Origin of the sequence: Kluyvera cryocrescens NBRC 102467, from assembly GCF_001571285.1 — a bacterium.
In the GTDB taxonomy this organism is placed as follows: Bacteria; Pseudomonadota; Gammaproteobacteria; order Enterobacterales; family Enterobacteriaceae; genus Kluyvera; species Kluyvera cryocrescens.
Genome location: NZ_BCTM01000029.1, coordinates 1 through 52,071, shown reverse-complemented (window position 1 = coordinate 52,071; position 52,071 = coordinate 1). Strand labels below are relative to the sequence as shown.

The 52,071-nt window shown below is 52.6% G+C and carries 42 protein-coding genes; 29 read left to right on the top strand and 13 right to left on the bottom strand.

Going from position 1 to position 52,071, the window contains the following annotated elements; translation table 11 throughout:
* The 6 genes from KCR01S_RS18665 to KCR01S_RS18645 form a co-directional block, all read left to right on the top strand.
* Positions 1-350, top strand: a 350-nt coding sequence (locus KCR01S_RS18665; RefSeq protein WP_156478786.1) for an IS3 family transposase, incomplete at its 5' end; no start/stop codon positions are given.
* A 194-nt stretch (positions 351-544) separates the two neighbouring features.
* A complete protein-coding gene (locus KCR01S_RS18660; protein WP_061284573.1) occupies positions 545-748 on the top strand; it encodes a hypothetical protein in 204 nt (67 codons plus the stop codon).
* Positions 749-758: 10 nt separating this feature from the next.
* A complete protein-coding gene (locus KCR01S_RS25790) occupies positions 759-887 on the top strand; it encodes a hypothetical protein (protein WP_280513245.1) in 129 nt (42 codons plus the stop codon).
* A gap of 262 nt (positions 888-1,149) precedes the next feature.
* The gene (locus KCR01S_RS24405; protein WP_072139890.1) at positions 1,150-1,902 is read left to right on the top strand and encodes a KilA-N domain-containing protein; all 753 of its coding nucleotides are present in this window, start codon (positions 1,150-1,152) and stop codon (positions 1,900-1,902) included.
* A gap of 249 nt (positions 1,903-2,151) precedes the next feature.
* On the top strand, positions 2,152-2,775 hold the full coding sequence (locus KCR01S_RS18650; protein WP_061284571.1) for a hypothetical protein: 624 nt from the start codon (positions 2,152-2,154) through the stop codon (positions 2,773-2,775).
* Entirely contained in the window at positions 2,772-3,662 is an 891-nt protein-coding gene (locus KCR01S_RS18645) for a Kiwa anti-phage protein KwaB-like domain-containing protein (RefSeq protein WP_061284570.1), read from the top strand. Before KCR01S_RS18650 ends, KCR01S_RS18645 begins: the two co-directional genes overlap by 4 nt.
* Before the next feature lie 838 nt (positions 3,663-4,500).
* Here the strand turns inward: KCR01S_RS18645 and KCR01S_RS18640 are convergent.
* From KCR01S_RS18640 to KCR01S_RS18620, 5 genes are read right to left on the bottom strand one after another with little or no spacing between them, the layout of a single operon-like run.
* Positions 4,501-5,025, bottom strand: coding sequence for a fimbrial protein (locus KCR01S_RS18640; RefSeq protein ID WP_233269607.1), 525 nt, complete (start codon positions 5,023-5,025; stop codon positions 4,501-4,503).
* A 12-nt stretch (positions 5,026-5,037) separates the two neighbouring features.
* Complete coding sequence (locus KCR01S_RS18635) at positions 5,038-6,021, bottom strand: fimbrial protein (protein ID WP_061284569.1); 984 nt, start codon at positions 6,019-6,021, stop codon at positions 5,038-5,040.
* Positions 6,022-6,035: 14 nt separating this feature from the next.
* A complete protein-coding gene (locus KCR01S_RS18630; protein WP_061284568.1) occupies positions 6,036-8,576 on the bottom strand; it encodes a fimbria/pilus outer membrane usher protein in 2,541 nt (846 codons plus the stop codon).
* 48 nt (positions 8,577-8,624) lie between these two features.
* Entirely contained in the window at positions 8,625-9,308 is a 684-nt protein-coding gene (locus tag KCR01S_RS18625; protein WP_061284567.1) for a fimbrial biogenesis chaperone, read from the bottom strand.
* 58 nt (positions 9,309-9,366) lie between these two features.
* The gene (locus tag KCR01S_RS18620; RefSeq protein WP_061284566.1) at positions 9,367-9,897 is read right to left on the bottom strand and encodes a fimbrial protein; all 531 of its coding nucleotides are present in this window, start codon (positions 9,895-9,897) and stop codon (positions 9,367-9,369) included.
* Between the two features lie 444 nt (positions 9,898-10,341).
* Between KCR01S_RS18620 and KCR01S_RS18615 the strand changes: the two genes are divergently transcribed.
* The 4 genes from KCR01S_RS18615 to KCR01S_RS18600 all read left to right on the top strand — a co-directional run bounded on the left by KCR01S_RS18615 (position 10,342) and on the right by KCR01S_RS18600 (position 15,277).
* On the top strand, positions 10,342-10,956 hold the full coding sequence (locus tag KCR01S_RS18615) for a helix-turn-helix domain-containing protein (RefSeq protein WP_061284565.1): 615 nt from the start codon (positions 10,342-10,344) through the stop codon (positions 10,954-10,956).
* Between the two features lie 53 nt (positions 10,957-11,009).
* Complete coding sequence (locus tag KCR01S_RS18610) at positions 11,010-11,696, top strand: winged helix-turn-helix transcriptional regulator (RefSeq protein ID WP_167348839.1); 687 nt, start codon at positions 11,010-11,012, stop codon at positions 11,694-11,696.
* 369 nt (positions 11,697-12,065) lie between these two features.
* Positions 12,066-13,550, top strand: coding sequence for a phosphoethanolamine transferase (locus KCR01S_RS18605; RefSeq protein ID WP_167348838.1), 1,485 nt, complete (start codon positions 12,066-12,068; stop codon positions 13,548-13,550).
* A 149-nt stretch (positions 13,551-13,699) separates the two neighbouring features.
* Complete coding sequence (locus KCR01S_RS18600) at positions 13,700-15,277, top strand: FAD-NAD(P)-binding protein (protein WP_061284562.1); 1,578 nt, start codon at positions 13,700-13,702, stop codon at positions 15,275-15,277.
* 43 nt (positions 15,278-15,320) lie between these two features.
* On the opposite strand, the gene KCR01S_RS18595 is transcribed toward KCR01S_RS18600, so the two are convergent.
* Positions 15,321-17,210 (bottom strand): alpha-galactosidase, encoded by a 1,890-nt coding sequence (locus tag KCR01S_RS18595; protein ID WP_061284561.1) that lies wholly within the window; start codon positions 17,208-17,210, stop codon positions 15,321-15,323.
* Positions 17,211-17,291: 81 nt separating this feature from the next.
* Here KCR01S_RS18595 and KCR01S_RS18590 point away from each other — a divergent pair, with 81 nt between their 5' ends.
* Entirely contained in the window at positions 17,292-17,534 is a 243-nt protein-coding gene (locus KCR01S_RS18590) for a hypothetical protein (RefSeq protein ID WP_061284560.1), read from the top strand.
* Positions 17,535-17,646: 112 nt separating this feature from the next.
* Here the strand turns inward: KCR01S_RS18590 and dgcJ are convergent, their stop codons facing one another.
* The 4 genes from dgcJ to KCR01S_RS18570 form a co-directional block, all read right to left on the bottom strand.
* A complete protein-coding gene (gene dgcJ, locus KCR01S_RS18585) occupies positions 17,647-19,158 on the bottom strand; it encodes a diguanylate cyclase DgcJ (protein ID WP_244886218.1) in 1,512 nt (503 codons plus the stop codon).
* A gap of 191 nt (positions 19,159-19,349) precedes the next feature.
* Complete coding sequence (locus tag KCR01S_RS18580; protein WP_061284558.1) at positions 19,350-20,339, bottom strand: aldo/keto reductase; 990 nt, start codon at positions 20,337-20,339, stop codon at positions 19,350-19,352.
* A gap of 26 nt (positions 20,340-20,365) precedes the next feature.
* Positions 20,366-21,217: an aldo/keto reductase gene (locus KCR01S_RS18575; protein ID WP_061284557.1), complete on the bottom strand. Its 852-nt coding sequence runs from the start codon at positions 21,215-21,217 to the stop codon at positions 20,366-20,368.
* 223 nt (positions 21,218-21,440) lie between these two features.
* On the bottom strand, positions 21,441-22,325 hold the full coding sequence (locus KCR01S_RS18570; RefSeq protein WP_061284556.1) for a LysR family transcriptional regulator: 885 nt from the start codon (positions 22,323-22,325) through the stop codon (positions 21,441-21,443).
* Between the two features lie 183 nt (positions 22,326-22,508).
* Between KCR01S_RS18570 and KCR01S_RS18565 the strand changes: the two genes are divergently transcribed.
* Positions 22,509-23,645 (top strand): alpha/beta hydrolase, encoded by a 1,137-nt coding sequence (locus KCR01S_RS18565; protein WP_061284555.1) that lies wholly within the window; start codon positions 22,509-22,511, stop codon positions 23,643-23,645.
* A 180-nt stretch (positions 23,646-23,825) separates the two neighbouring features.
* Positions 23,826-25,022 (top strand): MFS transporter, encoded by a 1,197-nt coding sequence (locus KCR01S_RS18560; RefSeq protein ID WP_061284554.1) that lies wholly within the window; start codon positions 23,826-23,828, stop codon positions 25,020-25,022.
* Between the two features lie 12 nt (positions 25,023-25,034).
* Here the strand turns inward: KCR01S_RS18560 and KCR01S_RS18555 are convergent, their stop codons facing one another.
* Entirely contained in the window at positions 25,035-26,141 is a 1,107-nt protein-coding gene (locus KCR01S_RS18555; RefSeq protein WP_061284553.1) for an agmatine deiminase family protein, read from the bottom strand.
* A 385-nt stretch (positions 26,142-26,526) separates the two neighbouring features.
* Here KCR01S_RS18555 and KCR01S_RS18550 point away from each other — a divergent pair, with 385 nt between their 5' ends.
* Both KCR01S_RS18550 and KCR01S_RS18545 read left to right on the top strand, forming a co-directional pair.
* The gene (locus KCR01S_RS18550) at positions 26,527-27,090 is read left to right on the top strand and encodes a DJ-1/PfpI family protein (protein ID WP_061284552.1); all 564 of its coding nucleotides are present in this window, start codon (positions 26,527-26,529) and stop codon (positions 27,088-27,090) included.
* A 224-nt stretch (positions 27,091-27,314) separates the two neighbouring features.
* Positions 27,315-27,875, top strand: a complete 561-nt coding sequence (locus KCR01S_RS18545; RefSeq protein WP_061284551.1) for an NUDIX domain-containing protein — start codon at positions 27,315-27,317, stop codon at positions 27,873-27,875.
* A 62-nt stretch (positions 27,876-27,937) separates the two neighbouring features.
* On the opposite strand, the gene KCR01S_RS18540 is transcribed toward KCR01S_RS18545, so the two are convergent.
* Positions 27,938-28,579, bottom strand: coding sequence for an HD domain-containing protein (locus tag KCR01S_RS18540; RefSeq protein WP_061284550.1), 642 nt, complete (start codon positions 28,577-28,579; stop codon positions 27,938-27,940).
* A gap of 109 nt (positions 28,580-28,688) precedes the next feature.
* Here KCR01S_RS18540 and KCR01S_RS18535 point away from each other — a divergent pair, with 109 nt between their 5' ends.
* The 4 genes from KCR01S_RS18535 to fdnI all read left to right on the top strand — a co-directional run bounded on the left by KCR01S_RS18535 (position 28,689) and on the right by fdnI (position 34,513).
* The gene (locus KCR01S_RS18535) at positions 28,689-29,666 is read left to right on the top strand and encodes a GlxA family transcriptional regulator (RefSeq protein WP_313842941.1); all 978 of its coding nucleotides are present in this window, start codon (positions 28,689-28,691) and stop codon (positions 29,664-29,666) included.
* A gap of 247 nt (positions 29,667-29,913) precedes the next feature.
* Positions 29,914-32,964: a formate dehydrogenase-N subunit alpha gene (gene fdnG, locus KCR01S_RS18530; RefSeq protein WP_072277184.1), complete on the top strand. Its 3,051-nt coding sequence runs from the start codon at positions 29,914-29,916 to the stop codon at positions 32,962-32,964.
* A gap of 12 nt (positions 32,965-32,976) precedes the next feature.
* On the top strand, positions 32,977-33,867 hold the full coding sequence (gene fdxH, locus KCR01S_RS18525; RefSeq protein ID WP_061284549.1) for a formate dehydrogenase subunit beta: 891 nt from the start codon (positions 32,977-32,979) through the stop codon (positions 33,865-33,867).
* Positions 33,860-34,513, top strand: coding sequence for a formate dehydrogenase-N subunit gamma (gene fdnI, locus KCR01S_RS18520; RefSeq protein ID WP_061284548.1), 654 nt, complete (start codon positions 33,860-33,862; stop codon positions 34,511-34,513). Before fdxH ends, fdnI begins: the two co-directional genes overlap by 8 nt.
* A gap of 753 nt (positions 34,514-35,266) precedes the next feature.
* Here the strand turns inward: fdnI and iutA are convergent.
* A complete protein-coding gene (gene iutA, locus KCR01S_RS18515; protein ID WP_061284547.1) occupies positions 35,267-37,468 on the bottom strand; it encodes a ferric aerobactin receptor IutA in 2,202 nt (733 codons plus the stop codon).
* A gap of 345 nt (positions 37,469-37,813) precedes the next feature.
* On the opposite strand from iutA, the gene KCR01S_RS18510 reads away from it, so the two are divergent.
* From KCR01S_RS18510 to urtE, 10 genes are all read left to right on the top strand, one after another.
* The gene (locus KCR01S_RS18510; RefSeq protein WP_061284546.1) at positions 37,814-38,704 is read left to right on the top strand and encodes a siderophore-interacting protein; all 891 of its coding nucleotides are present in this window, start codon (positions 37,814-37,816) and stop codon (positions 38,702-38,704) included.
* Positions 38,705-38,984: 280 nt separating this feature from the next.
* Positions 38,985-40,784, top strand: coding sequence for an allophanate hydrolase (atzF, locus tag KCR01S_RS18505; RefSeq protein ID WP_061284545.1), 1,800 nt, complete (start codon positions 38,985-38,987; stop codon positions 40,782-40,784).
* Positions 40,777-44,394: an urea carboxylase gene (gene uca / locus KCR01S_RS18500; RefSeq protein ID WP_061284544.1), complete on the top strand. Its 3,618-nt coding sequence runs from the start codon at positions 40,777-40,779 to the stop codon at positions 44,392-44,394. The genes atzF and uca overlap by 8 nt, the downstream gene beginning before the upstream one ends.
* Positions 44,395-44,404: 10 nt before the next feature.
* Positions 44,405-45,103 carry a GntR family transcriptional regulator gene (locus tag KCR01S_RS18495; RefSeq protein ID WP_061284543.1) on the top strand — a complete coding sequence of 233 codons (699 nt, stop codon included), beginning with the start codon at positions 44,405-44,407 and terminating at the stop codon, positions 45,101-45,103.
* A 56-nt stretch (positions 45,104-45,159) separates the two neighbouring features.
* On the top strand, positions 45,160-46,431 hold the full coding sequence (gene urtA / locus KCR01S_RS18490; protein WP_061284542.1) for an urea ABC transporter substrate-binding protein: 1,272 nt from the start codon (positions 45,160-45,162) through the stop codon (positions 46,429-46,431).
* Positions 46,432-47,165: 734 nt separating this feature from the next.
* Positions 47,166-47,366, top strand: a complete 201-nt coding sequence (locus KCR01S_RS18485; RefSeq protein ID WP_061284541.1) for a hypothetical protein — start codon at positions 47,166-47,168, stop codon at positions 47,364-47,366.
* A 45-nt stretch (positions 47,367-47,411) separates the two neighbouring features.
* Positions 47,412-49,004, top strand: a complete 1,593-nt coding sequence (gene urtB / locus KCR01S_RS18480; RefSeq protein ID WP_082767973.1) for an urea ABC transporter permease subunit UrtB — start codon at positions 47,412-47,414, stop codon at positions 49,002-49,004.
* Complete coding sequence (gene urtC, locus KCR01S_RS18475) at positions 49,004-50,080, top strand: urea ABC transporter permease subunit UrtC (RefSeq protein ID WP_061284540.1); 1,077 nt, start codon at positions 49,004-49,006, stop codon at positions 50,078-50,080. Before urtB ends, urtC begins: the two co-directional genes overlap by 1 nt.
* Positions 50,073-50,864, top strand: coding sequence for an urea ABC transporter ATP-binding protein UrtD (gene urtD, locus KCR01S_RS18470; RefSeq protein ID WP_061284539.1), 792 nt, complete (start codon positions 50,073-50,075; stop codon positions 50,862-50,864). The genes urtC and urtD overlap by 8 nt, the downstream gene beginning before the upstream one ends.
* 1 nt (position 50,865) lies before the next feature.
* Positions 50,866-51,564 (top strand): urea ABC transporter ATP-binding subunit UrtE, encoded by a 699-nt coding sequence (urtE, locus tag KCR01S_RS18465; protein ID WP_061284538.1) that lies wholly within the window; start codon positions 50,866-50,868, stop codon positions 51,562-51,564.
* Positions 51,565-52,071 lie beyond the last annotated feature (507 nt).

Genomic DNA, 52,071 nt, shown 5'->3' with positions numbered 1-52,071 from the left:
TGATGGCCATATGGCGACGTAATCCTCTAAAGCAGGTGATGGTTCATTCAGATCAGGGCAGTCAGTACACAAGCCATGAGTGGCAGTCATTCCTGAAATCACACGGCCTGGAGGGCAGCATGAGCCGTCGCGGTAACTGTCACGATAATGCGGTTGCAGAAAGCTTTTTCCAGTTGCTGAAACGCGAACGGATAAAGAAAAAGATCTACGGAACGCGGGAAGAAGCCCGCAGCGATATTTTTGATTACATCGAAATGTTTTATAACAGTAAGCGTCGGCATGGTTCGAGCAATCAGATGTCACCGACAGAATATGAAAACCAGTATTATCAACGGCTCGGAAGTGTCTAGATTATCCGTGGCGATTCAATCAGGATTGAACGTCAGAACACGATTGAAACCACCTCGGAGCTGTGCGCGCTACTTATTGCCACTGAAATGGTTAGTGACAAGGTAGATGAGAATGACCTCAAAATATTACTCGGCCTTTGTCAGCGTCTTGCTAATTCTGTATGGGAAAAACTGAACGATGCGGGGTTTGGCGAATGAGCGATGTTTACGATCTGGTTCGACATGCTGACGGTAAGAACGTTTTCAGTTTCCCTGCCGGCGGCCGCTATCTGGTGGACACGTCGAACGGGTTACAGTCGATGCGCCCCCTTATGGACGACGAGATCCTTTTCACAGTGGAGAGTGCCGCGCGCTTTCTGAGGAAAATTGGTTATCAGGTAATCCCGCCAGCGGCGTGAGGTAAAAAATATGACGATTAAAAATTCCGGCTTAGCTGCTGGTGGCCGCACTCACCCTGAAATCAGGCCGGGCGATAAATGGAAGGACAGCCGGGGCAGCATCGTAATTATCGAAAGTTACCGATTCGACATACAGTAACTATTTTACAAGTGATAAATGAAGGCGTTTACGTAATTGGTATATTGCTTTTGATTGATGCTTAAAGTCTTGATGAAATTTGTCATAGTTTCGAGTTAATAATTAGGACCTATCAATTATAGTAGTATTTGATGCGGTGACAAATATAATTGATTGATTTTTAAGTGTTTTATATATGCGTGCGGATTCCCTCTCTTGAAATGTCCAGTTACATCCATTATAGATCTGCAAGAGTTTATAACTGTAAATAAGAAGAGTCTTAATGAGCGAGCAATTTGAATTAATCCCACGAGTTGAGGAAGGCTCTATCATTCCTCAACGTTTAAGTGATGGCTACATTAATGCAACTGCCCTTTGCCAATCAGTAGGTAAAACATTCTCCCACTACAAAGCATCACGGCAGGCAATCGAGTTTATTGAGGAACTCAGTAAGCAAAGTGGTTTAACGGAAGCTCAATTGATCCATTCAATTGTGGGCGGGAATGCGAAGTTACAGGGGACATGGGTTCACCCTCAACTAGCTATTAATCTTGCACAATGGCTTTCCGCAAAGTTTGCTGTCAAAGTATCACAATGGGTGCATGAATGGTCTCAGGGCCAAGTAAAGTTTGCAACACCTGTCCACATTAAACGCTACATGCAAAATAGGCACAAGATCCCTCATACTCATTTCTCAATGTTAAATGAGATGACGTTGAGCTTGATTGCTCCTCTTGAAACAGCAGGATATATTTTACCAGAAAGGATGGTTCCTGATATTTCGGAAGGACGAATGTTTTGTTCGTGGTTACGGAAAAATCGCGGGGTCGAACCAAGTGATTTTCCTAGTTATGAACATGAATATACAGATGGAAGAAAAGTTCAAGCAAGGCTGTATCCAGTTGAACTTTATGCGGATTTTCGTAGGCACTTCCATGAAGTATGGCTGCCACAAAAAGCACCAGAATATTTCCAACAACGAGATGCTTCAGCACTTGAATTTCTTGAAGTACTTTTACTTCCTGCACCTAAATAATTTTAGAGGCAGTCTTCAAATCGACTATTCTAGATTTTAATCTATGATGCCGATGTTAAATAATAGTTGATTTTTTCATATAATCGCCTCTTAGACTTTGAAATCCTAAATCAGGGAGGCGATTAAAATCTCACTTGAGACAACTCTGCTTTAAAAGTGAAATGTAGTAAAGTGGTGCGTGTATTATAAAGAGTTGGGCTTAGGTTTTTATGATTTTTTTGAGAGGGCATCTTTTCGAGGTTTTATGCCATGTCATCGTCAAGTGAAGAGCTAAAGATTGGGGCGAGGTTGACGCTATTCTTAGTGTCTTATATGCCTTTGTTTTTAATAATGACAGTAAATCAGGTATACAAAAAAAAAGATTTCTTGCATTGGGGAGGTATGAATAAAAAGGCACTATTATTATTTGTTGATAATTTTGGTGCTGTTACAGTTATTTTGATGTTTGTTCTTTTTGGTTTTATTGGTCTTTATTTTTTATTGAGTAATATTAATTCGCGTATTGATAATGACGGGTTTTTTGTAAAGATAGTTGATATAGAAAATAAAAATAGTGAATCGATAAGCTACCTTTTTACATATTTACTACCATTCCTTTTCCAAGACCTTTCTGATCTCACTAGCGTCTTTTCTTTGGCGGTTTTATTACTGGTTACCTTTATCATTTACTCAAACTCATCAATGATTTTAATAAACCCCACCTTAGCTATAAAATACTCCCTTTATAGTATTGAATATACAAAGGAGAACGGGCCGAAAAAGAAAGGGATGATAATTTGCAGAGATAAATATTTAGATGAAGGTGATTGTATAAAAATTCAAAAAATTGGATATAAACTTTTCTATGCTAAAGCTCAGGAGATAAAACAATGAATAACACTGATATTAAAGATATTTTAAATTCACTTTTGAAGGTTTATCAATCAAATACTTTTTCTATGAATTGTTTCTTAATTACAAGAAAGGTTAAAAAGGACTCTGAAATATCCTCGCAAGAAAGATTCGAATTTAATCTGTATAAGGTCAGTCTTGATAAGGATATGGTCAATTTCTTCAAAACAGGAACATCAGATACAATTAGTAAAATAGTGAAAAATAATGATCTTGAATTTTCTAATTACTCAGTAATTTCTGATGACGGTATAGATGCTGTATACGGATATGAGGGGATGGAAAATCTTGATTTCAATCATGTATTAGATGGAGTCAATACAGACACAAAGTTTGAAGTTTTAAAAGATCTTAAAGAAATAAAAGATGACATCTTGGCTTTTTGTTTGAAAGTAAGCACTCAGGATGATAGCTTCCTTTTATTTAGGAAGTTAACTAAATCAAAGGTAGCTACTGATGCACCATTAAATAAAATGCAAAAAGTGCAGGCTTTTTTTGATGTGAATCTTTCTAAAATGAAAGTATTTCCTATGCAAACGGTAAGCTTTGATAGCAAGATAGATTTCTTTTTCATAAATAAAAAAGTGTATATTATTTCAAAGTTAGGATTTGAACAAATAATTGGAATCGAGAGGGAGTTTATGGAGAATGCTAAAAGTGTACTTCAAGTATTATCTAATGCATGTGTAATTGATAATATGCAACTTCTCGAGCAAGTTATTTTATCTAATAAGTCTCTTCTTCGAACGGTTGCCAATATAGCCCAAAAGAAAAACCATGAATCTTTAGATACTGCTACAATAAGCAAATATCAAGCCACACTTAAATTATTTGAAGATAATATATTAGAGGAAAAAATGGCAGGCTAGTAATAAATAATGTAGATGAAGCAAAGTTGTTAATAAGGTTGTTAAATGATTTTTATAAACAGGGCGTTGCCTCTGGTAAGTATTATGGAACAAATAGCGGCCATATAATTGACAAGAAAGTTAATTAATATATGTGTTACTGGCTAAACCGATAAAAACGTATCACTTTTTTTCATGCAATCAAAAATAAAGTACTAAAATATTAAAGACTTGCTAAATATGTTTGAAACTTCAGTCCGCTTTTACATGGCGGACTACTACATCTAAGGTAATCAAGTTCAACCAAAATTATTTTTGAAATAGTTGATGGAGCTAAGGTGTTTTGATGAAAATCGGACGGGAATGATTTGGGGGTATCTTAAAAAACAAAATTAATAAAAATGTTTTAAATCATTAGTTTGCGTGGGATTAATTGTTCCTATTATCGGCACCATCTATTTATCACCATCCATCTCCGTCGATTGGCCTCATGCTCAGCTTTTTGCTGTTAACTCTCTCTATACACCTTAATCTCCCGCTGAAGCGCTAGCATATCGGTATCTCTGTTTTGATTTGGCTATCCATGAATCGCCAGAAGTTGCGGGACGGATGATAAATATCATCAAGTATTAGCCGGATTGTGAGAGGTCTGTGGCGCTGGCGGGGATTCGTCAGTCGGCGATAAATGCCAGCGTAATGTTGTAGGGCGTTTAATCGGTGGAGTTGATAACCGTAATGGTGCTGAAAACAGCTGGTCTTAATACGGCATATTTCGGGCGGTCCGCTCGATAAAACGATGGCAGCATATTAAATTCAGCAGCGTTTCAGAATGGGAGCGTCCATTTCTGAGACATTATCACTACTGATATTCAAACGTCACGGTCATTGAAGCGCTGACTTCGCCAGGACCTGGTTTGCCTTTCTGGGTATAAATTCGGGCACGTAATTTATAGCTATAGGCATTATTGATAATCGTTCCCTTAAGCGTCTTTCCATCGCCCAGGGCTTCTCCGGTTTGGCTTTGTACCTGAACGGCAACATTCGTTGCATCACCGGTATTTTTATACATGTCAGCCGGATTATCATCATCTGACGTACCGTGCGCACTCATAAATACCGTTTTGGTCGCTTCTGGGCAGGCCTCAAGATTAATATTAAAAGTCACCCAATCTGTTGAAGAACCTGGGTTCTTTAATGACAGATTAGATATATCGTGTCCAAGGTCGATGGTTTGCTGCACGCTATCATTGCTGATCGTGCAGGGAGATCCGGTCACCGCGCCGGTTACGTGTACGGGAACATTATCGCCTCCCCAACACTGAATAAAGGGCAGTAATAGACAATATCCAATAATAGACCGCATGGTTTTTATTTTATTGTTCATATCAGACATCCTTTATTGATATGTGATCTTAAGCGTAAATGTGGCATTTGCTGAGCCGGCGGTGACCGCGCTTTTTGTTTGATAATATTGGGCCACAAAAGGGAGTGCTTGCGTGCCGTTGGTGAGTTTCTTTATTGAAAGAGGGGTATTTATTTGTAATGCTGTTTGTCCATTATAAAGCATTTGAACACCCACCCCGCTTGCAACGCCAGCACTGCCCTGTCCGTCAACGGCAATAACGGTATTATTCGATGATACATCAGGATTTTGTGTTGCCTGTAATTCTATCATCGCATTCGCCACGCCATCGCAATTAATACTCAGGTTTTGCGTGTTTTTAGACGATGGCGGTATATAGCCAACCGATGTGCCAAAGCTATTTTTCGGGATGTTTCCAATCGGGAATGATAAACCGGATGTATCCGCGTTACATGTCGCGACACTAATATATACTGTAGGAATTAAGGAAACGTGTGCAACATTAATCCCTTCGGGGCCATCATATCCGGGGATTTGAGCATTGGCTACTATCCCTCCCGTCAGTGGTCCTGTCCCTATTTCGCCATCAATCCTTATTAAGTCAGCAACTATCCCGACCCCGCCAATATCTATAAACTGATTTGCCGCCATGCTTTTATGTGAGTTTGCCATGACGTTATTGGGAACGTCGGTTATTCTGATACCAATACCACTAATATTTGTCTTAAAGACATTGTTAATTTCTGATTTGACAGTGAACGACTGCATTATCCAATCACTATACCATGCGGTCGTACACCCCCATAGGTCTACACCATTTCTCCATCCGCCGGTCGCCGCACTCGCAATGACCTTGCCGTGTGGAGTATCAACGGGTACTGCAATCGTATCGGTGTTGAAGCTTAGTGTGTGGGTTTCCACTCCGAAGTTTACTTTACAGCTTATCGCCATGACGCTGGAGGTGTTTAAAATAAACAGGGCGAGAAACATCGCCTTAATTAGATAATGACGTATCATTGTAACTCTCAATATTAGTGACTGTTACAGCGGGCGGTATTTAAAACAATGCCCGCGGTTTTAGCTGATTGTGCCGTATTGTAATCAATACGGCAGTGTTGTTGAGAATCCGCTCCCCATGTCGCATTCAGCGTCCCCGAACTTTCCATGCCGGTGAGATAAACCTGACCGCGGTCGCTGACAATAAAGCTTTTCTCTTTTTTATCCGAGACGGTCACAATTGTGCCAAACGGTACGGGTTTGTCGTCGTTTTTAATAATCGTCATCAATATTTTTATTCCGACGTTGGTATCATACTTAGCGGGAGCGATAGCGCCTCGCGTCGGAACAACAGTCTGAGTTGTTAACGGTAGATCAATATCTTCCGGCATTGTTTCTGTTCTCAGCGTGACTGCATTTTCGCGATAGGGCGATACATTATTTATCGCGGTATAACCACGATAGTCTGTTTTTACACCGGTCTGATTCTGAATACTGACCCCACTCGCTCCGGGGGCTTCAATTAATATATTGGTTTCGCCAAGCGGTTGGGTCAGAGTTATGCCATGAGCGTGCGCAATCACGCCACCTTGTAAGCCGTAAGTCAAACGCTCATTATATTGGTCGTAAGAATATCCGCTGGTAACTTCGCCATAGGTTCCTTTGTAATCAGCATTCATGTTTCCGGTATAGCCAACATTATTGGTCCCGTATCCCTGTTGAATTCCCCAGCTAAGCGCATTATTTTCCAGCGCGCTTCCGTTAAGCCCAATAGAATGTGAGGTACCATTATTTTTACTGGCATTCATGCTGTAGCTAACCCAGCTATTCGGCAGGAATTTATCGAATGGAATACTGATATTCACTGCCACCTGCTGGTCTTTGTCATAGCTGATGGTATTACCATAATCTCCGGCAGTCCCATTTTTGCTGTATGTGTACGTCACCCCGTAGGAGATCCCATTCCAGGCGTTGTTGTAACCCAGGGTATAGGTTTCCATACTCTCACCGGAATTCCAGTAGTCTTCGCGCACGGCGCTCACCATCAGCGAACCTAACGACTGGCCAAGCGTCTGACTCATTGAGAGTTCCATGCGGTTACGGCGACGGTTTTGCAGCGCGGAGCTATCGCCGTATGAGTCGAGAATTTCCTGCATTCCGTAGTAACCGTTGGTTGAGTAACGGTAACCAGCAATGGCAAAGTTTGTCCCCGTTTCAACAAAATTTTTGCTATAGCGGATTCGCCATGATTGACCTGAAGAGTCATTCTGTTGATTAGGCTTGGACCAGGCCTGGGTGACATCCGCCGAAATGGCTCCTGCTTCTCCCAGGTTGACACCGATCCCGCTCGCTACGGACTGATACTTGCTCGATTGCTGGGCGCCGCCATACAGCGTCATCCCGTGGGGTAAACCATAAATTGCCGTGATTTGGCCGAACGGGGTTTTATCAACGCTGCTGTTATAAGAGCGATATTGTCCCCCGGTTGCGGAATATTTAAATCGGCCTTCGCGCTGTAGAACCGGGAGTGATGCATATGGCACGGTAAAATGTTGTTCGCTGCCGTCAGCTTCTTTGATGGTGACGTCAAGAGCTCCCGCGCCGCCGGTCGGATACATATCATTGATTTCAAATGCACCAGGAGCAACGTAGCTTTGGTAGATGATGTAGCCATTCTGGCGGATCATGACCTGCGCGTTGGTGCGCGCAATGCCACGAACGACGGGGGCATAGCCTTTCTGTGAATCAGGGATCATGTCATCGTCCGATGCCAATTGCGCCCCGCGAAAAGGCAGGCTATCGAAAATATCGGACGGCGAAGAGCTATCGCCCATGGTTAATTGCGACCTGAAGGGAATAATCGCCCGCTGGACGTAGGTATAAACCGTATCCCAGTTATCCTGGCCGTTGCTATCACGGCTCCAGGTGGTGTAGTTACGAAAACGCCACGGGCCGATGTTCAAGCCAGGCCGCAGGTTGGCATACTGGCTCTGGCTGTTGCTACCGTTGCCATTACGACCCCAGCTGTTGTCCCCACTCACGCTGTAGTTAAGCATGGCCGCGGTGATACCTTCGTCCCATTTTTCAGGGGGAACATATCCGCGGGCTAACGGCGCAAGGGCCGCCTGCGGGATGCTGATAACCAGTCGCTGCTCGTTAAACTGAAGTTTTGCCGATGCCTGAGAAATCGCGCTTAAATCAGCGCAGTCACCCTTGCTATTAAGCCCCGGGAAAAGATCCGTTTTGACCCCCCAGTTCTTAAGCCACTCTGTTTTTAGGCAAGGTTGGAGGGTTTCTTCGCCATCAGCAGACTTAACGGTGACGAAGGGGACATCTAGTGCATCGACGTATTGATCGTCGAGGACGACATCTACCCGATAGGTTCCTGGCATTTGCGAACCCGTTTCAAACGACGAAAGGTCGGCACCTTTCATGCTGGGATCATCTAATTCGATCAGCGTAGGGTCGAAATAATCACGAGCCATCGAGGGATGAGATAATGTTGCCAGTATACAAAAAATAAAAGAAGCCAGTCGTGTTGGTTTAAATTGAGCCATTGGATTCATATAATTCATTATTTATTGCTCCATGCCCGCGCAAGTCCATCACGGATGACCGAGTTTTTAAATGTTTTTGCGATGTGTATCACCAACACCGCCATAGTCATTAATGATTTTAAATGTCACAGAACCGCCGCTGTTATGGCTGGGTAATGGAAAAGAGGCGGTTGAATTTGGTAATACATAAGTCGCATTTTCAATTCTGGAACCATTGACCAGAATTTCACCAAAGCTCATGACATAATTACCTGGGTTGGTTACCTGAATTTGGTCACCGGATTTACGCCACGTGAGGTTCTCCGCTTCTTTGTCGAGAGAGACATCCGTCAATGCAGTTGGGCGGTAGATTAACTTAATGCGTGTTTTAATCGCTATTTGCAAGGAGTTATCTGAACGCTTAGCGGAAGGAATTGCTTTAATGTTTAACCAATAAAGCGATTCTTGATTCTGTGGCAGGGCTCCAGTGAGAACAATACGTTCAACGTTCTTTTGCCCACCTTCCAGACGATAAAGTGGAGGGGTAATGATGAAAGGTATTTTTCCTGCGTCACTACCCTTATTTTGCGTATCAATCCATGATTGGATTAAATAAGGTGTAGTATCTGGGTTGTTTACAGCAACAGATGCTTCTTTTTTATTACCGTCATAAATCACACGGGTTCCGCCCACTACTACCCCCGCATTAGCAACATTGATGATTGCAAATAGGGTCATTCCGGCAAATAGTGTTTTACTGAGAAAATTCATTGATACCTCGATAAAGATGGGGTCGATTAACGACCCCAAGAGATTCCTCGAAAAGGAATCAGTTATAATCCACGGTAAAGTTGGCGCTAGAATTTGCTGGGCCACCTGTTACAGTTGCAGTAGTGGCTTTATATTGTGCATAAAAAACCAGGTCATTTGATGCTGGGGTAGGTTGAAGCGTGTATTTGTAGCTATTGGTGCCACCCAGAGGCAAATCTGCTTTGTCAGCTGTCATCATATTGATGCCTACACCTTTTGCGCTGCCGGTTTCGGCAGTAATAGCCAGTAACGCGCTATTCGTGGCATCAGAATCACCTTCAAACATCACGGTTGCAGAAGTGACTGCCGCCGGGCAACCATCAAGCTTAATGGTGAATGAAACGGGAGATGTCGTATCATTTGCCGCTTTAAAGTCAGTTTTTGCGTGTTGGCCTAAATCAACAGTGCCATTTGGCGCGGTGATCGTTGGAGTACAAGCGTCCTCCAGAATACTTCCAGAGAACTTCACAATACCTGAAGCGGCAAATACGTTAGACACGGACAATACTGCGGTTGCAGCCAGAGCAACGGCAATTAAACTCTTTTTCATTTAATGTTCCTTAATGGATATCATTGCGCATTTACTTTCTATATAAATATATTTCCAGGTACATTTAATATCAGCTTCGCGCTTCCTTGGTGATACACAGAACAACACCTGCATTCATTATTAAATGGTGGCCTATAAAATATGGAAAATTAGATGTTTAACTTAATATTAAAAACAGTCGTTGTCTGCTCGTAGTAATTTTACGAAAGCGTACCTGATGTAACAATATTTAAATAGGTCAATAATAGACTTTGATATTAACATGTAGGTAACATTTTGAGCCGCGCGAGCGCGATTTTCTTGCGGGATGAAAAAGAATTGTTAACATTTTAGTCTAATGCGAGATTGGTTTTTTGTGTTTTTATCAATTGTATAGAGTGATAATGCTGTGGTGCTCCTCCCCCCTTAAAAGCAGTCTTCTGGATATTTTAATAGAAATCAATTATGAATATTAAACCAATAAAACACATCCAAAATATAATTGATTATGCTTCACCTTATAGCTCATCACTGCTCGTTCCTCGGGGGGAAGTTCTCGATTACATGAGCGATAATATTCAACACTGTTATTTTTTACTCGAAGGCTCTATCACTCTTAATCGACGTTGGGATGGAATGGTCCTAAATAGCCAACAATATCCTTTTATTTCAGGCGTAAGCCATCAACTATCCTGCGGTGATAACCTTTACGTACGGACAGCTGAATCTTCCAGATTATGCAAAATGCCTCTTGAACGGTTCAACCTGCTAATAGAGAAATACGCGCTATGGGAAAGTTTTTGCTATCTCCTGATATACACCACCTCCAGCATTTATGAGCAATGCAGCGCTGTTTCGCAGATGTCTTCCTCCGAGATAGTGATGTATCACCTCAGGCAGCTCATGCTTGAGCCCTCTCGCATCAGAAAAAGTATGACGGCCGCGGGCTACATTATGGACAAAACACTTTTGTCGCGTAGTGGAATCATGCGCATCCTCAAACAGTTACGAGAAGCCAAATACATCATCCTTGAGCGCGGCATTCTTGTCGGCATCAATCATCTACCCACAAAAGACTGAATTTATTTCCATATATTTCAAACAATTCTATTAAGGCACGTAAAGATATGCCGATGGATAACTATACTAAGAAAAATCGCACATCCCGTAATAGGTCAACCATGCCTGCACCATTGCCCATCTCGACAATCACGCAGCCTTCCCCTTATTCCAGGGAATTGGTGGATAAGCTGCTCCCCTTTGCCGAAGTGAAGAGAATTCTGGCCAGAAAGCGTCTTTTTCTCTCAACGGGCCAGAAAAATTACTGCTACCTGATTCTCAGCGGGCAGGTCATTTTACATCGTGATGATGATGACCTTGCGATGACGACTATCAATGCGCCTTCTCTTATAGGAGTTGGTAACATGGCTACGCGTTCGATGAATGGGTATATCAAACTGCTGACAACATCTGATATAGGCATTCTAAGCCTTGAGCGGACCTTCGATATCATCCGTGAAAACGATTTGTGGGAGCTGCTGACCATGCATATGATGGTCGTCACTAGTAAGCTCTATGCATCCAATAAAATGCTGACCGCTCCAACCTCTTACGACATTATCAAATCCCAACTCATTGAACTTATGAGTGAAAATGAAAAATACCGTAACAACATTACTGCCGAAAACTATATCCGTGACAAAACCAACCTGTCACGTAGCGGTATTATGCGTATTTTGTCGGAGTTAAAAGAGGGGGGATACATTGAGATTAATCGTGGCATCCTGATTAAGGTTCATCAACTACCTGAAAAATTCTAATCTTGAGTTATAAATAGCGCCCCGGCTATTTATGTCTACGCGGGCTGGCTTCGACGATGTCGTCATGTGCCCAGACGCTCTTCCTGTGTTCAAACTGTAGGACAGACACGTCTGCCGGGAGAAGTCAGCCTGGTTCTCAGAATCCATCCAACTCAAATCCGCCCTATCCAAAGAAAAAACTCCCCCTTTTGTGATGAAATTAGCGAAATCGTATAGCAGGCATCTCTTTAGTTGTATTAGTAATTTGTGCGATAATTTTTAGAAATACTTCTCCTTAAAATAATCATATTCATGAATTTTAGCTCTTTGCGTGCCTCTGCGGCACTACTCCCTCTGTGGGCCTCTCTGGGGATTGTTGCGGCTGTTAACATGCTGTTTTCACCCTTACATGTGATGTTCCAGCGTTTGTTTATCTTTGCATTACTAATGCTTTCATTTTCACTCATTAAGCGGCGTCGTGTGCGTTTAGCCGTTGCTGCTTTGCCAGTAATGATCGTTGCATGGGATGTCATGCTGTCTTTGTATTCTCACGCAACGTTTGGCAGTGCATTTAGCTATGGTTTTGCCATGAGTGTGCTGGAAAGTTCCACCCACGAGATAATGGCTATACTTGGTCTGTATATCCATTATGCACTGGGATTTACTGTTTTAACGGCTCTGCTGCTGAGTGCTGTCTGGTTTACGCCAAGGCTCCCCGGAAAATGGCGTCCGCGTTTACCGTTGTATTGCCTGGCACTCACTCTGATAGTCAACATCACTCAGGCGGTAGCGCATAGTGTGCGCAAGAACAGCCATGGCAGTATCTCTGTGCGGGTGATTAACTACACCCCAATCAGCAATCTGAAATACTTCGTACAAGCCTGGAATGATAAGCAGCTGATTTCACAAATTTCGCGCACGATTCCTGATTACCCGATCCAAACATGGGATACCGGGATTGACACTTATGTCGTGGTGGTGGGGGAGTCAGCCCGATCGGAGAACATGCATTTTTACGGCTACCCGAAAGACACTACACCCGTGCTTGATAGCCAGCGAGCGCAGGTACTCTCGTGGACTCAGGCTGTCAGCCCTGCTCCGGTGACGATTACCGCAGTTCCTCTCGTGTTAAGTGCGGATTTTGTCATTGGACACGACCAGAAGCATTATTCGGACAATATTATTAATCTGGCGAATCGCGCGGGTTATTACACCTCTTGGTTCAGCAAGCAGGGCATTATCGGAGACTACAATAATGCTATTACGGGCATTGCCACCAATGCGCGGGAGAAAAAATGGCTGACCAGTGATTACGACGATACATTGATACCAGAATTAAAACAGGCCCTGAATCGGGGCGGTAAGCAAGTCATCGTGTTGCATCTTTATGGTAGCCACGAGCCGGAGTGTGTGCGTTTCCCTGCGCAGGAAGCCATATTTGATGCGCAAGACAGCGGCATTGATGCCTGCTATGACAACTCGATTCGTTATACCGACAAACTTCTTGGACAGATGTTTTCCTTGCTTGAAGGGCGTCGTGCCTCGCTGGTTTACTTTTCCGATCATGCCCTGGAGCGCGATCCGCAAAAACGCGTTGTCTATTATCACGGTGGGGTGAAGCCTAGCCAGCACGCCTATCAGGTTCCCATGTTTGTGTGGTACAGCAAACAGGTAGCAAAACCTGAAAATGGTGAGGTGAAAGGGCTGTACTCAACAGCGAATAATTTCCAGTTGATGCGCTACTGGTTAGGGATAAGGCTGCCAAATGAAACCCTGCCTGGTACATTAAAATCACGGGCATCGCAGCTCGCGGGTCAGGTGCCGGTGCTGGATACCACCAACACGGTTTATGACTGGAAGCAGCTTCGTCGCTGAGGAACAAAAAGGTGCGGGAGGATAACTCTCCTGCACTTCAGCTACGGTAGCCGACGCTCTACCGTGGTTGATACACAATTGCCCGTTTGCAGTGGCGCATTCCCCTTTATCAACCAGACTTAACGGCATGTCTCTCATTGAGGGTAACCATGAAAAACATCGCCATTATCGGTGCCGGGCCTACGGGAATTTACACTTTTCACGCCCTGCTGGAGCGGGGGGAACCGCTTGCTATTACGATCTATGAGCAGGCGGAAGAGGCAGGCGTTGGCATGCCCTATAATGACGACAATAACGCATTGCTGATGCTGGCAAACATTGCCAGCATTGAAATCCCGCCCATTTTTATCACTTACCTGGAGTGGCTGCGCGGCCAGAGCGATGGCTGGTTGGCACGCTTTGGTTTGGAGCGCGCATCCCTGCATGAAAGGCAATTTTTACCACGCGTGATGCTTGGCGATTATTATCGCGATCGTTTTTTGGCGCTGGTATCAGAGGCTCGGCGTTCAGGCTTTGTGGTCAACGTTCGCGAATCCAGCAAGGTCATGGATGTGCAGGCGATGCCGGATGGCGTCAAGGTGTGGGCAGAGGGTAATGATGCGGCGGAAATTTTTGATTCCGTTGTTCTTGCCACTGGCCATGTCTGGCCGGAGGACGATCAGTCACCCCGTGATTATTTTCCCAGCCCATGGACAGGGCTGATGGATGCGCAAATTGCACCGTGTCGGGTTGGGATTATGGGGACATCGTTAAGCGGGCTGGATGCGGCGATGGCCGTGGTAATCCAGCACGGGACGTTTATAACGACCGAGGGAGAGACGGTTTGTTTTCGCCTGAATCCGGAAAGTCAGCCGCTTCAGCTTAGTCTAATGTCCCGATCGGGGATTCTGCCGGAAGCTGATTTTTATTGCCCTTTGCCTTATGAACCGCTCGTAGTGGTGACGGAAAGTGCCATCGAGGCGGCTATTGCAGAGGGAAGCGAGGGGCTGCTGGACCGCGTTTTTGAGCTGGTTGTAGAAGAGCTTGAGCTGGCCGATCCTCGCTGGAGCCAGCGGAATGCGCTGCGCTTATGCAATGCCGATACCCTTGCCGATATTTGGTTTGCCAACAGAAAACAGCACGGTCCGTTTAATTGGGCGCTAGCAAATCTGCAGGAAGTTGAACGTAATAAACGTGAAAAGCACACCGTACCCTGGCGTTATACCATCCTGCGGCTGCATGAAGTTGTTGAACCGATCGTTCGCCATTTAAATGAGAAAGACGTGAAACGCTTCAAAAATGGATTAGCCCGTATTTTTATCGATAACTATGCGGCGATCCCTTCTGAATCTATCCGCCGTCTGCTGGCGTTACGTGACGCGGGAGTGATCCGCATCCTGTCACTGGGCCACGACTACGAGATGCAGGTGGAAGATAAGCTGACAACGATTATCACTTATGAAGATCGCTATACGTTTGATGTATTTATCGATGCAAGGGGGCAGAAAGCCTTAAAAACGAAAGATCTGCCGTTTCCTTCGCTGCGGGCGCAACTGCTGGCGTGTGGCGATGAGATCCCCGAGGTGAGCGTAGATTACACCTTACAGACGGCGGAGATGGGACGGGGGAGAATCGCCTTTGGCGCGCTGCCGTGGTTGATGCACGATCGCCCATTTGTACAGGGGCTAGTGGTCTGTGCGGAAATGGGGGCGGCGATAGCCAGGGGGATGAGTAAGGCCGGCAGGTAAATCACAGCCAGGCTGCCCGCATCGGCGAGCAGCCTGGAGAGGATTATTTCACCGGATTGGCTTCAAGCACCAGCGTTTCCAGCGGTTGTAACGTGATAACCGTGGCTTCCTGATACTTCTCTGGCAGGGTGCTATTATTGCCGTAGATCGATTTGAGGGTAAATTGCGCGGCCTCTCCCTGTGGGATTTCCAACGCTTTACTCAAATCCAGATAGAAACGCTGCGGCTTGTCGGACGGGTTACGCAGGCCGAGAATCGACTTCTCTTTGCTCCACGACGCCCAGCCGTAGGCTTCCAGCGCGGTTGGGTCGCCGCCAACCCAGTGCGTATCGACCAGCACGCGGCCGTTTTCTCTTGACCACTTCGCGGCCTGCGCCAGCGTATCCCACTTGGATTTGTTCAACATTGATGGCGTGATATACAGCTCCTGGAGCTGTGTTCCGGTCGCGAAATAGCTCCATACCTGGTCAGCAAAATCACTGTCGGTCTGCACTTTCTCAAGCCCGTAATAGGCGTGTTCTGCGCTGACAATGCCGTGATACATCAGTGAGTTCAGTGGGAATAATGGGCCTTTACGAACAATCGAGCGATAGGTTTCCGCATCACGGTAGGTCATCCACTGCTGCACCGGTGAGCCGACGCCGTAAAGGTTGATGTCATCTCCCTGTCGCCAGATGGAATCGGCATAAAGTAGCCACGATGGGCTGGCATCGGTACCCGTGGTTAAGTTGATGAACAGATCCTTATTGGCCTTACGCATGTTTTCCAGCAGCGTGACCGAAGCATCAAAGTCAGAGGCAAATTGGCTGCCCTTAATATGCGAGTTGGCGTTGCCCATACCGTCGAGTTTAAATGAGGTGATATGTTCATCTTTAATGAGCTTAAGGATCTGCTCATTAAAGTTTTTGTAATAGTTCGGTCCAGAGAGCGCCAGCTTCCCATCGACGGTTTCAAAGCCATACTCCTTGGCGTGGGAGACGCGTATATCGCGTGGTTTGTTGTAGCCACCCCACGGCGACAGCCATAATCCTATTGAGCTGTGCAGGCTATTGGCTTTTTCGCGGACTTTACTAAAGCCATTGCTGAACGCCGGACCAAACAGCCAGCGGCCGGTACGGTCATCCCAGCCATCATCCAACAGGAACGCATCCATTTTCACGCCCCGTGCAGTAATAAACTCCTTATTCCACTCATCCATTCGTCCCAAAATGTCCTGTTCGGTGTAGGTGGTGAAAAAGCCGATATCCATCCAACTGTTGTAGTGCAGATACGGTTTATATGCCCGGGGACGTACGGCCTCAACAAACTGGTTAACGCTGCGGCGCAGCTGGTTCGTTTCAGGGAAGGTACCGAACATCACGCTGTAGCTGACCGGCGCTTCCGGCTGGATAGGGGTTTTCAGCTCAACGTTGAGGTTAGTGGTAGCTTCATAGGCATAGGTATTGATAATCGGCTTATTGGGCAAAATAAAGAATGAATCAGCGATGATTGGCGAGCTGTTAATTGCGCCATCGACATACGGTGCCTGAGCTTGCCCCTTCGTCGGGAAGAAGGTGATTTTGGCGATGTTACGTGGTTTGCCTACTGCGGCGATCGTGTAATCGATTCGGGCATATTTTCCTTTCAGCGTATTGAGCGTGACGGTGACCTTGAAGTCCGGGTGGTCGTATTGAATGCTGATTGCGTCATCACGCTTATCCACATGCGAAATTTTAAAGTCTGCGGCTTTGATGACGGTTTCATCAGGCAGAGTCAGGAAAAACAGCGACTGCGGCGACAGCTGGCGTTGAGTATGGGTATCTTTGATGACCGCTGCGGACTGCGCATCATCAAACGAGATGGCAATATTATCGTTATTCAACTCGTAGTTAGCGGCAAATGCGCCGTTGGACACCAGCAGGGCGAGGATCGATATCTTGAACACATTTTTCATCAGTTACAGGTCCTTTTCGTTTAATTATGACTGTGCATCTGGCAGAGGAATGATCGTAATGATACGGAAGCTGGTTAATATATGTTTGTTTCGTTTGGTTTCTTTTATCTTGGGTTAATTGATAAAAGAAATAAAAAGAAAGATCTCCGTTTTCTGGCTTATCTCACAAAAGAAATGAAACGAAAGATTCCGAGGTCTGGAAGTGAAAGGTCAACAGGGGCAGTGGCGGGAGGCGTGCCGGCCATGGCGGTTGGTGGGCCTGAGGTTGAACAGCAGGGTGATTTCCGGTCAGCCAGGCAAAAATGCCATCACGGTGAACCATAATGAAAAGCCCCTCACGGGGCTGATTGATAAGGCAAAAGCCGTGGGGCGAGGATGCGGCCGCTGGGCTGAAATCCGCCAGACTTAGACCGTATCCGTTGCACGCTCTGCGTATTTACCTGCGGTCCGCATACTTGCTGCGCTTATGCTGATAAAGCAATTCGTCCGCTTTGAGCATCGCCACTTCCAGCGTATCTCCCGACTGGAGCTGGTATGCGCCCCAAGAAAATGCCACCAGTTTTTCTTTGTCGATAGCGGTCAATTGTTCCTGGACTCGCTCGATAACGTCGCGGGATCTGTTGAGCGAATTATCGATAAGAATCAGACTGAACTCATCGCCGCCCAGTCGTATACCGTAGTCGCTTTTACGAATGCTATTGCCCAGCGCTAAACCCAGCGTCTGAATGGATTTATCACCCATATGATGGCCGAGCGTATCATTGATTCTTTTCAGCCCATCGCTATCAATGGCAATCACCGTAACCGGGATATTTCGGTTAACCAGCGCCTGAATTTTTTGTTCCAGTTCAGGAGTAATCACTTTGCGATTATACAGGCCGGTCATGGCGTCAGTGATGTTATCCCTGGAAAGGGATTCTTGTCGGGTCAGTTGCTTACTGGCGTAGCGGCATAACGTCCATGTGCCCACCACATACAGCAATAACAGCCAAAGGTTGGTGGCGATGACGTAAATGGCATCCAGCTTCACGTGCAGCGTGTAGCTGGGCGTGAGGGCATCTTCGCTGCTGATCAAGTCATGAGATCGGATTCGTGGCTTATGGAACATAATGTGCGCGCCGCTTTTATTATCGGTCACGTACAGCGACAGGAATTTCCATAAGAAAGGCCTGTCAATTGTCTTAAAGGACACCACCAGATCGTTAATATTGATGTCTGTAATCAGAATGCCTTTCACTTTATCGCCGAGAAAAACGGGCGTCAGCATGCTAATAATATTGTTGTGGGTATATCCATCCTGATAGATATGAGAAAGCGTGCTTTCTCCCTTAATCAAATCATCGAGAGCATTTTCATCGATGGAAATTGTCCGGGCGCTATGCGCGATGTTAATGCTGCCATTATCGCCAATCAGCCAGTTGCGGAACGTGTATTTTTTGGTGTTAACCAGACGATTGATATAAATATAACGATGAGAAAGATCGATGTAGTAGCGGATATTACGGAACGTATAGCCGGTATAGTTTGAAAAACTGTATTTCGATAAATTCGCGCTCTCAGAGGCATGAATAATCGACATCGCCCCGACGTCTCTTGCCCACTCTTCGCACGCCTTATTGTGGGTTTGCAGCGTGCCCTCAAGGCTGCCAATGTTTTTCTTCAGCAGATTGAAACCGTAAATTTTCCCTTCTTGTTCAAGGTGCTGACAAATACTGTCTTGATTATTATCGGCAGCAGAATAGGTACGGCTGTAAAACTCGCGTGAAAGGCGGGTAGCGATATTCTGGTTGATGGACTCCTCATGGAACAGTGCGGATTTGCCGTTTTCGACCACATAACCCATATAGTGTTGTAGATCGCGCGCTTCGCGGAGCACCAGAGCGATAAAAAGTGCGGTCGTACAGATGACGATCAGCACCATTGCGCTGATGTATTTTTGTCGGGACAAAATGGCTAACTCCCTGTTGCACCACCTCTAAACTGCGCAAAGTATAACACCAATCAATACCTTCTTCCTGGATGAAAAGCAGAAGTGAACGGCGAGCCTGATCTGGCCAATGTCGCGGAGTCACTGAGAGCTGCGGCGGTAGGGGGAGAAAGAGAAGCGGGCCCGCAGCAAATGGCGGGCCCGTTTGCGGTTTAGCGGCCGACTCGCGCTTGGTGCTCTGGTGAGTAGCGTGCGCCGACGATTTCGATGGTCTCCAGCGCTCGGGTGACCTGCTGTAAATCATCCGGCGAAAGCACCAGATCTGCGGCCGCCAGATTTTCCTCCAGGCGATGCAGTTTGGTGGTGCCTGGAATCGGCGCAATCCACGGTTTCTGTGCCAGCAGCCATGCTAGCGCGATCTGCGCGGAGGTCACGCCTTTTTCTGCCGCCAGTTGGCCCAGCAGCGTAACCAATTTTTCATTGGCTTCAATCGCCTGCGCCGCAAAGCGTGGTACCTGGCGGCGGTAATCGTCTTGACCAAAGGTCGTCCCGGCGGTGATTGCCCCGGTTAGGAAACCTTTACCCAATGGGCTAAAAGGTACAAAACCAATACCCAGCTCTTCCAGCAGCGGCAGGATTTCCTCTTCAGGCTCACGCCACCACAGCGAATATTCACTTTGTAACGCGGTCACCGGCTGCACGGCATGCGCCCGGCGAATAGTCTGCGCGCCCGCCTCGGAAAGGCCGAAATGTTTGACCTTTCCTTCCGCAATCAGATCTTTCACGGCCCCGGCAACATCTTCAATCGGAACGTCCGGATCGACGCGGTGCTGATACAGAAGGTCGATAACGTCGGTTTTCAGGCGGCGTAACGACCCTTCAACGGCCTGACGAATATGTTCCGGCCGGCTGTTTAAAATCTGCTGTTTGTTGTCATCGCCGAAGGTAAAACCAAATTTGGTGGCGATAACCACGCGATCGCGAAACGGTTTGAGCGCTTCGCCAACCACCTCTTCATTCAGGTAGGGGCCGTACACTTCCGCCGTGTCAAAGAAGGTCACACCGCGTTCGACGGCAGCGCGAATCAGTTCTACTGCCTGGCGAGGATCTGTCGCTGGGCCGTAGCCGTGGCTGAGCCCCATACAGCCGAGTCCAAGTGCCGACACTTCGAGCCCGGATTTACCCAGATAACGTTTTTGCATTGAATCAGTCTCTCTTTCGTGGTGTCTTACACATCGAGTTTGCGGCCAGTCAGCCATTCCACCATCGCCGGATCGCGGTGGGAGAAGAAGGCGCTGGTAGCGGTATCCAGCGCGGTAATGTGCAGCATATCTTCGGCGCTAAGCTCGAAATCGAGAATATCGATGTTCTCTGCCATCCGCGCTTTGCGTACCGATTTTGCCAGCGACACGATGCCGCGCTGGAAGATCCAGCGCAGAACAACCTGTCCCACGCTTTTGCCATACTTCTCGCCAATTGCCGTTAATACCGGGTGTTGGAACAGGCCATTTTTACCCTCGGCAAATGGTGCCCAGGCTTCCGGCTGAATGCCGTGGCTCTGCATCCACGGCACGGCGTGTAGCTGCTGGTTGAAAGGGTTCACTTCAATCTGATTGACCGCAGGAACAATCTTGTTAAACGCGGTCAGGTCGGCAAGGCGGTCCGGATGGAAATTGCTCACGCCAATGGCGCGAATTTTTCCCGCCTGCTGCAATTCCTCCATTGCTCGCCAGGCCCCGTGGACATCGCCGTAGGGTTGGTGAATCAGATACAGGTCGACATAGTCAAGTTGCAGCCGGTTTAACGAGCGTTCGAACTGCGCTTTAGCACCCTCGTAATGAGTATCCTGCAACCAGAGTTTGGTCGTAATGAACAGTTCCTGGCGTGCGATGCCGCTGTTTCTCAGCGCATTGCCGACCTGAGTTTCATTCTGATAGGAGGCGGCAGTGTCGATCAGGCGATACCCTGTTTCGATAGCGTCAATGACCGCTCTCTCGCATTCGGCTGCATCCGTCATCTGAAAGACGCCAAAGCCCAACAGGGGCATTTCAATACCGTTGTTCAGTGTGATGGTTTGCATGAGACTATCCTTCCGCTGTTGTGTAGAAGAAGCATAACGCAAAGAGATTTATTCGATTAGGTGGGGTAATTCGCTAGCCTTTATTAAATTGATTCATTAATCGAATTGATTTGCGAACCGCTGAGTCCTCTGGACAGAGGCAAAGAGGAGCGGAGCATGTCAGGCCCGTATTGATTTGAAAAAAACGGGCGTAGATTGCGCCTTGAACTGCGAAGACAATCCCTCAAATTTTTAAGGTATCGATAACCGCGCGTAGGGCAGGCGATACGTTACGATGCGGGTAATAAATAAATGACCCATCCAACTGTCGGCTGTAACGCTGCAGGACTCTGATAAGTGACCCCCGTTCCAAATCATCGCTGACCAATTCCTTTGGAACATATGCCAGCCCCAAACCGAGCGTGGCAGCTTTAGCCTCCATATAGCTGTCCGCAAAAGCCCACTGCCCTTGGGGTTGGTGGGTGATACTTTTTCCGTCCTGATGGAGCTCCCAGGCATAGACGCTTCCATCACCCAGTTGGTAAGCAATACAGGGATGAGTGACCAAATCGGCCGGCGTTTGCGGAAAACCGTAACGGCGAAAATGGTCAGGCGTGCCAACCACGGCCATCTCCATGTCGGGGGTGATACGTACCGCGACCATACCGCTGCCGACTTCTGGCCCCAGCCGCACACCGGCATCAAATCGTTCGGCAATAATATCCACAAACCGGCTCTCGCTGATGAGCTCAAGTCTGATATCCGGATAGCGCTGTTTAAACATTGCCAGCTTAGGCAGCAGGACCTTATCAATCGCGTGCTGACTGGCGTTGATTCGTACCGTACCGGATGGGGTATTACGATAGTGGGCGAGGGTAGCAAGGCCACCATCTAAGGCTTCAAACCCGGGCCGCACCGTTTGATAAAGCTGCTCGCCGGCCTGGGTCAACGATAATTTGCGCGTGGTACGCACCAGAAGCTGTAAACCGAGCCGCTGTTCAAGTTCGCGGATGGAGCGGCTGATGCCGGATTGCGCCAGCCCAAGGCGCTGCGCGGCGGCGGTAAAGCTCCCTTCTTGCACTACCGTCATAAACAGATAGAGGTCGTTGTAGTTTTCCCGTTTTGCCATCAACCCTTCCTCAAGATATTGCCGTCGTGACATCGCAATTCATAACAATATGATATCAATCTTAGCATTATCCCCCCTCTAATCAGCACTATTTCTGCTCATTATAATGACCGTATTGCAACAAAGCACAGCAGCGTTGCTCGTCTGCAACCTGTTCCAACCACCTGTTTTTAGGGGAAATAAATGAACGTTTTCACCAGGAAACTGACGGCCGCTATACCTGCCATGCTGCTATGCGCATCATTAAGTGGAGTTACCAGTATGAGCTATGCCGAAACAACGAATCCAAATGCCCCCGTGTCGATGATCGAAAACTGGGACAAAACCTTTGCGCAAAGCACCCGCGTCGACCACCGAAAAGTGAGTTTCCAAAACCGCTATGGGATCACGCTGGTGGGCGATCTCTATCTGCCTAAAAACCGTGGCGAACAAAAGCTGGCGGCCATTGCGGTAAGCGGCCCCTTTGGGGCGGTGAAAGAACAGTCCAGCGGCCTGTATGCTCAAACGATGGCTGAACAAGGGTTTGTCACGCTGGCCTTCGACCCTTCCTACACCGGTGAGTCCGGCGGCTATCCTCGTAACGTCGCCTCTCCGGATATCAATACGGAAGACTTCAGCGCCGCCGTTGATTTCCTCGGCGTGCAAAATGAGGTCGATCGCAACCGCATTGGTATCCTCGGCATCTGCGGCTGGGGAGGAATGGCGTTGAACGCCGCATCAATGGATACCCGTATTAAAGCGGTGGCGACTAGCGTGATGTATGACATGAGTCGGGCAATGGGTCATGGCGTAGGTGACGGTCAGGATCGTTATTCTGCCGCCGATCGCCATGCCGTGCTGCAATATCTCAATGCGCAGCGCTGGAAGGATGCGGAAAGCGGAACGTTTGCCCATGGCGGCCACGATCTCTCTGTGGATCACAACGGCAACGTCAGCGCCGCCGATCGTATTTTGCCGCAAACGCTGCCCGCAAATCCGCATCCGGTGCTGAAAGAGTTTTTTGATTACTATCGGATGCCGCGCGGTTTCCACGCGCGCTCCGTGAACTCCACCGGCGCGTGGACGGCGACGATGCCGCTGTCGTTTATGAATATGCCGCTGCTGAGCTACGCCCACGAAATTACCATCCCCACGCTGATTGTCACCGGGGAAAATGCGCACTCGCGCTACTTCGCCGAAGATGCCTATAAAGCCGTCGGCAGCAAAGAGAAAACGCTGGTGATTGTGCCTGGGGCAAACCACGTGGACCTGTACGACAACGCGGCGGGCAAGATACCGTTTGAGCGGTTTGAACAGTTCTTTAAAACCAGCCTGCAGTAAGCCGCAAGACTGAGTGATGAAAAGGCCACCCGTATTTGATGGGTGGCCTGCATTGCGCCCCTCATCCGTAAGACACGGCATTCTTTGTCGTACCGCGTTCCCTTCATCATCGCCCATTTTTCGCACGCAGAGGCTGCCATGGCGTCTGTCGCTGAGGGCAATATTTAAGAGAAATAGACCATGTCTGCATTAAATCTCGACTCACCGCGTAGCGCTGGCGCTCACTGGGGCGGCGTATTTGCGATGACGCTCTGCGTGTTTGTGCTGATTGCTTCTGAGTTTATGCCGGTGAGCCTGCTGACCCCGATTGCCGGTGATTTGCACGTGACGCAAGGGCGTGCCGGTCAGGGGATTGCCATTTCCGGCGCGCTGGCGGTGCTCACCAGCGTGACCATTTCTGGTATAACCGGCAGGTTGAATCGCAAACATCTTCTACTCGCTCTGACGTTCCTGATGGGCCTGTCAGGGCTGATTATCGCTCTCGCACCCAGCTATTTCGTCTATATGGTCGGCCGGGCGCTGATTGGCGTTGCCATTGGCGGGTTTTGGTCAATGTCGGCGGCAACCGCGATTCGACTGGTACCACAGCAGCAGGTACCCCGCGCGCTGGCGATTTTTAACGGTGGCAATGCGCTGGCAACCGTCGTGGCGGCTCCGCTGGGAAGTTATCTTGGGGCCACGGTGGGCTGGCGTGGGGCATTCCTTTGCCTCGTGCCCCTGGCGCTGATTGCATTTATCTGGCAATGCATCAGCCTGCCGTCGATGAGAAGCCACAGCCTGGATAGGGGGCAGGGGGCGGTGTTCCGGCTGCTCCGATTGCCCAGCGTGCGAAGCGGAATGCTGGCCTGCGGGCTGTTCTTTATGGGGCAATTCGCCTTATTCACCTATGTGCGGCCGTTTCTGGAAAGCGTCACCCGGGTCAATGCATCCGGCCTATCTTTGGTTTTGCTCACCATCGGTGTCGCCGGCTTTATCGGAACGCTGCTGGTCTCCACGTTGCTCGGCGCACGATTTAACCTAACGTTGATGGCGATTCCTCTGCTGATGGCGGTCATCGCGCTGGGGCTCATCATCACCGGGCATCACGTGTGGGTAGTGACGCTGCTTCTTGGCCTTTGGGGGATGTTAGCCACCGCCGCGCCAACCGGATGGTGGACATGGCTGGCGCGAACGCTTCCCGATAACGCCGAAGCGGGCGGTGGGCTGATGGTGGCGATTATCCAGCTGGCTATCGCCGTTGGCTCAACGGTTGGCGGTTTTGTGTTTGATAATCAGGGATGGCAAAGCGGGTTTGCGCTGAGCGCGGCACTGCTTTTGAGCGCCGCGGTGATGACGTGGTTCGCCCTGCGTCAACAGGGCGGGATACGATCGTTATAACTCCTGATGCGGCTAGCGCGGCTGCTGCTGCGTGGCGCAATGAATGCCGCCCCCGCCGGCGGCGATTCCGTCGATATTCAACTGCACAATTTCACGGTCGGCAAACAGCTCCTGCAATATGGCGCGAGTATTACGGTCGCGGCGCGTATCGCCAAACTCAGGCGCAATGACCGCACCGTTGCAGACGTAGAAATTAATATAGCCGGCGGCGAAATCATCGCTGGCGTAGGTTTGCCGAATGGTCGACGGGCCTTCCAGCGTCACGACTTTCAGACGCCGGCCTTTTGCGTCCGTGGCGGCGCGCAATATTTCCAGATGACGCCGGGTTACGGCGTAATCAAACGAGGATGAGTCCAGCTCAAGCCCCGCCACTACCGTGCCTGGATGGGCGAAGCGGGCATAGAAATCGGTATGGCCGTCGGTAATATCCTTGCCGGCAATGCCCGGCAGCCAGATGATTTTTTCCACCCCCAGCAGACGTTTTAGCTCGCGTCCACACTCCGCTTTGCTGACGCCGGGATTACGATTGGCATTGAGCACGCAGCTCTCGGTTATTATCGCCGTCCCTTCACCATCGACTTCAATCCCGCCGCCTTCAAGTATCAGCGATGAGCGGATAAATTCAGCCTTCGCATGTTCACACACAAACTCGGCAACCTCGGCATCCTGCGTATGTTCTTGCTTATCGCCCCAGCCGTTAAAGTTAAAACCCGCGCCGCCGAGTTCGCCGCGCGAGTTGTGGACAAAGACTGGCCCGGTGTCGCGTATCCATAGGTCGTCAATCGGCTGAACCAGCAGGTTGACCGTGGGGCCGCAGAGGCGGGAGGCAAGGTCGTAATCCTCTTCGCGCACCAGCATATTGAGCGGTTCAAACGCGGCGATCGATTTGGCGATTAGCGCCAGGTTTCCCTGAACGACCGGCAGCAGATGCGGCTCCCAGATATCTGCGCTGGCGCCAAACGCCATCCAGGTTGCCGAATGAGGCGTGCCTTCGTCCGGCATTCGCCAGCCATCGCTTTCCGCGGCGCCAGCAAATCGGCTAAAGCCCACCTGGCTTGCGATCAGCATGCCAGCAGATGCCACCAGGCCATGCCTGACGAAAGTACGTCTTGTTAACATTGGAATACCCTTTATATTTATTCACCGGTTTACCGGGAATACACTAATTATAGTTTATAAATACTTAACGGCATTATTTTATTAAGTAATTAATAATAAACGTGCGTTAAATTTCAGGCGGAATATAACATGGGGAATATAAGAAGCAACCGCCGAAATTTTATTTGCGCTGGGTTTTTGGCGATTATTAGAACTTCTCAACTATATATTTATATATAATTTATATTTATCTGCCCGTATCGCTGTGAACTCGCCTCGCGCAGAGTGTGATCTAACCGAATATTTTGTTGAATTTGGGAGGCTTTTAAAAATGGCCGGTGCTGGGTTGGCTATAGTAAAAAGGGCCGTTTTATCTCATCTTCATCACCATAAATGGGGCAGGTTAATGAAAAAGATCCTGATGCTGGTCGGCGATTATGTCGAAGATTATGAAACGATGGTGCCTTTTCAGGCACTGAAAATGTTAGGCCACCGCGTTGATGCCGTGTGCCCGGATAAAAGTGAAGGCGACTTTGTGCAAACCGCCATTCATGATTTTGATGGCGCGCAGACCTACAGTGAAAAACCGGGCCATCGTTTTATCCTCAATGCGAATTTTAGCGCGGCGCGGGCGGCGGACTATGATGCGCTGCTGATCCCCGGTGGACGCGCGCCGGAGTATTTAAGGCTCAATGCAGAGGTCATTAAGCTGGTGCAGGATTTTAACGCGGCGGGCAAACCTATCGCCGCCGTCTGCCATGGGCCGCAGCTATTGGCGGCGGCCGGGGTTTTAGCCAACCGCACCTGCAGCGCCTATCCGGCCTGTGCGCCTGAAATTCGCCTCAGCGGCGGGCAGTACGCGGATATCGGCATCGACCAGGCGCACGTCGATGGCAACTTGGTGACCGCACCGGCATGGCCTGCGCATCCGCAATGGCTGGCGAAATTTGTTGAAGTCTTAATGAAGTAAATGTGAACCCGGTATATCCGCAAGGTTTATCGACGCTTCCGGGCGACAGTAAACCTCGCGGTATATTCAGAAGCGAATTTCGGTTGCTCATTGTCTTATTTATTCGTTCAGGCACATCCGTTGGCTAGACATGATTCACTTTATTCATTAATGATATGGGTGAATGTATCTGACGCGAGCGCCGATTTTGACGTCAGCCCTTTAGCCAAATAAGGATAATCCCCATGAGCGCCGAGATAAAAACGCTGGCCACCAAAGAGATTTACCGTAACCGCTGGATGGCGCTCAAAGAAGACCGCGTACAGAGAGCCGATGGCAGCGAGGGGATTTATTCCGTCGTTGAGAAAGGGGATTTTGTGGTCATTATTCCGCTGCACAATGATGAGATTTTTGTCGTCGAACAGTTTCGCTATCCGCTGGGGGTGAGGACGATTGAACTGCCCCAGGGCAGTTGGGAAACCTCGCCCACCGCCGCGCCTGAAGAAGTGGCCGCCGGCGAACTAAGAGAAGAAACGGGCCTCCGCGCAGGCAAGCTGGAATATGTTGGATACCAGAAGCTGGCGCAGGGGTATTCCGCGCAGGGCTACCATATTTATCTGGCCACGGAACTGACGCACAGCGGCCAGCAGTTGGATGAAGAAGAGTACGGCCTGACGGTCAAAAAAATGAAAATTGCCGATTTCAGAGCATTGATTCTGGAGGGGGAAATTAGCGATGCCACGTCGGTTACCGCGTTTTTATTGGCGAGCGCCAAACATCAGATTGAGCAGTCCTCCCACCGCTGAAAACATGCTGGAGCGGGGGATGTCTGCGTATCGTTTACAGACATCTGGCTCCGGCCTGATACTTACTCTTTCCAGCTTGATTCACGAATGATGCGGCAGAAGTTGCCCGGTACAAATGCCGCCTCTTTATCGGCAATCACATCCGCCTTCACGTTGCCAAACGTGGTCTGCGGTTTGCCTTTGATCCCATCATAAAACGCGTTGATGATTTGCTCTTTAAACTGCGGCTGACGCGGGTGCTGTTGCACCACGGCTTCGCGGCTAGCATCGCTGACCGACGCATAGTCGATACCCAGCACATCCATCTCCACGCCGGCGGTCAACAGCGCGATTTCCGGCGCCATAAATTCGGGGATCCCCGGCGTGGTGTGCAGCGCAATGGCGGTCCACACTTTATCGATATCCGCCGGTGCGACGCCATGGCTATCCAGAAACGCCCGGGCGGCGTTGGCACCGTCCACTTCAAAGCGCTTATCGCAGCTACAGTGTTCGTGGGTCAGACCGACATCGTGGAACATGCAGCCAACGTACAGCAGCTCGTGATCGACCTTCAGGCCGCGGCGTGCGCCGGCCAGCGCGCCCCAGTAATAGACGCGGCTGGAGTGATGAAACAGCAAATCATTTTCGGTATCGCGAACAAACTCGGTGGCCTCACGAGCCAGTTTGCTATCGGGGATTTTGATGCCTTGCACGGTGAATGTCATATCTTGCTCCTCATGGGTTGTTGAAATGAAGTTTACCGGGCATTCTATAAGTCATGAATTGTCGCATTACGACGAATTAAGACATAACTGCTAATTGGGACTTCCCGCGATGATGAAACGCGTTATTGCCATACTTGCGGTGCCTGGCGTCCAGTTACTCGACGTATCAGGGCCATTGGACGTCTTCGCCGAGGCCAATCGTCAGCTCCGGCGACAAGTATATGAACCGGTGGTTGTTTCGCTGGAGACGCTGGAAGTTGCGTCATCATCGGGCGTCAGGCTGATGGCGAACTATCGTCTTGAAGAAGCTCAGGCGCTGCAGGTGAATACGTTTCTCCTTGCCGGTGCGCCGGACGTCTGGCAGCAGTCGCTGACGGAGACGCAAAAAGGGCAAATCCGCGCACTGTGCGAAAATAGCGACCGCTATGGTTCAGTCTGTACCGGCGCTTTCCTGTTGGCGCAAACGGGGCTGCTCACGCAGCGGAAAATCACTACCCATTGGGCCAGCGCCACGCGTCTGAGCGCGGATTATCCACAGGTTGAAGTGGATGCCGATGCGCTGTATGTCGCCGATGGACCGGTGAGAACGGCGGCGGGCGTGACCTCGGGAATGGATCTGGCTATTCGGCTGGTGGAGGAAGATCTCGGGCGTGAAGTGGCGCAGGACGTAGCTTGTAATCTGGTGATGTTTTTCCGCCGTCCGGTTAACCAGGGGCATTTTATCCGCCGCAGCGCCATTTCGCTTAGCGGCCGTAACGCCTTCCAGGACTTACAGCGATGGACGCTCGCCAACCTTGCCACCGTGGCGAGCCTGAACGATATGGCGGCGCACATCGGTCTTAGCGTCCGCCATCTGGCAAGGCTGTTTCGTCAGGAAATGGATATGGCGGCGGGGGAGTGGCTGGAAGCAGGGCGCATAGACCGTGCGAAAATGCTGCTGGAAAGCGATGCGCTGCCGCTTAAAACCATTGCCAGCCAGTGCGGGTACGCCAGCGCTGATGTACTGCGCCGGGCTTTTATCAAACGCGTGGGCATGACGCCGTCAATGTACCGACGATTAAACGTTGCCAGACCGTGGGCGGAATAACGATGACGGGTTTGTTGAAGATAAATTAATCGGGATATTATTATTTTATTAAATAATCACGGTTAATAATCATTGCTTTTTATGGTTAATTTCATCGCTCGTCTCAATGGCGATCAATTTATCGCATATCGGCAATATTCTCATTATTGCGCTCTATCAATAACCCTATAAGAGTAATGGTCTCCTGCCTGGAATAACCTTATAATCTCCATCCCTTTTCATGTCTTAAGTTTAAGCTGGAGGATACATGGAGCTCAGCCGGAGGCAGTTCTTTCGAATCTGCGCGGGCGGTATGGCAGGAACCACTGTTGCATCTCTCGGATTTTTATCATCTTTTTCCGTTCACGCGGAAACTCGCCAATACAAACTCTTAAAAGCAAAAGAGACGCGTAATAACTGTACCTACTGCTCAGTAGGCTGCGGAATGCTGATGTACAGCCTTGGCGATAACGCCAAAAACGTCAAAGAAAGTATTTATCATATTGAAGGCGATCCGGACCATCCGGTGAGTCGTGGTTCGCTGTGCCCGAAAGGCGCGGGGGTTCTGGATTATATTCACAGCGAAAACCGTCTGCAGTATCCCGAATACCGTGCACCGGGTTCGGATAAATGGCAGCGTATTAGCTGGGACGAGGCGATTAATCGGATTGCACGATTAATGAAAGACGACCGCGACGCGAACTTTATTGAGAAGAACGCCGACGGGTTGACCGTTAATCGCTGGACCACGACCGGCATGCTCTGTTCCTCTGCCGCCAGTAATGAAACCGGGATCCTCGACGGTAAATTTACCCGCAGCCTGGGGATGGTCGCCATCGACTGCCAGGCGCGCCTGTGCCACGGGCCGACCGTTTCGGCGCTGGCGCCAACCTTTGGTCGCGGCGCAATGACCAACAACTGGGTGGATATTAAAAACGCCAACGTGGTGCTGATTATGGGCGGCAATGCGGCGGAAGCGCACCCGGTTGGCTTCAAGTGGGTGATTGAAGCGCAAACCAAAAATGACGCCACCGTGGTGGTGGTTGACCCGCGTTTTAACCGCAGCGCCGCCGTGGCCGATCTCTACGCACCTATTCGCGCGGGCTCCGACACGGCATTCCTGCTGGGCGTGATTCGCTACCTGCTGGAAAACGACCGCGTGCAGCATGAATATGTGCGCCACTATACCAATGCCAGCCTGATTATTCGCGATGACTACCAGTTTAACGATGGCCTGTTCAGCGGCTACGACGCGAAAAAACGCCAGTACGATAAATCGAGCTGGTTCTATCAGCTGGATGAACAGGGCAATGCGCTGCGTGATGAAACCCTAAGTCATCCGCGATGCGTGTGGAATCTGTTAAAAGCCCACGTCGAACGCTACACGCCGGAAATGGTTAACCGCCTGTGCGGCACCTCGGTGGCGGACTTTAAACGTATCTGCGAAATTCTCGCCAGCACCAGCGTGCCGGACCGCACCGCGACCATTCTCTATGCGCTGGGCTGGACGCACCACTCCGCCGGGGCACAGATTATCCGCGCCGCCGCAATGCTCCAGCTGCTGCTGGGCAATATCGGTATGGCGGGCGGCGGCGTGAATGCGCTGCGCGGCCACTCGAATATTCAGGGCTATACCGATCTCGGCCTGCTATCGACCAATCTCCCCGGCTATATGCCGCTGCCGTCTGAAAAACAGCCTGACTATCAGACCTATATTTCCCAAATCACCCCGCCATCGCTTGGCGTGAACGAAGTGAACTACTGGCAAAATACGCCGAAATTCTTCGTCAGCATGATGAAAAGCTTCTGGGGCGACCGCGCCACGGCGGAAAATCATTGGGGCTACGACTGGCTGCCGAAATGGGACCGTCTGTACGATGTGATGACCCAAGCCGAGCTGATGCTGGAAGGCAAAATTAACGGCTACATCGTGCAGGGCTTCAATCCGCTGGCGGCGTTCCCGGATAAAAACAAATCCTCGCGCGCGCTGGCGAAGCTGAAGTACATGGTGGTTATCGACCCGCTGGCGACCGAGTCCTCAACCTTCTGGCAGCATCACGGTGAGATGAACGACGTCAGGCCGGAAGATATCCAGACTGAAATCTTCCGTTTGCCGTCATCCTGCTTTGCTGAAGAAGACGGTTCAATCGCGAACTCCGGGCGTTGGTTGCAGTGGCACTGGGCGGCCGCTGAACCGCCGGGAGAAGCGCTGCACGATGCCAAAATTCTTGGTCGTCTGTATATGCGTCTGCGCGAGCTGTATCAACAAGAGGGCGGGGCTAACCCCGAGCCGCTGTTGAATATGCGTTGGGACTATAAAGACCCGTACGATCCGCATCCGGAAGAAGTCGCCCGTGAGGCAAACGGGATGGCGCTTACGGATGTTTATGATGATAAAGGGCAACTGATTGCCAAAAAAGGCCAGCAGCTTAGCAGCTTTGCTCAGCTTCGCGATGACGGCTCGACCAGCAGCTTCTGCTGGGTGTACTGCGGTAGCTGGACGGAGCAGGGCAACCAGATGGCCAATCGCGATAACAGCGATCCGTACGGTCTTGGCTGCACGCCGGGCTGGGCGTGGTCCTGGCCGGCAAATCGCCGCATTCTCTATAACCGCGCATCCGCCGATCCGGCGGGAAAACCGTGGGATGCAAAGCGTGCGCTGCTGCACTGGAACGGGCTGAAATGGGCGGGCATGGACGTCGCCGACTACGGTCAGGCGGCGCCGGGCAGCAACGTCGGGCCGTTCATCATGAACCCGGAAGGCGTCGCGCGCCTGTTCTCCCTCGACAAAATGAACGATGGGCCGTTCCCGGAACATTACGAACCGATTGAATCGCCGATCGGCACCAATCCGCTGCATCCGGACGTTATCTCCAGTCCGGTTGCTCGTATTTATCATGACGATATCGCCAACATGGGCAATGCGGATGCTTTCCCCTACGTCGCGACGACCTACTCGATTACCGAACTTTTCCGCCACTGGACCAAGCATGCGTTGCTGAATGCGATTGCGCAGCCTGACCAATTCATCGAAATCGGCGAAGCGCTGGCGAGCAAAAAAGGGATTGCGGCAGGCGACACGGTGAAAGTGATGTCGAAGCGCGGCTTTATCAAAGCCAAAGCGGTGGTCACCAAACGCCTACAAACGCTGACGATTGATGGTAAGCAAGTTGATACCATCGGCATCCCTTGTCACTGGGGCTTTGAAGGGGCAACGCGCAAAGGTTTTCTTGCCAACACGCTGACGCCGTCGGTCGGTGATGCCAACTCACAAACGCCGGAATACAAAGCGTTTCTGGTTAACGTTGAGCGGGCATAAGGGAGAGAACTCATGGCTATGCAATCACAAGATATTATCAAACGTTCGGCGACCAACGGCATCACGCCGCCTCCTCATGCGCGCGATTACCGTGCTGAAGTGGCAAAACTTATCGACGTTACCACCTGCATTGGCTGTAAAGGTTGCCAGGTGGCCTGTTCCGAGTGGAACGATATTCGCGATGAGGTGGGCTACTGCCACGGCGTTTACGATAACCCAACCGATCTCAGTGCCAAAGCCTGGACGGTGATGCGCTTTAGCGAAACCACCCAGAATGACAAGCTGGAATGGCTGATTCGCAAAGACGGCTGCATGCACTGCGCGGACCCAGGCTGCCTGAAAGCCTGCCCGTCCGCCGGGGCGATTATTCAGTACGCCAACGGAATTGTGGATTTCCAGTCCGAACATTGCATTGGCTGCGGCTACTGCATTGCCGGCTGCCCATTCAACATTCCGCGCCTCAATCCTGAAGACAATCGCGTCTACAAATGCACGCTGTGCGTTGACCGGGTTAGCGTCGGTCAGGAACCGGCCTGCGTGAAAACCTGCCCGACCGGGGCCATCCAGTTTGGCACCAAAAAGGAGATGCTCAACGTCGCCGAAAACCGCGTGATGCAGCTGAAAAAACGTGGCTATGCCAATGCAGGAGTTTACAACCCTGAAGGGGTCGGTGGGACGCATGTGATGTACGTGTTGCACCACGCGGACCAGCCTTCGCTGTACCACAATTTGCCGGACGAACCGAAAATCGCCGCGCCGGTAAATCTGTGGAAGGGCATTCTCAAGCCGCTCTCCGCGGCCGGATTTATCGCCACCTTTGCCGGGCTGATATACCACTACGTGGGCGTGGGGCCGAACAAAGAGACGGATGACGATGAAGACGAGGAGAACGGTCATGAGTAAGAGCAAGATGATTCTGCGCACCAAATTTATCGACCGTGCCTGCCATTGGACGGTGGTGATAAGCTTCTTCCTGGTGTCGCTTTCGGGGATTGCACTGTTCTTCCCGACGTTGCAGTGGCTCACCGAAACCTTCGGTACGCCGCAGATGGGGCGGATTTTGCACCCGTTCTTCGGGGTGATGATTTTCGTCGTGCTGATGTTTATGTTTGCCCGTTTTGTGCATCACAACATTCCCGATAAACAAGATCTCCCGTGGATCAAAGGGATTGTTGAAGTGCTGAAGGGCAACGAACATAAAGTGGCGGATGTCGGCAAATATAATGCCGGTCAGAAAATGATGTTCTGGAGCATCATGAGCCTGATCTTCGTCCTGCTGGCCACCGGCGTCATCATCTGGCGGCCGTACTTTGCCCACTATTTCCCGATTGTGGTGGTGCGCTGGAGTTTACTGATTCATGCAACGGCCGCCATCGTGCTGATCCACGCCATTTTGATTCATATCTATATGGCGTTCTGGGTGAAAGGGTCGATTGAGGGGATGATTGAAGGTAAGGTCAGCCGCCGCTGGGCGAAGAAACACCATCCGCGCTGGTATCGTGAAGTTGAAGCTGCTGAGCAGCAGCAGGAAAACGAAAAGGCATCGTAATCAGGGGCTGCCAGTTAAGTGGTATTCCATTCCGCTTTCGAGCCGGTTGCGCTCCTTTCCAGTCTCCGCAATATTTTCTGAACGGCGCAAGGAGCGCGCAGGGGGCGGCCAATCGCCGCCGCCCCCTGCCCCCCAGGCTCTGGCGGCAGAATCGCCGCTTCGCGGTGCCCTCAGCTTATGCCTTCCGGCTTCCGGGTCGGGCGCGAGGTAACCTCCCTGTAAAACGCGCCCTCAGCCCACATCCCTGTGGGCTGCCCCGGCCTCCAGGCAACGCCTCGGCGATTCAGACGCCACCTAAAGTTGCTGCAAGTTTTCAGCTAAAAGCCAACGCCAATATTGCTGCAAGTTTTCAGCTAAAAACAAACGTCAATATTGCTGAAACCGATGAGTCCCCGCTTGAAATCGGTGAGCCGGAGAATGGAAGACAAGGTCAGTCCGCCAGGACGGCGGACTGAGGCGAACCGAGACAGGAGGTCGAGTTTCGCCGTGCCGCAGGCTGGAGTTCGGAGGCGAACGCAGTGCGAAGCACCGATTTCGCTGCGGGGCCGCGGGGATTGCAAAGGGGGGCGCGGCGCCCCCCTTAGCCCGTTCACGGGTGCAGGTGTTTTATGTTCTGCCAAACATAAAGTGAACGGAATATCGCACCCAACTGCCAAAAACTTCGGGGATTGCAAAGGCGCGCGCCCCCTTAGCCCGTTCATGGGTGCCGATATTTCATGTTCTACCAAACATCCAGTGAACGGAATTTTGTACTCAGAACAACACCGAGTAATTCAACCCAAACGTCCGCCCGCGGCCTTTGTAGTCATACAGCGACGCCGGGCCAGAGGCCGGGCTGTAGTACAGCGGTGCGCGCTGTCCCCAAACCGTGGTGTAGTCGCGGTCGAACAGGTTTTCCACGCTGAAGCTCAGCTTGCCCACCGGAAGCTGGTAGCTGCCGAGTAAATCAATGGTGGTGTAGCCATCGAGCTGGTTACCGGCCTCATCGCGGATTTTAAACGAGGTGGTACTTTGCACGCGCAGGCTCCATGGATCCGGCGCCCAGCCAATGTAGGCGGTGGCTTTAGATGGGCTTGCGACCTTCACGTCATATTTCTGCCAGCTACCGTCCACTTTTGATTCCGTTTTCAGCACGTTGAAATTACCGCCGGTGCTCCAATCGGTATCCGGAATAAAGTAGTCCACCGCGCCTTCCACGCCGTAAATGCGGCGCTTATCGTCAATGATGCTGATGGTCAGATCTTTATTCGCCTGCACGTTTTTATCCGACAGAGAATAGTACGCCGCCAGTTGGGTTCGCAGGTTATCGCCGGTGTAGCGCCAGCCAAGCTCGTAAGAGTTCACTTTGATCCCTTCAAGCTTGCTGTCGTTAACGTTGACGCTGTTGGTCAGCGGTAAGTGCCCGTTGACCGCCTTACCGTAAGCGCCGCGACCGTAGTATTTACCCGGGTCCGGTAGCTCAACGCCCTGCGAGAAGTTAAACCACGTCTGCTGACGCTCGGTCAGGTGTACCAGCAGGCCGGCGTTAAACAGGAAGTTGTCGTAATCGGTAGATCCGCCCGGAATGGCATCGGCGGATTTTACTGTACCGTCGGCAATTTGCTGCTGCTGCCCGTAGCCAATGAAATCATCAATGCTATTTTCGGTGTACTGATAGCGCACGCCGCCGCTTAAGGTAAAGATCTCGTTAATGTCGTAGCTGGACTGCAGGAACGCCGCCAGGTTGCTGATATCGTACGACGGATAGCGACCGGTGGTGTAGATCTGCTGGTTATTCAGGCCGCCGGAGGCATTGGCTTTACCTTTGTCGAAGAACATCTGGTTAGAGGTAAAGCGCTCGTGATCGGCGTCCAGCCCATAGGTCAACTGCCAGCCGTCCAGCGGGGTGCTGTTCATGGTTAGCTTGGCGCCGTACTGATTAGTCTCCTGCTGGGATGATGAGAAGGAGGTAAGCTCATTATTTTTGTTTACCGACGGGAATGGATAGAACTTCAGCGACTCGTCGCGATAGTAAACCTGGCCTACCAGCTCCTGGCCGAGGAAATCGCTGTTAGAGTACTGTAGGCTCATCAGGTGACGTTCAGTACCGGGAATACGGTCAGAGTTCAGCCCGCCGCTGACGTATGGTTTAGTGGCTCCGCTCAACGCCGAGAAGTTTTTCCCCAGGTTCAGGCCGTAATCATCATCACCCTGGCTTTTGTAATATTGGGTCACCAGCTGGAGCTGCTGAGTCTCATCTATATTCAGCGTGCCGGTGCCCATGATGTCCAAACGATCGGAGTACTGTAAGCCGGTCTGAGTATTGTCCAGCAGGGTGGCATCGCCGTTACCGTCATACCAGCCGCCAAACTTCTGATAGGCCACCGACATGCGGCCGGAGATATGATCATTGCCGCCGGAAACGGCGCTGGCAATGCGTTCATCGTGATCTTTGCTGCTGTTAAAGCCGCTTTTGCTGCCGGCTTCAAACTCCACTTGGGTTTCCGGCTGGCCTTTTTTGGTCACGATATTGATAAGCCCGCCGGTACTGCCGCCGCCGTACAGCGACGTCGCGCCGGAGATGACTTCGATGTGCTCGATATTAAACGGATCAATGGAGTCAAGCTGGCGGCTATCGGTACGCGAAGAGTTTAGGCGCACGCCATCAATCAACACGACCAGCGGGCGTCCGCGTACATTCATGCCGTAGTTGGTGCGGCTCTGGCTGCTGACGTCGAGGCCGGGGATCAGCTGCGCCAGCGCGTCCTTAAGCTCTTTGCCGCCCTGGATCTGCTGTTCCAGTTCAGCATTTTCAATCACCCAGGTGGTTTGCGCCATTTCGGCGACGGTGCGGTTGTTGCGGCTGGCGGAGATAACCATCGATTCATCATCGGTTTGCTGCGCGACGGCGGGGGCCATCATGGCAAGCAGCAGTGGGTTCAGCACCCAGAGGGTATGTTTTTTGGTAATCATCATTATTCCTGCGCACGGGCTGACAAGCATCGGCCCAACAATGCGGTTCAGTGAGTTAAAGGTGCAGCGTCGTGCCGCGTACGCCCATCGCGATGGTCAGGATGGGGTATATAAACCATGAATAATACATGGACTTATATCAGTTGTGGTAATGCGAATATTGTCGATAATATTTCTCATTATCAATCCAAAATATGAGGATTGATTAAAAAATATTTACGAGTTGACTCTTTTAAAGACAATTTGAAATGAGTTTTTCTGACGCTAAATCGCATGATAAATAAGTAAAATCAATGTGATAGATTTTATGGTGTGCTGCGATTGCTTCCTCAAACGTAAGGACAATTTATGGCTGTGGTTCCAGGTTACCGTCTGTTCAACGTGCGACTGGCGCGCAGAAGTGAGGTTTCGCCTTCCTTGCTGAGTCTGGTGTTTAGCGGTGAGGAGGTGGCGCAGATGAAATCAGACTCGCCGGATCAACGGATTAAAATGCTGTTTCCCGCCGAGGACGGCACGCCGCCGTCGCTGCCGGTGGAGGGGGAGTGGTATCCAACGCTGCTGGCGATCCCCAAAGATCAGCGGCCGATTGTCCGCACCTACACGCTGCGCCATGTCGATCGTGCGCGTCGGGAAGTGACGGTGGAGTTTGTCCGCCACGGCACCGAAGGGCCGGCTTCTGCCTGGGCCATCAACGCCAAAGCGGGCGATGCGCTGCAAATTGTGGCCCCCAACGCCGAACAGATTGAGGACAGCGGTGGCTATGAATGGACACCGCCGGTAGGTTTGCGTCGTGCCCTGATCGTGGCCGATGAGACGGCGCTGCCGGCGGCGCGTGGGATCCTTGAAATGCTCGCGGGCCAGGTTAACCCTCCGCAGATACAGGCATTTTTTGAAGTGCCGGAGCAGGACGACTGCATTGATTTAACCGCGTTCGATTTTGCGACGGTGCACTGGCTGCCGCGTCAGCCGCAGGCCGCCGCGCACGGCGAATGCCTGCTCAGCGCCGTGAAGCTGCTGGCCCGGCTGCCGGAAAGCGACGGTGCCGGAAGCGTGAAGGAAGAGGCCGAAGGGGAGCTGCTGTGGGATAAAGCCACCACGACGAACGGCGATTTCTACGGCTGGGTGGCGGCAGAATCAACGGTCGTCAAACAGCTTCGTCGTTACCTGATTGGTGAGCGAGGCGTGGAGCAGGACGCGATAAACTTTATGGCCTACTGGGCCAAAGGACGCGTGCGCTAGACCGTCAACACGGATGTCTTTTCCCCTTAAATAACCGCATGGATAATATTGAAATCCCTGTGGTTATTTTCATAATAAATTATTCTGATCTGTTTATTGAGTAATTTGTTTTTCCTATGATTCCCTGCACCGTTATTGCACGTGAATGTTCTGTGACGGTGCGGATTATATTTTTAATTTCTTTCATTTTTATTTTTATGCCTTATAAAACAACTCATTAATTATTTGGCATGAGCCTTGCTAATTGAATTCCATCTTGTATACCAACAGGAATTCAACGATGGCATTAATGACCGGTAAGACACTGGCCGCATGGCGTCAGCTGATTGCGCAAAATGGCGACGCGGTGCTGACATTATTAAAAGAATATATTCATACCCTTTCCATTGAGGATAACGCCTGGCTGATGATTGCCAGCGAGGCCCAACTGCAGGCGCAGTGGGACGCGTTAATTCCGCGCTATCGGGATAACCCCGATGCGCTGCCATTATTTGGCATTCCGTTTGCGGTTAAAGACAACGTTGATGTGGCCGGCTGGCCGACCACGGCCGCCTGTCCGGCATTTGAATATATTGCTAAACGGGATGCGACCGCCGTGGCCCGGCTGAAAGCCGCCGGGGCGATTGTGATTGGCAAAACTAATCTGGATCAGTTTGCCACCGGGCTTGTTGGCACGCGTTCTCCGTACGGCGCGGTTGCCAATACTTTTAACGCCGATTACGTCAGCGGCGGCTCCAGCTCCGGCTCGGCTTCGGTGGTGGCTCGCGGCCTGGTGCCGTTTGCCTTCGGCACTGATACCGCCGGTTCCGGGCGCGTCCCGGCCGGATTTAACAACATCGTCGGGCTCAAGCCGACCAAAGGCTGGCTGTCGGCCAAAGGCGTGGTGCCTGCCTGTCGTCTGAACGACACCCTGTCGGTGTTTGCCTTGACCGTGGACGACGCGTTTTACATCGCCTCGCTGGCGGGCGGTGTCGATCCGGAAGATGCCTACTCCCGCAGCAACCCGGCAACCGCTCCCGCCGCGCTGCCGCAAAACCCGGTGTTAGCTATTCCGGAAGTCCTCAATTTCTTCGGTGACACCCAGGCGCAGGCAGCATGGGAAAAGGCGCTTGATGCGCTGTGCGACGGCGGTGCGACGCTGCGGCCTATCGATTTCTCAGCCTTCTCGCAGCTGGCAGAACAGCTCTATCAGGGGCCGTGGGTGGCGGAGCGTACGGCGGCGGTGGGCGATATGCTCCAGCACCCGGAGCAGATGGACCCGACCGTCTACACCATTGTTTCCGCGGGACTGAACTACAGCGCGGTGGATGCCTTTAAGGCGGAATACCTGCGCGCCGAGCTGGCGCAAAAAATCCACCAGGCGCTGGCCGACGTGGACGCGCTGGTGGTTCCGACCTCGCCGACCATTCACACCCTCGAAGAGATGAAGCAGGAGCCTATTCGCTTCAACTCGCAGTTTGGCACCTACACCAACTTCACCAATCTGGCGGATCTCAGCGCGTTGGCGCTGCCGGCACCGCTGCGCGACGACGGCCTGCCAGCAGGGATCACTCTGATTGCGCCGGCGTGGCACGACCGCGCGCTGGCCGATTTTGGCCTGCGCTGGCAGCAGCAGCTGGCGCTTCCGCTGGGGGCGACCGGGCTGCCTTTTACCGCGCATGCAACGCTTGCCCCGTCACCTCATCACGTCCGCGTGGCGGTGGTTGGCGCACACCTGCGCGGTATGCCGCTCAACTTCCAGCTGACCACCCGCGATGCGGCGTTTGTCGAAGCCACGCACACCGCGCCGCACTACCGCCTGTATGCGCTGGCTAACACCCAGCCGCAGAAGCCGGGCATTGCCCGCGATACCGCAGGGGCGGCGATTGAAGTGGAGCTGTGGGATATCCCGCTGGCGCGCTTTGGTGAGTTTGTCGCGGAAATCCCGGCCCCGCTGGGGATTGGCTCGCTGGAGCTCAGCGATGGCCGCTGGGTGAAAGGCTTTATTTGTGAACCGGCGGCGCTCAACGACGCCACCGACATTACCGAATTTAAGGGCTGGCGCCACTGGATTGCCCGTAAGGAGAACCGCCATGTTTAATACCGTGCTGATTGCCAACCGCGGTGAAATTGCCTGCCGCGCTATTCGAACGCTGAAGCGCCTCGGCATCACCAGCGTGGCGGTTTATTCCGACGCCGATAAAAATGCCGAACACGTTAAACAGGCGGATATCGCCCTGGCGCTGGGCGGTGAGAAGGCCAGCGACAGCTACCTGAAAATCGACAAGATCATCGCCGCCGCGCAGCAAAGCGGGGCGCAGGCTATCTGGCCGGGATACGGTTTTCTCTCCGAAAGCCTGCCGTTTGCCGATGCCTGTGAACAGGCGGGAATTGTCTTTATCGGCCCCACTGCGCAGCAGATTGGCGAGTTTGGTTTAAAGCACCGCGCTCGTGAACTGGCCGCGCAAGCTGGCGTACCAATGACCCCGGGCACCGGCCTGCTCAATAGTCTGGAGGACGCGCTGAAGGCGGCACAGGAGATTGGCTATCCGGTGATGTTGAAAAGCACCGCCGGTGGCGGCGGCATTGGGCTCACGCGCTGCGCTGACGCTGAAACGCTGTCCCAGGCGTGGGAGAGCGTACGCCGTCTGGGCGAACAGTTCTTTAGCGATGCCGGCGTGTTTGTCGAGCGCTGCGTGGATCGCGCCCGCCATATCGAAGTGCAGATTTTCGGCGATGGCAAAGGCAACGTGGTCGCCCTCGGCGAACGCGACTGCTCGCTGCAGCGCCGTAATCAGAAGGTTGTCGAAGAGACCCCCGCGCCTAACCTTCCTGCCGCCACCCGCGCCGCACTGCTGGCCGCGGCGGTGCAGTTGGGCAAACTGGTGAATTATCGCAGCGCGGGGACGGTGGAGTTTATCTACGATGCCGCACTTGATGCGTTCTATTTCCTTGAGGTGAATACCCGTTTACAGGTGGAACATCCGGTGACGGAATCCGTCACCGGGCTGGATCTGGTGGAGTGCATGCTGCGCGTGGCGGCCGATGAGTCAATCGACTGGACGCGTCTGGCGCAGGCTCCGCAAGGGGCCGCCATTGAGGTGCGCATCTACGCCGAAAGCCCGCTGAAAAACTTCCAGCCTAGCCCCGGCGTTTTAACCGACGTGGCCTTCCCGGACGATGTGCGCATCGATACCGGCGTGACCACCGGCAGCGAAGTGTCGGCGTTTTATGACCCGATGATCGCCAAGCTGATTGTGCATGCGCCAACGCGCGACGCCGCGCTAGCCAAATTGCAGAGCGCGCTCGCCGCCACGCGCCTGCATGGCATCGCCACCAACCTCGACTACCTGCGGCAAATCACCGCCAGCGAGGCTTTTGTTAACGGTACCGCCTGGACGCGAATGCTCGACAGCGTGGTCGCCACATCGCCGGTGATTGAAGTCATTCAACCGGGCACCTGGAGCAGCGTCCAGGATTATCCGGGCCGTCAGGGATATTGGGATATTGGCGTACCGCCGTCTGGCCCGATGGATGATTTTGCCTTCCGTCTGGCTAACCGCATTGTCGGCAACCACGAATCGGCGGCCGGACTGGAATTTACCCTACAGGGGCCAGTGCTACAGTTTCACAGCGACGCGCTGATAGCCCTGACCGGGGCCGATTGTCAGGCGACGCTTGACGGTGAAGCGGTCGCGCTATGGCAACCTGTTTCGGTGAAAGCTGGGCAAACGCTAGCGCTGGGGCGCGCGCAGGTGGGCTGTCGCGCCTATCTGGCAGTGCGTAATGGCCTCGATGTGCCGGAATATCTTGGCAGCCGCTCGACCTTTGCGCTGGGGCAGTTTGGCGGCCACGCCGGTCGCACGCTGAAAGTCGCCGATCTGCTGCCAATTTCGCGACCAGAGCTTGCGGCCTGCACGACGCCTGCGCCGGTCAGTGAACCGAAAGCGCTCTCCAGCGCGCTGATCCCAACCTACGGCGAAGTCTGGCGTATTGGCGTGCTTTACGGGCCGCACGGCGCGCCGGACTTCTTTACCCAGGAGTCCATCGATGAGTTCTTTGCCAGCGACTGGCAGGTGCACTACAACTCCAACCGCCTCGGCGTGCGTTTAGTTGGGCCGAAGCCAAGCTGGACGCGGCCGAACGGCGGTGAAGCGGGGCTGCATCCGTCCAACGTTCACGACTGCGAATATGCGATTGGCGCAATCAACTTCACCGGCGATTTCCCGGTGATCCTCACCCGCGATGGCCCAAGCCTCGGCGGTTTTGTCTGCCCGGTGACTATCGCCAAAGCTGAACTGTGGAAGGTCGGGCAGGTGAAACCGGGCGACCGCATTCGCTTCTTCCCGATTAGCGTTGAGGATGCGGTGGCGCGGGAGAAAGCAATGGATCGCAGCGTTGAGACGCTGCAAACCACGAGCCTTGCTGAATTCGCCGTGCCGTCGCTCGCCGACCGCGATGGGGTATCCGCCGCCGGCCTGGTGTCGCTGCCGGCCACGTTTAGCACCCCGGCGATTGTCTATCGCCAGGCGGGCGACAACTACATTCTGATTGAGTACGGCGAAAACGTGCTGGATCTGGCGCTGCGCCTACGGGTTCACGTGCTGATGCAACACCTGCGCGAGCGCGCGCATCCGGGGATTAAAGAGCTTTCGCCCGGCGTGCGTTCACTGCAGGTGCGCTACGACAGCCGTGAAATCAGCCAGCAGGCGCTGGTGGCGCTGCTGCTGGAGCAGGAGGCGCGGATAGGTGACGTCACGCAGATGAAAGTGCCGTCGCGCATCGTTCATCTGCCGATGGCTTTTGAAGACAGCGCTACGCTGGATGCGGTCAGCCGCTACGCCGACACCGTGCGCGCCAGCGCGCCGTGGCTGCCAAACAACGTCGATTTTATTCAGCGTATTAACGGTCTGCCGAGCCGCGAAGCGGTGATGGAGACGCTGTTTGATGCCAGCTATCTGATTCTGGGATTGGGCGATGTGTACCTCGGTGCGCCGTGCGCGGTGCCGATTGACCCGCGCCATCGTCTGCTGAGCTCTAAATACAACCCGGCGCGCACCTTCACCGCCGAAGGCACCGTAGGGATTGGCGGTATGTACATGTGTATCTACGGCATGGACTCCCCCGGCGGCTATCAGTTGGTGGGGCGCACGCTGCCTATCTGGAACAAATTCCTGAAAAACGACCAGTTCAACAGCGGCGAACCGTGGCTGCTGCGCTTCTTCGACCAGGTGCGTTTCTACCCGGTCAGCGAAGCGGAGCTGGACCAGCTGCGTGAAGATTTCCGCGAAGGCCGCGCCGCCGTGCGCATCGAAGAGACGGTGTTCGACTTCCCGGCGCATCTGCAATTCCTCGACGCTAACGCCGACGAAATTGCTCAGTTCCGCCAGCTTCAGTCCGCGGCGTTTGAGGCGGAAGTGGAGCGCTGGCATCTTGATGACCAGCAGGAAATCGTGGACATCCAGTCGCCTGCGCAGAGCGAAGCCGTTGATGATGACGCGCTGGCGGTGACGGCGGATATGAACGGCAACATTTGGAAAGTGCTGGTCAATCCGGGCGATACGGTAGAGGCCGGGCAGACCCTGATTATCGTCGAAGCGATGAAGATGGAGCTGGCAATCAGCGCGCCGCAGGCGGGCGTGGTGAAGCGGATTGGCTGTCAGCCGGGCCGCCCGGTGAGCCCAGGCGATGTCCTGCTGTGGCTGGAATAAGGAGCGAGTGATGGCGCAAAGCAACGACAAAAAGCGCGCGGTAGGGCTGGCTGAGCGTATCTATCTGGAGTTGAAGAACGACATTTTCGATTTCCGCCTGATGCCAGGCGAGCATTTTAGCGAAAACGAGATCTCCGAGCGTATGTCGGCTAGCCGCACGCCGGTGCGCCAGGCACTGTTCTGGCTGGAGCACGAAGGCTATGTGCAGGTTTATTCGCGCAGCGGCTGGCAGGTGAGGCCGTTCGATTTCACCTATTTCGAAGCGCTGTACGATTTTCGCATCGTGCTGGAGATGGAGGCGGTGAAGCGGCTTTGTGCCATGCCGCCCGCCGCGCGTGCCGAACATCTGGCGCCGCTTATCGCCTTTTGGTGTGACGCGCCGCAGATGCCACCGGGCAAAACGCTGTCGCGTCACGATGAAGCATTCCATACCGCGCTGGTCAGCGCTACCGGAAACGCGGAGATGGCCCGCGTGCATGTCGATTTGACCGAGAAGATGCGCATCATCCGCCACCTCGACTTTACCCGTGAGGATCGTGTTGATGCCACCTACAGCGAACACGCCCAGGTTCTGCGGGCGATAGCACTACAGCAAACCGAGGAAGCGCAGCGGATCCTCACTGCGCATATCTCACAGAGTAAAGCCGAGGTCCGAAAAATAACCTTACACCGGCTGCAGCAGGCACGTTTACAACCCGTTTCACCTTAAGCCCATCGCATGATGGGAAAACCGTTATTACTCAATATCATTTAGGGGTTTTGGTCATGAAAAGACGTTCTTTACTGAAAGCATTTGCCCTGTCGGCCACCTTTTTGAGCATGGGCTTCTCTTTGCAGGCGTACGCAGCAGACACCATTAAAGTGGGGATCATGCACTCCCTTTCCGGCACGATGGCCATTTCTGAAACGCCGCTGAAAGACGTGGCGCTGATGACCATTGATGAGATCAACGCCAAGGGCGGGGTGCTGGGCAAGAAGCTCGAACCGGTGGTGGTGGATCCGGCCTCCAACTGGCCGCTGTTCGCCGAAAAAGCGCGCCAGCTGCTGACGCAGGATAAAACCGCCGTGGTCTTTGGCTGTTGGACATCGGTATCGCGTAAATCGGTACTGCCGGTGTTTGAAGAGCTGAACGGCCTGCTGTTCTATCCGGTGCAGTATGAAGGCGAAGAGATGTCGCCAAACGTCTTCTACACCGGAGCGGCGCCGAACCAGCAGGCGATCCCAGCGGTGGAGTACATGATGAGTGAAGACGGCGGCAGCGCGAAGCGCTTCTTCCTGCTCGGTACCGACTACGTCTATCCGCGCACCACCAACAAGATCCTGCGTGCCTTCCTGCACTCCAAAGGCGTGCAGGATAAAGATATCGAAGAGGTCTACACGCCGTTTGGCTACAGCGATTACCAGACCATTGTTTCCAATATTAAGAAATTCTCCGCAGGCGGAAAAACGGCGGTGATCTCGACCATCAACGGCGACTCCAACGTACCGTTCTACAAAGAGCTGGCGAACCAGGGCATCAAAGCGACCGACGTACCGGTGGTGGCGTTCTCCGTGGGTGAAGAAGAGCTGCGCGGCATTGATACCAAACCGTTGGTCGGGCATTTAGCGGCATGGAACTACTTTGAGTCGGTCACCAATCCGGTGAATGCCAAATTTGTTGCCGACTACCGCGCCTACGCTAAGGCACACAAGCTGCCGAACGCAGATACCGTGGTGACTAACGATCCGATGGAAGCGACCTACGTGGGCATTCATATGTGGGCGCAGGCGGTTGAGAAAGCGGGTACCACCGACGTTGATAAAGTGCGCGCGGCGATGGCCGGGCAGACCTTTGCCGCGCCGAGCGGCTTCACGCTGACCATGGACGCCACCAACCACCACCTGCATAAGCCGGTGATGATTGGTGAAATCGAAGAGAACGGTCAGTTCAACGTGGTGTGGAATACCGATAAGCCGGTACGCGCGCAGCCGTGGAGCCCGTATATCGCCGGTAATGATAAGAAGCCGGATACGCCGGTGAAGACGGGTGGGAAGTAGTTGGGCAATGGTTTTAAGTAAGATATTTCGTTTAACTTTCTAGCCGGTTGCGCTCCTTTCCAGTTTCCGCAATATGATCTGACTGGCACAAGGAGCGCGCAGGGGGCGGCCAATCGCCGCCGCCCCCTGCACCCCCAGGCTCTGGCGGCAGAATCGCCGCTTCGCGGTACCCTCAGCTTATGCCTTCCGGCTTTCGGGTTGGGCGCGAGGTAACCTCCCTGTAAAACGCGCCCTCAGCCCACATCCCTGTGGGCTGCCCCGGCCTCCAGGCAACGCTTCGGCGATTCAGACGCCACCCATGCCGCTTCCGTTTTTTAGCTAAAAGCAAACGCCAATATCGCTGCAACTTTCCAGTTAAAAACAAACGCCAATATTGCTGAAACCGATGAGTCCCCGCTTGAAATCGGTGAGCCGGAGAAGGGAAGACAAGGTCAGGCCGCCAGGGATGGCGGGCTGAGGCGAACCGAGACATGACGTCGAGTTTCGCCGTGCCGCAGGCTGGAGTTCGTAGGCGAACGCAGTGCGAAGCACCGATTTCACCGCGGGGCCGCGGGGATTGCAAAGGGGGGCGCGGCGCCCCCCTTAGCCCGTTCACGGGTGCAGTGGGTTTCATGTTCTGCCAAACATAAAGTGAACGGAATATTGCGCCGAACTCACCAACATTACTCCCCTTCAAGGCTGAGCGAGCAGGGCTTGATGGCGTAATAATCCGAGAATAAACACAGGCCCGATGGATGAATAACAAAAAACTCAGGCAAATATCATCAATTATTATTTTACCTCCCCGCGGTAATATTTATTTTTCCTATGGCTCGCTGCGCTATTACCGTGCGGCGCTGTTCCCTTTCGGTGCGGATTTATTTCTTAAAATCGGGGTGGTTTATTTTAAATCAATAAAAAACAGCGGATTACCTTATTGGCATGGCGCTTGCTAATTGAATTCCATCTTGTATACCAACAGGAATTCAACGATGAACATCATGACGAGAAAAAAGCGGCCGGTATTATTTCCCGCTTTCGCTTTTCTCCTTTTATGCAGCCTGTTTATGAGCGCCTCGGCGCTGGCAGGTCCTGCCGCCGATTACGGCAAGGCCAGCCGTAGCGAACAGGCTAAATTGCTCCAGCAGTGGGCGGCGGACCCACAGGCCTCGCGGCTGCCGCTGCTTGAAGCATTGAGCGGTGAGTCGGTGGTTAGCGATGAACAGGGCCAATTGTTTAGCGAGCGCGGCGGCAAACTGCTGCCGCTGGAAGGTAATGCTGTGCCGTCGGGTAACAGCAAAAAAGTCTTTATGAACAACCGCATTCGCGGGCTTATCGCCAGCGCTCTGGCTGCGCACCAGTTGGTGAGCGATGACGAAAAAGTCCGCCTGAGCGCGGCGTTAACGCTGCAAAACGGCGCTCAGCAGGATCAATTACCGATGTTGACTGCGCGTCTGGCCGCTGAACCGGATGCGCAGGTGAAGGCCGCGCTGGCCATTGCATTAGCCAATCTCCAGCTCTCCGATCCTCGCGCCGAGCAGCGCCTTAGCGCGGTGAAGCTGTTGGGAGAATCTAACGATCCGCAGGTGCAGGGGAGCCTGAGTCGGCTGACTCAGCCGCAAAACGAACCCGATGCGGCGGTGCGTGCGGCGGCGGCGGAAAGCCTGAAACAGGTACAGCAGCGCCTGAAGTGGGGCGACTGGCTGGGACAGGCCTTTAGCGGAATTTCGCTCGGTTCCATCCTGCTGCTGGCGGCGCTGGGGCTGGCTATCACCTACGGTCTGCTCGGTGTTATCAATATGGCCCACGGCGAAATGCTGATGCTCGGTGCGTACTCGACCTGGCTTGTGCAGAATCTGTTTCAACGTTTTGCTCCTGAGTGGCTGGCGCTGTATCCGCTGGTAGCGCTGCCGGTAGCCTTCTTCATCACCGCGGCGATAGGCATGATCCTCGAACGCACCATTATTCGTCACCTGTATGGCCGTCCGCTGGAGACCCTGCTGGCGACCTGGGGGATAAGCCTGATGCTGATCCAACTGGTGCGCGTGCTGTTCGGTACGCAAAACCTGGAAGTCGCCAACCCGGCGTGGCTCTCCGGCGGCTGGAGCGTGCTGCCAAATCTGGTGCTGCCGTACAACCGCATCGCGGTGATTGTCTTCGTGGTGGGCGTACTGACGCTGACCTGGCTGCTGCTCAACAAAACCCGACTGGGGATGAACGTCCGCGCGGTGACGCAAAACCGCCGCATGGCCGACTGCTGCGGGGTGCCGACCGGGCGCGTCGATATGCTGGCCTTTGGTTTAGGTTCGGGCATTGCCGGGCTGGGCGGCGTGGCGCTGTCGCAGCTAGGCAACGTGGGGCCGGAGCTGGGGCAGGGTTATATCATCGACTCCTTCCTGGTGGTGGTGACCGGCGGCGTTGGCCAACTGGCGGGAACCGTCGTGGCGGCGCTGGGTCTGGGGGTTCTCAACAAAGTGCTCGAACCGCAAATCGGCGCGGTGCTGGGCAAGATCGCCATTCTGGTGTTTGTCGTGCTGTTTATTCAGAAGCGGCCGCAGGGGCTGTTCGCATTCAAAGGGCGGGTAATTGACTGATGAGCCAACCTATTACGTTAACTCTGGCGCGCCGCGCGCCGCGCCTTACCGGTTCGCTGGCTATTCTGGTGCTGGTGGCGCTGCTGGTGCTGCCGTTCTTTGCGCTGCTGCCGGCGGATAATCCGCTGTCGATTTCCACCTACACGCTCACCCTACTGGGCAAAATTCTCTGCTACGCGGTGGTGGCGGTAGCGCTGGATCTGGTGTGGGGCTATGCCGGGCTGCTGTCGCTGGGGCACGGTTTGTTCTTCGCGCTCGGCGGCTATGCGATGGGCATGTACCTGATGCGCCAGGCCGCAGGCGACGGAATGCCAGCGTTTATGTCTTTTCTCTCATGGACTGACATGCCGTGGTTCTGGGCGGGCACCCAGCACTTTGCCTGGGCGCTGTGCCTGATAATTCTCGTGCCTGGACTGCTGGCGCTGGTGTTTGGCTTCTTTGCTTTCCGCTCACGGATTAAAGACGTCTATTTCTCGATTATGACTCAGGCGTTGACCTATGCCGGAATGCTGCTGTTTTTCCGCAATGAAACCGGCTTTGGCGGCAATAACGGCTTTACCGGCTTCACCACGCTGCTGGGCTTCCCGGTGTCGGCCACCGGTACGCGAATTGCCTTGTTTGTGGCGACCGTACTGCTGCTTGCCGGTTCGCTGTATATCGGCGTGATGCTGACGCGCAGCAAGTTCGGCCGCGTGCTGACCGCAGTGCGCGATGCGGAGAACCGCCTGATGTTCTGCGGCTACGATCCGAAAGGCTTCAAACTGTTTGTCTGGACGCTCTCGGCGGTGCTGTGTGGGCTGGCGGGCGCGCTGTACGTGCCGCAGGTGGGGATCATCAACCCCAGCGAAATGTCGCCAACCAACTCTATCGAAGCCGCCATCTGGGTGGCGCTAGGCGGGCGCGGTACGCTGATTGGGCCGATTCTTGGCGCCGGGATCGTTAACGGTGCCAAAAGCTACTTCACCGTCGCTTTCCCGGATTTCTGGCTCTTTTTCCTCGGGCTGATGTTTATTCTCGTCACGCTGTTCCTGCCGCGCGGCGTGATTGGTCTTCTCAAACGGAGGAAACATGACTGATTCCCTGTTCACCCAGCCGCAGCCGCAGGATCGCTATCGGCGAACCACCGATCCGGTGCTGCAGCTGGAAAACATTAACGTCACCTTTGACGCCTTTCGCGCGCTGACCAATCTGTCGCTGTCGATTGGCGTTGGCGAGCTGCGCTGCGTGATTGGCCCCAACGGCGCGGGGAAAACCACGCTGATGGATGTCATCACCGGCAAAACCCGACCCGATAACGGCAAGGTGACCTACGACCAGAATATCGATCTGATGGGGCTGTCGCCGGTAGAGATTGCCCGAGCGGGGATCGGGCGTAAATTTCAGAAGCCGACGGTGTTTGAGGCGCTAAGCGTGACGGAAAACCTCGAAATCGCCCAGAAGATGGATAAATCCGTCTGGACCTGTCTACGGGCGAAACTCAGCGGCGAGCAGCGGGATCGGATTGATGAAGTGCTGGAGCTGCTGCGGCTGACTGCGCACCGCCAGCGCCCGTCGGGGCTGCTTTCGCACGGGCAAAAACAGTTTCTCGAGATTGGTATGCTGCTGGTGCAGGAGCCACATTTGCTGCTGCTCGACGAACCCGCAGCCGGCCTGACGGACGCGGAAACCGACTACATTGCTGAACTGTTCCGCACGCTGGCGGGCAGGCATTCACTGATGGTGGTTGAGCACGACATGGGCTTTGTCGAGACCATTGCTGACCACGTCACCGTGCTGCATCAGGGGCAGGTGCTAGCCGAGGGCTCGCTGCGTGAAGTGCAGGCTAACGAGCAGGTTATCGACGTTTATCTGGGGCGCTAATATGTTGCAGGTTAATGAATTAAATCAGTATTACGGCGGTAGCCATATTCTGCGCGGCCTGTCATTTGAGACCACGCCGGGGGAAATTACCTGTCTGCTCGGGCGTAACGGCGTGGGGAAAACCACGCTGCTCAAGTGCCTGATGGGGCTCATTCCGGCAAAGTCCGGCACCATTCACTGGCAGGGAAAAATCATCAATAACAGCAAGCCGCATCAGCGGGTGCAGCAGGGAATTGCCTATGTGCCGCAGGGGCGAGAGATTTTCCCGCGCCTGACGGTAGAGGAAAATTTGCTAATGGGGCTGTCGCGCTTTTCCGGCGCGCAGGCCAGGGGTGTACCGGACGAAATTTATGAATTGTTCCCGGTGCTGCGCGAAATGAAGCAGCGGCGCGGTGGCGATCTCTCCGGCGGGCAGCAGCAGCAGTTGGCGATCGGCCGGGCGCTGGCCTGCAAACCGCAGCTGTTGATCCTCGACGAGCCAACCGAAGGGATCCAGCCGTCGGTGATCAAAGAGATCGGCGCGGTGATCAGAAGCCTGGCTAGCCGTGGCGATATGGCGATTTTGCTGGTCGAGCAGTTTTATGATTTTGCTGCCGAGCTGGCGGATCAATATCTGGTGATGTCGCGCGGCACGATCGTACAGCGCGGGCGCGGGGAGGAGATGGAAGCGCAGGGGGTTAGGCATTTGGTGGCGATTTAATGTTTGCCGGGGGAGGGGGAAATCACGTTTAGCTTTCCAGCCGGTTGCGCTCCTGGTTCATCACATGCCCTATTTACCGAATGGCGCAAGGAGCGCGCAGGGGGCGGCCAATCGCCGCCGCCCCCTGCACCCCCAGGCTCTGGCGGCAGAATCGCCGCTGCGCGGTACCCCCAGCTTATGCCTTGCGGCTTGCGGGTCGGGCGCGAGGTAACCTCCCTGTAAAACCGCGCCCTCAGCCCACATCCCTGTGGGCTGCCCCGGCCTCCAGGCAACGCTTCGGCGATTCAGACGCCACCTAAAGTCGCTGCAAGTTTTCAGCTAAAAGCCAACGCCAATATCGCTGTAAGTTTTCAGCTAAAAGCCAACGTCAATATCGCTGTAAGTTTTCAGCTAAAAGCCAACGCCAATATCGCTGCAACTTTTCAGCTAAAAAAAACGCCAATATTGCTGAAACCGATGAGTCCCCGCTTGAAATCGGTGAGCCGGAGAAAGGAAGACAAGGTCAGT

Excerpts from the sequence above, each read along its gene's own strand:
- KCR01S_RS18660 (WP_061284573.1), top strand. The coding sequence starts at position 545 with ATGAGCGATGTTTACGATCTGGTTCGACATGCTGACGGTAAGAACGTT.
- KCR01S_RS25790 (WP_280513245.1), top strand. The coding sequence starts at position 759 with ATGACGATTAAAAATTCCGGCTTAGCTGCTGGTGGCCGCACTCACCCT.
- KCR01S_RS24405 (WP_072139890.1), top strand. The coding sequence starts at position 1,150 with ATGAGCGAGCAATTTGAATTAATCCCACGAGTTGAGGAAGGCTCTATC.
- KCR01S_RS18650 (WP_061284571.1), top strand. The coding sequence starts at position 2,152 with ATGTCATCGTCAAGTGAAGAGCTAAAGATTGGGGCGAGGTTGACGCTA.
- KCR01S_RS18645 (WP_061284570.1), top strand. The coding sequence starts at position 2,772 with ATGAATAACACTGATATTAAAGATATTTTAAATTCACTTTTGAAGGTT.
- KCR01S_RS18640 (WP_233269607.1), bottom strand. The coding sequence starts at position 5,025 with ATGAACAATAAAATAAAAACCATGCGGTCTATTATTGGATATTGTCTA.
- KCR01S_RS18635 (WP_061284569.1), bottom strand. The coding sequence starts at position 6,021 with ATGATACGTCATTATCTAATTAAGGCGATGTTTCTCGCCCTGTTTATT.
- KCR01S_RS18630 (WP_061284568.1), bottom strand. The coding sequence starts at position 8,576 with ATGAATTATATGAATCCAATGGCTCAATTTAAACCAACACGACTGGCT.
- KCR01S_RS18625 (WP_061284567.1), bottom strand. The coding sequence starts at position 9,308 with ATGAATTTTCTCAGTAAAACACTATTTGCCGGAATGACCCTATTTGCA.
- KCR01S_RS18620 (WP_061284566.1), bottom strand. The coding sequence starts at position 9,897 with ATGAAAAAGAGTTTAATTGCCGTTGCTCTGGCTGCAACCGCAGTATTG.
- KCR01S_RS18615 (WP_061284565.1), top strand. The coding sequence starts at position 10,342 with ATGAATATTAAACCAATAAAACACATCCAAAATATAATTGATTATGCT.
- KCR01S_RS18610 (WP_167348839.1), top strand. The coding sequence starts at position 11,010 with ATGGATAACTATACTAAGAAAAATCGCACATCCCGTAATAGGTCAACC.
- KCR01S_RS18605 (WP_167348838.1), top strand. The coding sequence starts at position 12,066 with ATGCTGTTTTCACCCTTACATGTGATGTTCCAGCGTTTGTTTATCTTT.
- KCR01S_RS18600 (WP_061284562.1), top strand. The coding sequence starts at position 13,700 with ATGAAAAACATCGCCATTATCGGTGCCGGGCCTACGGGAATTTACACT.
- KCR01S_RS18595 (WP_061284561.1), bottom strand. The coding sequence starts at position 17,210 with ATGAAAAATGTGTTCAAGATATCGATCCTCGCCCTGCTGGTGTCCAAC.
- KCR01S_RS18590 (WP_061284560.1), top strand. The coding sequence starts at position 17,292 with ATGTTTGTTTCGTTTGGTTTCTTTTATCTTGGGTTAATTGATAAAAGA.
- KCR01S_RS18580 (WP_061284558.1), bottom strand. The coding sequence starts at position 20,339 with ATGCAAAAACGTTATCTGGGTAAATCCGGGCTCGAAGTGTCGGCACTT.
- KCR01S_RS18575 (WP_061284557.1), bottom strand. The coding sequence starts at position 21,217 with ATGCAAACCATCACACTGAACAACGGTATTGAAATGCCCCTGTTGGGC.
- KCR01S_RS18570 (WP_061284556.1), bottom strand. The coding sequence starts at position 22,325 with ATGGCAAAACGGGAAAACTACAACGACCTCTATCTGTTTATGACGGTA.
- KCR01S_RS18565 (WP_061284555.1), top strand. The coding sequence starts at position 22,509 with ATGAACGTTTTCACCAGGAAACTGACGGCCGCTATACCTGCCATGCTG.
- KCR01S_RS18560 (WP_061284554.1), top strand. The coding sequence starts at position 23,826 with ATGTCTGCATTAAATCTCGACTCACCGCGTAGCGCTGGCGCTCACTGG.
- KCR01S_RS18555 (WP_061284553.1), bottom strand. The coding sequence starts at position 26,141 with ATGTTAACAAGACGTACTTTCGTCAGGCATGGCCTGGTGGCATCTGCT.
- KCR01S_RS18550 (WP_061284552.1), top strand. The coding sequence starts at position 26,527 with ATGAAAAAGATCCTGATGCTGGTCGGCGATTATGTCGAAGATTATGAA.
- KCR01S_RS18545 (WP_061284551.1), top strand. The coding sequence starts at position 27,315 with ATGAGCGCCGAGATAAAAACGCTGGCCACCAAAGAGATTTACCGTAAC.
- KCR01S_RS18540 (WP_061284550.1), bottom strand. The coding sequence starts at position 28,579 with ATGACATTCACCGTGCAAGGCATCAAAATCCCCGATAGCAAACTGGCT.
- KCR01S_RS18535 (WP_313842941.1), top strand. The coding sequence starts at position 28,689 with ATGATGAAACGCGTTATTGCCATACTTGCGGTGCCTGGCGTCCAGTTA.
- fdnG (WP_072277184.1), top strand. The coding sequence starts at position 29,914 with ATGGAGCTCAGCCGGAGGCAGTTCTTTCGAATCTGCGCGGGCGGTATG.
- fdxH (WP_061284549.1), top strand. The coding sequence starts at position 32,977 with ATGGCTATGCAATCACAAGATATTATCAAACGTTCGGCGACCAACGGC.
- fdnI (WP_061284548.1), top strand. The coding sequence starts at position 33,860 with ATGAGTAAGAGCAAGATGATTCTGCGCACCAAATTTATCGACCGTGCC.
- iutA (WP_061284547.1), bottom strand. The coding sequence starts at position 37,468 with ATGATGATTACCAAAAAACATACCCTCTGGGTGCTGAACCCACTGCTG.
- KCR01S_RS18510 (WP_061284546.1), top strand. The coding sequence starts at position 37,814 with ATGGCTGTGGTTCCAGGTTACCGTCTGTTCAACGTGCGACTGGCGCGC.
- atzF (WP_061284545.1), top strand. The coding sequence starts at position 38,985 with ATGGCATTAATGACCGGTAAGACACTGGCCGCATGGCGTCAGCTGATT.
- uca (WP_061284544.1), top strand. The coding sequence starts at position 40,777 with ATGTTTAATACCGTGCTGATTGCCAACCGCGGTGAAATTGCCTGCCGC.
- KCR01S_RS18495 (WP_061284543.1), top strand. The coding sequence starts at position 44,405 with ATGGCGCAAAGCAACGACAAAAAGCGCGCGGTAGGGCTGGCTGAGCGT.
- urtA (WP_061284542.1), top strand. The coding sequence starts at position 45,160 with ATGAAAAGACGTTCTTTACTGAAAGCATTTGCCCTGTCGGCCACCTTT.
- KCR01S_RS18485 (WP_061284541.1), top strand. The coding sequence starts at position 47,166 with ATGAATAACAAAAAACTCAGGCAAATATCATCAATTATTATTTTACCT.
- urtB (WP_082767973.1), top strand. The coding sequence starts at position 47,412 with ATGACGAGAAAAAAGCGGCCGGTATTATTTCCCGCTTTCGCTTTTCTC.
- urtC (WP_061284540.1), top strand. The coding sequence starts at position 49,004 with ATGAGCCAACCTATTACGTTAACTCTGGCGCGCCGCGCGCCGCGCCTT.
- urtD (WP_061284539.1), top strand. The coding sequence starts at position 50,073 with ATGACTGATTCCCTGTTCACCCAGCCGCAGCCGCAGGATCGCTATCGG.
- urtE (WP_061284538.1), top strand. The coding sequence starts at position 50,866 with ATGTTGCAGGTTAATGAATTAAATCAGTATTACGGCGGTAGCCATATT.